The sequence below is a fragment of the Pseudomonas sp. PSPC2-3 genome, from assembly GCF_049898265.1.
Classification (GTDB): Bacteria; Pseudomonadota; Gammaproteobacteria; order Pseudomonadales; family Pseudomonadaceae; genus Aquipseudomonas; species Aquipseudomonas veronii.
On the sequence record NZ_JAFCXJ010000002.1, the window covers coordinates 569,732 to 627,402 of the forward strand.

Sequence of the window (57,671 nt, forward strand, 5' to 3'; positions counted from 1 at the left end):
GGCAAGACTGCCGGGGTTTGCAATCCTGCTCCCTCGGAGGTTCACGCATGCTCGGGCTGGTAAAGACCGCACTGCAAAAGCCGTACACGTTTATCGTGTTGGCCATATTCATCTGCATCATCGGGCCGATGGCGGCCCTGCGAACCCCCACTGATGTATTCCCCGATATCGGCATCCCCGTCGTTGCAGTGGTCTGGCAGTACAACGGCCTGTCGCCGGACGCCATGGCCGGGCGGGTGATCTACACCTACGAACGCTCCCTGAGTACCACCGTCAACGACATCGAACACATCGAATCGCAATCCCTGCCGGGCATGGGCATCGTCAAGATCTTCTTCCAGCCCGGCGTCGACATCCGCACCGCCAACGCCCAGGTGACAGCGGTGTCACAAACCGTGCTCAAGCAAATGCCCCCCGGCATCACGCCGCCGCTGATCCTCAATTACAGCGCATCGACGGTGCCGATCCTGCAAATGGCGTTCTCCAGCCCGACACTGTCGGAAGCCAAGATCCGCGACCTGGTGCAGAACAATATCCGCCTGCCCCTCAGCGCCCTGCCCGGCCTGGCCATGCCCACGCCCATGGGTGGCAAGCAGCGGCAGATCACCCTCGACCTCGACCCGCAGGCGCTGGCCGCCAAAGGCTTGTCGGCGCAGGACGTGGGCAATGCCCTGGCGTTGCAAAACCAGATCATCCCGGTGGGCACCGCCAAGCTCGGCCCCAACGAATACACGATCCTGCTCAACAACAGCCCCAAGGCCATCGATGAACTCAACGACCTGCCGATCAAGACCGTCGACGGTGCGCTGATCACCATCGGCCAGGTGGCCCACGTGCGTGACGGTTCGCCACCGCAGACCAACATCGTGCGCGTCGACGGCCATCGCGCGGTGCTGATGCCAGCGTTGAAAAACGGCAGCATCTCCACCCTGTCGATCATCGACGGCATCCGCCAGATGCTGCCGCGCATCAACGAAACCCTGCCGCCGTCGCTGAAGACCTCATTGCTCGGCGATGCGTCGGTGTTCGTCAAACAATCGGTGGGCAGCGTGGCCCAGGAAGGCATCATCGCCGCGCTGCTGACCAGCGCGATGATCCTGCTGTTCCTCGGCAGCTGGCGCTCGACGCTGATCATCGCCGCTTCGATCCCCCTGGCGGTGCTGTCGGCCATCGCGCTGCTGGCGGTCAGCGGGCAAACCCTCAACGTGATGACCCTCGGCGGGCTGGCGTTGGCGGTGGGGATTCTGGTGGACGACGCCACGGTGACCATCGAAAACATCAACTGGCACCTGGAACAGGGCAAGACGGTGAAGGCTGCGATCCTCGACGGCGCCGCGCAGATCGTCGGCCCGGCGTTCGTCTCGCTGCTGTGCATCTGCATCGTGTTCGTGCCGATGTTCTTGCTGCAAGGCATCGCCGGGTACCTGTTCCGGCCGATGGCCCTGGCGGTGATCTTCGCCATGGCCAGCTCGTTCATCCTCTCGCGCACCCTGGTGCCGACATTGGCGATGTACCTGCTCAAGCCGCACACGCCGGAACCCGGCACCGGCCACCACCCGGAAGATGCGTTCATCAACCACCACGAAGGCGAGCAGCACACCAAACCACGCAATGCCGTGCTGCAGTCGGTGCTGAATTTCCAGCAGGGTTTCGAGCGGCACTTCTCGAACATCCGCGACACCTACCATGGCCTGCTGACGTTGGCCCTGGGCAATCGCAAGCGCTTCATCGTCGGCTTTTTAGCCTGTGTGCTCGCCTCGTTTTTGCTGCTGCCCAGCCTGGGCCAGGATTTCTTCCCGGCCACCGACGCCGGGGCGCTGGCGCTGCATGTGCGTTTGCCGCTGGGTACGCGGATCGAGGAAAGCGCTGCGGCGTTCGACCGGATCGAGGCGCGGATACGCGAAGTGATCCCGGCCGACGAACTCGACACCATCGTCGACAATATCGGCATTCCGCTGAGCGGCATCGACATGGCCTACAGCAGCAGCGGCACCATCGGCCCGCAGGACGGCGATATCCAGGTCAGCCTGAAACAACACCACGCGCCCACCGCCGACTACGTGAAAAAACTGCGTGAGGCGCTGCCGCAAAGTTTCCCTGGCAGCCACTTTGCGTTCCTGCCAGCGGACATCAGCAGCCAGATCCTCAACTTCGGCGCGCCGGCGCCACTGGACGTGAAAATCTCCGGGCGCAGCGATGCCGAAAACCGCGCCTACGCCGTGGAACTGGAACGCCGTCTGCAACACGTACCGGGCATCGCCGACCTGCGCATCCAGCAGTCCACCGGCTACCCGTCGCTGCAAGTGAATGTCGACCGCCTGCGCGCCAACGGCCTGGGCATCACCGAGCGCGATGTGACCAACAGCATGGTCGCGTCGCTGGCCGGCAGCTCGCAAACCGCACCGACCTTCTGGCTCAACCCGGCCAACGGCGTGTCCTATTCCATCGTCGCCGCCACCCCGCAATACCGCCTCGACAGCCTGCCGGCGCTGGAAGCGCTGCCGGTGACCGGTGCCGATGGTCAATCGCAAATCCTCGGCGGTGTGGCCAGCATCTCCCGCGTGCAAAGCCCGGCGGTGGTGACCCACTACAACATCGAACCGACCCTGGACCTCTACGCCAACGTGCAAGGCCGCGACCTCGGTGGCGTGGCCCGCGACGTGCAAAAAGTGCTGGACGACACCGCGTCCATGCGCCCCAAAGGCGCGACGATCAGCCTGCACGGGCAGATCGATGCGCTGCATGAAGCCTTCAGCGGTTTGAGCGTCGGCCTGCTCGGCGCGGTGGTGCTGATCTACCTGCTGATCGTGGTCAACTTCCAGTCATGGGTCGACCCGTTCGTGATCATCACCGCGCTGCCGGCGGCATTGGCGGGGATCGTGTGGATGCTGTTCCTCAGCGGCACGTCGTTGTCGGTGCCGGCGTTGACCGGGGCCATCCTGTGCATGGGCGTGGCCACCGCCAACTCGATCCTGGTGGTGAGCTTCTGCCGGGAACGCCTGGCCGAACATGGCGATGCGCTCAAGGCCGCACTGGAAGCCGGCTACACGCGCTTTCGTCCGGTGTGCATGACCGCCCTCGCGATGATCATCGGCATGCTGCCGCTGGCCTTGTCCGAGGAGCAGAACGCGCCGCTCGGCCGCGCCGTGATCGGTGGCCTGATCCTCGCCACCACCGCCACCCTGTTATTTGTTCCCGTGGTCTTCAGCCTGGTCCACGGTCGTCAGCCTACTCGCGCAACTGTTGGAGAAACGCCCCATGTCGTCTGATCACAAACCCTCGCGCAAGCGTCTGATGCTCATGGGTGTCGGCGGCCTGACCCTGGCCGCCCTGCTGGTCGCCAACGGCCTGTACGCCCGCACAATGCACGAGCGCTCCGTCACCGCCTGGACCGAAACCGCCGCCGTGCCGCAGGTGATGGTGTTCCAGCCGCAGCAGAACGTAGCCGGTGACACCCTGCGCCTGCCCGCTCACCTTGAAGCCTGGAGCAAGGCGCCGATCCATGCGCGGGTCAGCGGCTACTTGAAGGACTGGAAAGTCGACATCGGCAGCCAGGTCAAAGCCGGGCAAATCCTCGCCGAAATCGACAGCCCCGATCTCGATCAACAACTGGCGCAGACCCATGCGCGCCTGGTGCAGCAACAGGCCAATGCGCGGCTGGCCGCCACCACCGCGACGCGTTGGCAGAACCTGCTGGCCAGCCATTCGGTGTCGCGCCAGGAGGCCGATGAAAAAACCTCCAACGCCGCAGCGGCCAAAGCCAACGCCGAAGCCGCCGCTGCCGATTACGCACGCTTGTCGGCGCTGGAAAGCTACAAGACTATCCGCGCGCCGTTCGCTGGCACCATCACTGCGCGCAACACCGACATCGGCCAGTTGATCAAGGCCGATACCGACAGCGACCCGGAGCTGTTCAACATCGCCGACACCCACCAGTTGCGCCTCTACGTACCGGTGCCGCAGAACTACGCGGCCGTCATCCACCCCGGGCTTGAAGCCGAGCTGAGTGTTCCCGAGCACCCCGGCGAACACTTCAAGGCGCACCTGATCGGCGACTCCACCGCCATCGACCGCCGCTCCGGCACCCTGCTCGCGCAGTTTGTCGCCGACAACCCCAACGGCGAGTTGCTGCCAGGCGATTACGCCGAAGCGACCCTGCCGATTCCGGCAGACACCCATGGCGTGAGCATCCCGGCCAGCGCGCTGATCTTCCGTGCCCAAGGCACCCAGGTCGCGGTGCTGGATGCGCAAAACCACATACACCTGCAGGCCATCCATATCGGCCTGGACCTGGGTGAACGCCTGGTGATCGACCAGGGCCTGAAACCCGCCGACCGCGTGGTCGACAACCCGCCCGACGCCCTGCGCGAAGGCGACCCCGTGCAACTGGCCGACGCCTCCGGAGGTGCCCATGCGCCCAAGGCTTAAACCGCTTGCCGCGGTGATGCTGCTGGCGTTGCAAGGTTGCTCGCTGGCACCGACCTACAACGTGCCGGCGATCGACCTGCCGGCCAACTATCGCGAACAGACCAGCGATGGCCCCTGGCACAGCGCGCAGCCGTCCGACCAACTGGCGCCGCAGTGGTGGACGCTCTACCGCGAACCGCGCCTGGATCAGTTGCAACAGCAATTGCTCAAAGCCAACCCGGACCTGGCGGCAGCGCTGGCGCACTTCGATGCATCCCAGGCGTATGCCAGCCAATTGCATGCCGGGCTGTTCCCGCAGATCACCGCCAGCGCACAACCGCTGCGTCAGCGCCAATCCGACTCGCGTCCGCTGCGCGGCACCACGCAGCCGTCGGTTTACAACAGCAACACGGCGGGGTTTTCGTTGAGCTACGACTTGGACCTGTGGGGCAAAATCCGCAACCAGGTGGCGGCGGGTGATGCGCAGGCGCAAGCGTCGGGCGACGATCTGGCGGTGGCGCGTTTGAGCTTGCAGCATCAGTTGGCGACCTTGTACGTGCAGCTCAATGGGCTGGATGCGCAAAGTCGGATTCTCAACAGCTCGCTGGAGGATTTCAGCCAGGCCCTGCAACTGACCCGCAGCCGCTACGAGGGCCAGATTGCTTCGGAACTGGACCTGACCCGCGCGCAAAACCAGCTCGCCCAAGCCAAGGCGCAACTGGATGAAGTGCGCGGGCAACGCAACCTCACCGAGCATGCCATCGGTGAACTGGTCGGCGTGGCGGCCAGCGACTTCACACTGCCGGCGAGCCAACAACTGATCGCCCTGCCGGGGATTCCGTCGCAACTGCCGAGCCACCTGCTGCAACGTCGCCCGGACATTGCGGCGGCCGAGCGCCGAGTGTTTGCGGCCAACGCAAATATCGGCGTGGCCAAGGCCGCGTGGTACCCGGATTTCAGTCTGACCGGGCTGATTGGCGGGCAGACCCAAGGCGTGGGGAATTTACTGTCGGCGGGCAATCGGTATTGGGCGCTGGGGCCGCTGATGAACTTGCCGATCTTCGATGGCGGTCGCTTGAGCGCCAACGAACGCCAGGCCAAGGCCGAGTTCGAACAAGCCTCGGCACAGTACCGCAGCCAGGTACTGAAAGCCGTGCGCGAGGTCGAAGACAACCTGGCACAGCTAAGGGATTTGCAGCAGGAGGCACAGGATGAACAAGCCGCGGCAGATGCGGCGCAGCATACGCAAGCGTTGGCGATGAACAGCTACCAGGCCGGCGCGGTGAGCTATCTGGATGTAGTGACCGCGCAGACAGCGGCGTTACAGGCACAGCGGACCTTGCAGGCGGTGCAGACACGGCAGTTGCAGGCGAGTGTGGGGCTGGTCACCGCGCTGGGCGGCGGCTGGCAACCTGGCGCCTGACGCTTTTTTTGTGCAAACCAGCTCAAAGGTGGGAGCTGGTTTGCCTTTGATGAGGCTGGATCAGCCAAACATCACCGACTGATCCAGCACACATTCAGTCTTCCGGCCGACTGTTGAGAAACACGGTCACTGCTGTGTAATCACTGTCATTGGCGTGTCGGTACGCGGTATTGCTGTGATAGCGGCGGCGTCAGTTCCGGCCTCATCGGGGGCAAGCCCCCTCCCACATTGGTCCGGCGCCAGACACACAATGTATGAACACCGCAGAGCCCATGTGGGAGGATTCAAGCCCATCCCACACTGGTCCGGCGCCAGACACACAATGCATGAACACCGCAGAGCCCATGTGGGAGGGGGCTTGCCCCCGATAGCGTGCGTACAGACACATCCTGCCAAAAGCCTGCCCTTCAACCTGCAGTTCACCCATCTAGCCTCTCAAAACACACCCAGAGAGAGGCCAGGGAATGCCCGACTTACCCGCTTCACACCGCCTGCGTATCGGTCGATTCAGCGAACCCAACCGTATCTACCTCATCACCACCAACACCCACGAACGCATCCCGATATTCAAGAATTTCCATCTCGGTCGCTTGGTGGTCTGGCAGTTTCGATTAGCTCAGTACCAAGGGCTGGCGAACTCCCTGGCATGGGTGATCATGCCGGACCATTTCCATTGGCTGCTCGAACTGAAAAAAGGCTCGCTGGCTGACCTGATGCGCCAGGTGAAGTCCAAAAGCACACGGAGCGTCAACGGTGCGAGCGAACGCAAGGGGCGGCTTTGGCAGGAAAGTTTCCATGACCGGGCGCTGCGCAAGGAAGACGACCTGGTGAAAATGGCCAGGTATGTGGTGGCCAATCCATTGCGGGCGGGATTGGTTAGCCGGATTGGCGACTACCCGTTGTGGGATGCCATTTGGGTATAGACACAGTTCAACTGTGGGAGGGGGGGCTTGCTCGCGATGGCGGTGGGTCAATCACATGTGTATCGGCTGAACCACTGCTATCGGGAGCAAGCTCCCTCCCACACTGATCCTGCGCCAGACACACAATGTATGAACACCGCAAAACCCATGTGGGAGGGAGCTTGCTCCCGATGGCGGTGGGTCAATCACATGGGCATCGGCTGAAAGACCGCTATCGGGAGCAAGCTCCCTCCCACACTGATCCTGCGCCAGACACACAATGTATGAACACCGCAAAACCCATGTGGGAGGGAGCTTGCTCCCGATAGCAGTGGTTCAGCCAGCTTATCTGTAACTGACCCACCGCCATCGCGAGCAAGCCCCCTCCCACAGGTTTTACCGCGTTTCAGGCCGCGCGTTTGCCGCTGGCAATGGCGGCCGAGGCGGCCACCATCGCCCGCAACAACACCGCACACCCCGCCGCCAGGTCATCCGGCGCGGCGTTTTCGATTTCGTTGTGGCTGATGCCGCCTTCGCATGGCACGAAGATCATCCCCGCCGGGCCGAGTTCGGCGACGAAGATCGCGTCGTGCCCTGCCCCGCTGACGATGTCCATGTTCGACAACCCCAACCCATTCGCCGCATCGCGCACTGCGTCGACGCAACCCTTGTCGAAATACAGCGGCGGGAAGTCGGCGGTGGGTGTCATTTCAAAACTCAACCCATGCTTGGCGCAGGTCTCGTCGATCACCTGGCGTACCTGGGCGATCATCGAATCCAAGCGCGCCGGTTCCAGGTGGCGGAAGTCCAGGGTCATACGCACCTCACCCGGGATGACGTTGCGTGAGCCCGGATAAGCCTGCAAGCAACCGACAGTGCCACACGCATGCGGCTGATGCCCCAATGCCGCCGCATTCACCGCCGCGACCACGGCGGCTGCGCCGACCAGGGCATCCTTGCGCAGGTGCATCGGCGTCGGCCCCGCGTGGGCTTCAACGCCGCGCAGGGTCAAGTCGAACCACTTTTGCCCGAGGGCACCGAGCACCACGCCGATGGTTTTCTTTTCATCCTCAAGAATCGGCCCCTGTTCGATATGTGCCTCGAAATAGGCGCCGACTTTGTGCCCACTCTCCGGCCGCGTCCCCGCATAGCCGATCGCATTCAGTGCCGCGCCGACGCTGATACCCTGCGCATCGACCTTGGCGAGGGTGTCGGCCAGGCTGAATTTCTCGGCAAACACCCCCGATCCCATCATGCACGGCGGGAAGCGCGAGCCCTCTTCGTTGGTCCACACCACCACTTCCAGCGGCGCCTCGGTTTGCACCTTGAGGTCGTTGAGGGTGCGCAACACTTCCACACCGGCCAGCACGCCGAAGCAGCCATCGAACTTGCCACCGGTGGGCTGGGTGTCGATATGGCTGCCCGTCATCACTGGCGGCAGGTCGGGGTTACGCCCGGGGCGACGGGCGAAGATGTTGCCGATACCGTCGACGGTCACGCTGCACCCGGCCTCTTCGCACCATTGCACGAACAGGTCGCGGGCCTGGCGGTCGAGATCGGTGAGGGCCAGGCGGCACACGCCGCCCTTGGCGGTGGCGCCGAGCTTGGCCAGCTCCATCAACGACTGCCACAAACGGTCGCGGTTGATGTGCTGATGGGTCGATTGCAGAACGTCCAGGGCAGCGTTCATGGGGATCTCCTCAGGCTACATGTTATGAATGGAATGCAGTTCAAATGTGGGAGGGGGCTTGCTCCCGATTGCAGTGGGTCAGTCACCCATGCAGTGGTGGAATGACCACCTGTTTGACTGCATGCCATCGCGTTACAGCAGGGATTTGGCCGGCATCGGCGTCAGGCCACGCCTGGCATTCAGCCCGTAATACAACACGCCGCCCAACGCCGAACCGGTAAACCAGCCATAGCTGTAGAACCAGCTGAACACGTCGCTGCCCAATGACAGCAAGGTCAGCACCACCGGCACGCCAAACGCGACAAACCCGCTCCAGTTCCACGCCGGGTACACGTCGTCACGGTACAAACCGGCGAGGTCCAGGCGCTGTTTGCGCGTGATGAAGTAGTCCACCACCATGATCCCGGCGATCGGCCCCAGCAGGCTGGAATAGCCGAGCAACCAGTTGGAATACACCGTCTCCAGGCTCACATCGGAAACGATCAGCCCGAGCTTCTTCAGCAGCTCGTGGCCCATCAACACCAACCCCACCAGGCCGGTGAGAATCACTGCCGAAGTGCGGTTGATCAGCTTGGGCGCGATGTTCTGGAAGTCGTTGGTGGGCGACACGATGTTCGCCGCCGTGTTGGTGGACAAGGTGGCGACGATGATCAATGCCATGGCCACGGCGACCCACACCGGGCTCTGGATATGCCCGATCAGCGTCACCGGGTCGGACACGCTGACGCCCACCAGTTTCACCGACGCGGCGGTCATGATCACACCGAGGGCGGCGAACAGGAACATGGTCAGCGGCAGGCCGAAAATCTGCCCGAGGATCTGGTCCTTCTGGCTCTTGGCGTAGCGGCTGAAGTCGGGAATATTCAGCGACAAGGTGGCCCAGAACCCCACCATCGCGGTCAGGCCGGCCATGAAGTAACCGGTCAGGCTTGCACCTTCGGGGCGTTTGGGTGGGATCGCCATCAACTCGCTGAGGGATACGTTCGGCATCGCCCACACCAGCAGGCCAATGCCCACCGCCACCAGCAGCGGTGCCGACAGGGTTTCCAGGCGCTTGATCGACTCGGCGCCGCGCAGCACCACCCACAGGTTGAGGGTCCAGAAGATCATGAAGCCGATCACCTCACCGGTGCCGCCCAAGGCCTTCCACCCCTCGAAAATCGAGCCCAGGAACAGGTGAATCGCCAGCCCACCGAACATGGTCTGGATGCCGAACCAGCCGCACGCCACCAGCGCTCGGATCAGGCACGGCACGTTGGAACCGAGGATGCCGAACGACGAACGCAGCAACACCGGGAACGGAATGCCGTACTTGGTACCGGGGAAGGCGTTGAGGGTCAGCGGGATCAGCACCACGATATTGGCCAGGAGGATCGCCATCAGCGCCTCGCCCACCGACAAACCGAAGTACGCAGTGAGCACCCCGCCCAGCGTGTAGGTGGGCACGCAGATCGACATGCCGACCCACAGCGCGGTGATGTGCCACTTGTTCCACGTGCGTTCATGCACCTTGGTCGGTGCCATGTCGTGGTTGTAGCGAGGGCTGTCGAGGACGTCGGGGCCGGCGTCGAGTTCGTACAGGCCGTTGCGTTCAATAACTTGCGATCTGTTCTGTTGCATGGCCGCTCCACGGTTTTTTCGAATTATTGTTGCTCACCTGCAAGGTCGGTGCAGGTGGCCGGAGTACCTCGTAAACAACATGACATCAAGGGTCCGGCCAGCCGCCACTGCACTCAATAAACGTGCCGACAACCCGCCCTGACCCTGCACCGCATATATAACTCGCTGATGTTTATCAGCTTTATTTCAAACGCCGATGAGTCCTTCGGTACTTGCCGCGTGACGCAGGCTGGATAACGCGCAAGTTGTCCGAACGTTCAGGACTCAATCTGGTGCAACACAATTATTTTTATTTACCGCCGCCGTCAAGCGGCATGTCTCAAGCGCCTGATTTGCAATAAGAAATGTTGTTCATATTTGGAACCTGTCAAGTGCGTCAAAATGGTGATCAGTCGCCACATTTTGGTGATTTTTATTTTTTATCCTTATATTTCAACATGTTAAACAACAACTAAGTGTAGGAAAAATCTTCTTGCTCATTCTAAAAACACCGGCTAGTTTCTATTCCTGTCACCGATGACAGGTTTTTACCAAGCCTGTGCTGAAAACAACTACAACACTTAGAACTGGCACCAGCCGGTCAAGCCTGTGAGGAACTCGACATGTCGCTGTTGATCCGTGGCGCCACCATCATTACCCACGACGAAAGTTACCGCGCCGATGTTTTATGCGCAGACGGTCTGATTCGCGCAATTGGCACGGGCCTGGATATTCCCGCTGGCACCGAAGTACTCGATGGCAGCGGCCAATATTTGATGCCCGGCGGCATCGACCCGCACACCCATATGCAACTGCCCTTCATGGGCACCGTGGCCAGTGAGGATTTTTTCAGCGGCACGGCGGCGGGTCTGGCGGGGGGCACCACCTCGATCATCGACTTTGTGATTCCCAACCCGCAGCAATCCTTGCTCGAAGCCTTTCACCAATGGCGCGGCTGGGCGCAGAAGTCGGCGGCCGACTATGGCTTTCACGTGGCGATCACCTGGTGGAGCGAGCAAGTGCGCGAGGAAATGGCCGAGCTGGTCAGCCATCACGGCGTCAACAGCTTCAAGCATTTCATGGCCTACAAGAACGCGATCATGGCAGCCGACGATACCCTGGTGGCCAGCTTCGAACGCTGCCTGGAGCTGGGCGCGGTACCCACCGTGCATGCGGAAAACGGCGAGTTGGTGTATCACCTGCAACGCAAACTGATGGCCCAGGGCATCACCGGGCCGGAAGCGCACCCGCTGTCGCGTCCGTCCCAGGTCGAGGGCGAAGCGGCCAGCCGCGCGATCCGTATCGCCGAGACCATCGGCACGCCGTTGTACCTGGTACACGTCTCGACCAAAGAGGCGCTGGATGAAATCACCTATGCGCGCGGCAAAGGCCAGGCGGTGTACGGCGAGGTGCTCGCCGGGCACTTGCTGCTGGACGACAGCGTCTACCGCCACCCCGACTGGCAGACCGCCGCCGGCTACGTGATGAGCCCGCCGTTCCGCCCGCGCGGGCATCAAGAGGCGCTGTGGCATGGCCTGCAATCCGGCAACCTGCACACCACCGCCACCGACCACTGCTGCTTCTGCGCCGAGCAGAAAGCCGCCGGGCGTGACGATTTCAGCAAGATCCCCAACGGCACCGCCGGTATCGAAGACCGCATGGCGCTGTTGTGGGATGAAGGGGTCAACACCGGGCGCTTGTCGATGCAGGCGTTCGTCGCGCTGACCTCCACCAACACCGCGAAGATCTTCAACCTCTACCCGCGCAAAGGCGCAATCCGCGTCGGTGCCGATGCCGACCTGGTGCTGTGGGACCCCGAGGGCACGCGCACGATTTCCGCCAAGACCCACCACCAGAACGTCGACTTCAACATCTTCGAAGGCAAGACCGTGCGCGGCGTGCCGAGCCACACCATCAGCCAGGGCAAGCTGGTCTGGGCCGACGGCGACCTGCGCGCCGAACGCGGTGCCGGGCGGTATGTGGAACGGCCGGCGTATCCGTCGGTGTTCGAGCAGTTGAGCAAGCGGGCTGAGCGTTCCAAGCCGGTTGCGGTGAACCGCTGAGACCGCTATCGGGGGCAAGCCCCCTCCCACAATTGACCGCATGCTTTCAGACACAATGCGATCACTGTGGGAGGGGGCTTGCCCCCGATGAGGTCAGCCCAGGCAACAAAAATGCCCGCCAGAGGCAATCCGAAAAAAACCGTGAGGCCCACACCGTGATCCAGACCCTGACCCACCTCCCCCATCCCCATGAAGACGGGGCGACCCTCGCCAGCCATTTCACCGACCTGGCACCGCCCCTCAACGCTCGCCAGGCGCAACTGGAAGCCTCGCGCTGCCTGTATTGCTACGACGCGCCGTGCGTGAATGCGTGCCCCAGCGAAATCGACATCCCGTCGTTCATCCGCAATCTCCACACCGACAACGTGCAAGGCGCCGCGCAGAAGATTCTCTCGGCCAATATCCTCGGCGGCAGCTGCGCCCGGGTCTGCCCCACCGAGATCCTGTGCCAGCAAGCCTGCGTGCGTAACCACGGCGAAGAATGCGCGCCGGTGCTGATCGGCCTGTTGCAACGCTACGCCATCGACAACGCGCACTTCAGCGAACACCCGTTCCAGCGCGCCGTCACCACCGGCAAGCGCATCGCCGTGGTCGGCGCCGGACCGGCCGGCCTGGCCTGCGCCCATCGCGCCGCGTTGCACGGCCACGATGTGGTGATCTTCGAAGCCCGGGAAAAAGCCGGCGGCCTGAATGAATACGGGATCGCCAAGTACAAACTGGTGGATGACTTCGCGCAGAAGGAGCTGGAGTTCCTGCTGCAGATCGGCGGCATCGAGATCCGTCACGGCCAGCGCCTGGGCGACAACCTGTCGTTGAGCGAACTGCACCAGCACTTCGATGCGGTGTTCCTCGGCCTCGGCCTGGCCGCCAGCAAGCAACTCGGCCTGCCCCATGAGGACGCCCCCGGCCTGCTCGCCGCCACCGAATACATCCGCGAACTGCGCCAGGCCGACGACCTCACCCAATTGCCCCTGGCCGACCGCTGCATCGTGCTCGGTGCCGGCAACACCGCCATCGACATGGCCGTGCAAATGGCCCGCCTCGGCGCCCGCGACGTCAACCTGGTGTACCGCCGGGGCCTGGCGGACATGGGCGCCACCAGCCATGAGCAGGACATCGCCAAGGCCAATCAGGTTCGCCTGCTGACCTGGGCCCAGCCGGAGGAAGTGCTGCTGGACGAGCAAGGCCATGTGCGCGGCATGCGTTTCGCCCGCACGCACCTGGACAACGGGCGCCTGCAACCCACCGGCGAAACCTTCGAACTGGCCGCCGATGCGATCTTCAAGGCCATCGGCCAAGGTTTCGACAACGCCGCACTGCACGACCCGCTGGCCCAGCAACTGCAGCGGGTCGGCGAACGCATCTTCGTCGACGAACACCTGCGCACCAGCATCCCCGGCGTGTATGCCGGCGGCGACTGCGTCAGCCTCGGCCAGGACCTCACCGTACAGGCGGTGCAACACGGCAAGCTGGCGGCAGAAGCCATGCACGCCCAACTCATGCTCAACGTGGAGGCTGCGTAATGGCCGATCTCTCGATTGTCTTCGCCGGTATCAAAGCCCCCAACCCGTTCTGGCTGGCCTCCGCGCCACCCACCGACAAAGCCTACAACGTGGTCCGCGCCTTTGAAGCAGGCTGGGGCGGCGTGGTCTGGAAAACCCTCGGGGAAGACCCGGCGGCGGTCAACGTGTCGTCGCGTTACTCGGCGCATTACGGCGCCAACCGCGAAGTGCTGGGCATCAACAATATCGAGCTGATCACCGACCGCTCTTTGGAGATCAACCTGCGCGAAATCACCCAGGTCAAAAAGGACTGGCCGGACCGCGCGCTGATCGTGTCGCTGATGGTGCCGTGTGTCGAAGAGTCCTGGAAAAACATCCTGCCGCTGGTAGAAGCCACCGGCTGCGACGGCATCGAGCTGAACTTCGGCTGCCCCCATGGCATGCCCGAGCGCGGCATGGGCGCGGCGGTCGGCCAGGTACCGGAGTATGTGGAACAGGTGACGCGCTGGTGCAAGACGTACTGTTCGCTGCCGGTGATCGTCAAGCTCACGCCGAATATCACCGACATCCGGGTGGCGGCGCGTGCGGCGTATCGCGGCGGTGCGGACGCGGTGTCGCTGATCAACACCATCAACTCCATCACCAGCGTGGACCTGGAGCGCATGGTCGCCCTGCCGACGGTCGGCACCCAGAGCACCCACGGCGGTTACTGCGGTTCGGCGGTCAAGCCGATCGCGCTGAACATGGTCGCCGAAATCGCCCGCGACCCGCAGACCCACGGCCTGCCGATCTGCGGCATTGGCGGCATCGGCAACTGGCGCGATGCGGCGGAATTCGTCGCCCTCGGCTGCGGCGCCGTGCAGGTGTGTACGGCGGCGATGCTGCATGGCTTTCGCATCGTCGAAGAAATGAAGGACGGCCTGTCGCGCTGGATGGACAGTCAGGGCTACACCAGTCTGCAGGATTTTTCCGGGCACGCCGTGGGCAATACTACGGACTGGAAGTACCTGGATATCAACTACCAGGTGATCGCCAAGATCGATCAGGCCGCCTGCATCGGCTGCGGGCGTTGCCACATTGCCTGCGAAGATACGTCGCACCAGGCCATCGCCAGTTTGAAACAGGCGGACGGTACGCATAAGTACGAAGTGATCGATGACGAATGCGTGGGCTGCAACCTGTGCCAGATCACCTGCCCGGTGGCCGATTGCATCGAGATGGTGCCGGTGGACACCGGCAAGCCATTCTTGAACTGGACCCAGGATCCGCGTAATCCGTACCGGGAAGCGGTGTAGTCCTGTAGAGCGCTATCGGGGGCAAGCCCCCTCCCACAGTTGACCGCATTCTTTCAGACAAAATGCAGTTCATTGTGAGAGGGGGCTTGCCCCCGATGAGGCCCTCAGCCTCACCACAAAACTCAAGGCTCAAACAGTTGACCGCATTCTTTCAGACAAAATGCAGTTCATTGTGGGAGGGGGCTTGCCCCCGACGAGGCCCTAAGCCTCACCACAAAACTCAAGGCTCAAACAGTTGACCGCATTCTTTCAGACAAAATGCAGTCAATGTGGGAGGGGGCTTGCCCCCGATGAGGCCCTCAGCCTCACCACAAGCCTCAAGGCTCAAACAGTTGACCGCATTCTTTCAGACAAATGCAGTCAATGTGGGAGGGGGCTTGCCCCCGATGAGGCCCTCAGCCTCACCACAAGCCTCAAGCCTCAAGGCTCCAACCCAATCCCGCGCAAAATCACACTGGTCACCGTCTGAATCGCCCTCTCGAACTGCATATCCGACAACGGCTGGTGATCGTTCAGAATCTTCACCTGATGATCAAAGTCGGCGTAGTGCTGGGTCGAGGCCCAGATCATATACAGCAGGCTCGCCGGCTCGACCGGCAGGATGCGTTTGTCTTCCACCCATTGGCGAATCTTCGCTTCCTTCATCTTGGCCCAGTCGTACAGGCTTTCATCCAGCGCCTCACCGAGCGTCGGCGCGCCGTGGATGATTTCGTTGGCCCAGACTTTCGACCCATACGGCCGCGTGCGCGAGCGTTGCATCTTGGCGCGGATGTAGCTGCTGAGCACCACTCGCGGGTCATCGAAGGTTTCGAAGCTCAGGGCATCCTGCTTCCACACTTCCAACAGATCGAACAGCACCGCGCTGTACAGCTCGCTCTTGGTGGTGAAGTAGTAATGCAGGTTGGAACGCGGCAGTTGCACTTCGGCGGCAATATCGGCCATGGCGGTGCTGCCATAGCCCTTCTCGGCGAAGATTTTTTCCGCCGCCAGCAGGATTTTTTCGACGTTGACCCGACGAATTCCGATCTTGTGCTTGCCCATAAGGGCTCCCTGACAAAGACATAACGGAAAGACTACCACCCGCTCTAGATCGGGGCGACAGGAGGAGCCGAAACTTCGTACACTGCCCGTCCTATCCTTTGATTGGTATTGCTCAATGTTGATCAAGAAAACCCTGACCACCGTCGCTCTGCTGGCCTCGCTGCTGGGCGCCTCGGCGGCGTTTGCCCATGCTCACCTCAAGAGCGCGACGCCTGCGGCAGACAGCAGCGTCGCGGCACCGAACGATGTGCGCCTGACCTTCAGCGAAGGCGTGGAGGCGACCTTTTCCAAGGTTTCCCTGAGCAAGGACGGCACCGAAATCGCAATCAAGGGCCTGGCAACGCCGGATGCCGACAAGAAAACCCTGGTGGTGACGCCCGCCGCTCCTCTGGCAGCCGGCACCTACAAAGTGGTGTGGAACGCGGTCTCGGTCGACACCCACAAGAGCAACGGTGAATACAGCTTCAAGGTCGGCCAATAACCTATGGCGACGCTGCTGGTGCTGTGCCGTTTCCTGCATTTCATCGTCGTCTTGTTGATGTTCGGGGCCTGTGTATTCAGGCCCTGGCTGATGGGCAATGCACCGCAGCCGGCGCTGGACCGGCAAGTGCTGCGAATCAGCCGAGCACTGGCCTGGCTCGGGCTCGGCTCCGGCGTGGCCTGGTTGCTGCTGATCACGGTCAGCATGGCCGGCAGTTGGGACGCCGCACTGCAACCGGCCACTGTGCAATTGGTGCTGGGCAAGACCTTTTTCGGCCAAGTGTGGCTCTGGCATCTGCTGCTCAACGTGCTGCTGTTGATCGCCTTGATCAAACCCTGGTCGGCGTTGCGCCTGCCCTTGATCGGCCTGCTGCTGGCGACCCTGGCCCCGGTCGGTCACGGCGCCATGCTCAACGGGCTCAGCGGCCAGTTGCTGATCCTCAATCAGGTCGTCCACCTGGCGTGCGTGGGCGCCTGGCTTGGCGGTCTGCTGCTGTTGGTATTGATCCTGCGCCAACCGCAGCGCCATGGGCTGGAGCCGATTCTGCGGCGTTTCAGCGGCGCGGGTTATGGCCTGGTCGCCGGCTTACTGGTCACCGGCTTGATCAACGTGCGTGTATTGACCGGGCAACTGTGGCCCACCCCGCTGTTCAACGGTTTCGCCCTGATTCTGCTGATCAAGGCGATGCTGGTGCTGGGCATGTTGGCCCTGGCGCTGCTGAACCGCTTGCGTATCGAGCGCTGCGAACAACGACTGGAGACCTTGAAGGCCAGTGTGACGGCTGAATGGTTACTAGGTATTTCAGCGGTAGCCGCCGTCTCCCTCCTCGGCACGCTGCCCCCGATGGCGATGGCCGGCTGAATCCATAGTCAGCTTCCCCACTGGACCACGACCACTTCTGCTCAGTGAAGCGTAGTCATCGTATAACTTCTGATTGACAAGCCACAAAAACCCCGCAAATATCGCCCCAATGTTGTACGACGACGTATGACAAATAATAAAAACAACAAACCCAAGGGAGCGTCACTGTGCGTCCATCCGCCCGCAATTCCTCCTCGCGTCTCGGCCTTATCGGCCTCGGCAGCCTGGCTTTCACCCTGCCCCTCATCGCCCAGGCCGAAGGGTTTGTCGACGACGCCAAGGCTACGCTCAACTTACGCAACGCCTACTTCAACCGCAATTTCACCAACCCGTCCAACCCCCAGGCCAAGGCCCAAGAGTGGACGCAGAACTTCATCCTCGACGCCAAATCCGGCTACACCCAGGGCACCGTGGGCTTCGGGATTGATGTGCTGGGCCTGTACTCGCAAAAGCTCGACGGCGGCAAAGGTACCGCTGGCACCCAGTTGCTGCCGGTTCACGACGACGGTCGCCCCGCCGACAACTTCGGGCGCCTGGGCGTGGCGCTGAAAACCAAGCTGTCGAAGACCGAACTGAAAGTCGGCGAATGGATGCCCGTGCTGCCGATTTTGCGTTCCGACGATGGCCGCTCCCTGCCGCAAACCTTCCAGGGCGGCCAGGTCACCTCCAATGAAATCGCCGGCCTGACCCTCTACGGCGGGCAGTTTCGCGGCAACAGCCCGCGCAACGATGCGAGCATGGAAGACATGTTCATGAACGGCAAAGCCGCCTTCACCTCAGACCGCTTCAACTTCGGCGGCGCCGAATACACCTTCAACGACAAGCGCACCCAGGTCGGCCTGTGGTACGCCGAACTGACCGACATCTACCAACAGCAGTACCTCAACCTGACCCACAGCCAGCCGCTGGGCGACTGGACCCTGGGCGCCAACCTCGGCTTCTTCAACGGCAAGGAAGACGGCAGCGCCCTGGCCGGCGACCTCGACAACAAAACCGCGTTCGCCCTGCTCTCGGCCAAATACGGCGCTAACACCTTCTACGTCGGCCTGCAGAAACTCAGCGGCGACAGCGCATGGATGCGGGTCAACGGCACCAGCGGCGGCACCCTGGCCAACGACAGCTACAACGCCAGCTACGACAACGCCAAGGAGAAATCCTGGCAACTGCGCCACGACTTCAACTTCGCGGCGCTCGGCGTTCCGGGCCTGACCCTGATGAACCGCTACATCAGCGGCAGTAACGTCCACACCGGCACGATCACCGATGGCAAGGAATGGGGCCGCGAATCGGAACTGGCCTACACGGTGCAGAGCGGTGTCTTGAAGAACCTCAACGTGCGCTGGCGCAATTCGACCATGCGCCGGGACTTCAGCAATAACGAGTTCGATGAGAACCGGGTCTTCGTCAGCTACCCGATTTCGTTGCTTTAAAGATCTAAAACCCGGGCACATCCATTGTGGGAGGGGGCTTGCTCCCGATGACGGTGTATCAGGCAATGTCTCTGTGACTGACCCACAGCCATCGGGGGCAAGCCCCCTCCCACATTGACAAGCGGGGACTCTCTAACAATACTTCGGCATAGTCATACGACAACCTACAACAAAAACTGGAATCCAGATGACCACCACTACCCCAGCGCCCTTCAACCGCCTCCTCCTCACCGGTGCCGCCGGCGGCCTCGGCAAAGTGCTGCGCGAACGCCTGCGGCCGTATGCCCAGGTGCTGCGCCTGTCGGATATCGTCGACATGGCCCCCGCCGGCGCCAATGAAGAAGTGCAGCCCTGCGACCTGTCCGACAAACACGCGGTACACCATCTGGTCGAAGGCGTCGACGCCATCCTGCATTTCGGTGGCGTATCCGTGGAGCGCTCGTTCGAAGAAGTCCTCGGCGCCAATATCTGCGGGATTTTTCACATCTACGAAGCCGCCCGCCGCCATGGCGTCAAGCGCGTGATTTTCGCCAGCTCCAACCATGTGATCGGCTTCTATCAACAGGGCGAGCACCTCGACGCCCACTCGCCGCGTCGCCCGGACAGTTACTACGGGCTGTCCAAGTCCTACGGCGAAGACATGGCCAGCTTCTACTTCGACCGCTACGGCATCGAGACCGTGAGCATCCGCATCGGCTCGTCGTTCCCCGAACCGCAGAACCGCCGGATGATGCACACCTGGCTGAGCTTCGATGACCTGACCCAACTGCTCGAACGCGCGCTGTACACGCCGAACGTCGGCCACACCGTGGTCTACGGCATGTCGGCCAACCTCGACACCTGGTGGGACAACCGCTACGCCGCACACCTGGGCTTCACCCCCAAAGACAGCTCCGAAGTATTCCGCGCCCAGGTCGAGCGCCAGCCGCCGCTGGCCGCCGACGACCCGGCCAAGGTCTACCAGGGCGGTGCGTTCTGCGCCGCCGGGCCGTTCGGTGACTGACGTCACACTAACCCAAGGGAGTGAGTTGCCATGACCGCTGAATTGATTGTCGACGCCCGCAACGCCGTAGGCGAATGCCCGGTGTGGGTGCCCGAAGAAAACGCCCTGTACTGGGTGGATATTCCCAACGGCGGCCTGCAACGCTGGAGCGCCGCCACCGGCTATATCGACGTGTGGAAAGCCCCGCAGATGCTCGCCTGCATTGCCCGCACCGATGCGGGCAACTGGGTCGCCGGGATGGAAAGCGGCTTTTTCCAGCTCACCGCGCACAACGACGGCAGCCTCGACACCACGCCCCTGGCCGAGGTCGCGCACCCGCGCGCGGACATGCGCCTGAACGATGGGCGCTGCGATCGCCAGGGCCGGTTCTGGGCCGGCAGCATGGTGCGGGACATGAGCGCAAATGCGCCCGCAGGCATCCTCTACCGTTACGCGTCGGGCGCCGCGCCGCATGCGCAGTTGGACGGCTTTATCACCCTCAATGGCCTGGCCTTCAGCCCCGATGGCCGCACGATGTATGTCTCGGACTCGCACCCGCTGGTGCAACAGATCTGGGCTTTCGACTACGACACCGACACCGGCACACCGTCCAACCGCCGCGTGTTTGTCGACATGCAGCCACACCAAGGCCGCCCTGACGGCGCAGCCGTGGATGTCGACGGCGGCTACTGGATCTGCGCCAACGACGCCGGCCTGATCCACCGCTTCACCCCCGACGGTCGCCTGGACCGCTCCCTGCGCGTGCCGGTGAAAAAACCCAGCATGTGCGCCTTTGGCGGCAGTCGCCTGGACACCCTGTTCGTCACCTCGATCCGTGACGACCAGAGCGAACAGTCGCTGTCCGGCGGCGTATTCGCCCTCAACCCCGGCACAACAGGACTGCCCGAACCCCGCTTCGCCCTCTAGCTGCATCGCTGTGCCTTGAATACAACAATAACAAGACAGGAGTGACCGCTCATGGACTTCAAACGCACCTTGCTCGCCGCCGCAATCTTCACCCTCAGCAGCGCCGCCCACGCGCTGGAAATCAAATTCGCCGACATCCACCCCGCCGGCTACCCCACCGTCGTGGCCGAAGAGAACATGGGCAAGGCCCTCACCCAAGAAAGCAACGGCGAACTGACCTTCAAGTACTTCCCCGGGGGCGTCCTGGGTTCGGAAAAAGAAGTCGTCGAACAAGCCCAGGTCGGCGCGATCCAGATGACCCGGGTCAGCCTCGGCATCGTCGGCCCGGTGGTGCCGGACGTGAACGTGTTCAACCTGCCATTCGTGTTCCGCGACCAGGCGCATATGCGCAAAGTCATCGACGGCGAGATCGGCGATGAAATCCTCGCCAAGATCACCGACTCCGAATTCGGCCTGGTCGCCCTGGCCTGGATGGACGGCGGCACGCGCAACCTCTACAGCAAAAAACCGGTGCGCAAGATCGAAGACCTCAAGGGCATGAAGATTCGCGTGCAGGGTAACCCGCTGTTCATCGATGCCTTCAACGCGATGGGTGCCAACGGTATCGCCATGGACACCGGCGAGATCTTCAGTGCCTTGCAGACCGGGGTGATCGACGGTGCCGAGAACAACCCACCCACCCTGCTGGAACACAACCACTTTCAGAACGCCAAGTACTACACCCTCACCGAGCACCTGATCCTGCCCGAGCCGATCGTGATGTCGAAAATCACCTGGAACAAGCTCACCCCCGCGCAACAGCTCATGGTGAAGAACGCCGCCAAGGCCGCCCAGGCCGATGAGCGTGTGCTGTGGGATAAAAAATCCGCCAGCAGCGAGGAAAAACTCAAGGCGGCTGGCGTGGAGTTCATCCGCGTCGACAAACAGCCCTTCTACGACGCCACCGCCGCGGTTCGCGCCAAGTACGGCGCGCCTTACGCCGATATCATCGCGCGCATCGACGCCGTTCAATAACCCGCCCTGCCTCTCGCATAAGGCCCGGCGCGGTCGGCATCGACGCGCCCGGTCACGGTGAACGCCATGAAGAATCTAGTGCTGCGCATCAACGACCGCCTCTACATGACCTGCATCTGGGTCGCCGGCCTCTCGGTCCTCGGGGTCGCGCTGATCATCCCCTGGGGCATCTTCGCCCGCTACATCCTCGGCACCGGCTCCAGTTGGCCGGAGCCCACCGCCATCCTGCTGATGCTGGTGTTCACTTTTATCGGCGCCGCCGCCAGCTACCGCGCCGGGGCGCATATGTCGGTGGCGATGGTCACTGACCGCCTGCCTGCGCGCCAACGCCAGGTCGTCGGCATCCTCTCGCAACTGCTGATGGGCACCATCTGCCTGTTCATGACCATTTGGGGCAGCAAGCTGTGCCTGTCCACCTGGAACCAGTTCATGAGCGCCATCCCCACCCTGCGCGTGGGCATCACCTACATGCCGATCCCGATCGGCGGGTTGCTGACCCTGGTCTTCGTGGTGGAAAAACTCGTGCTCGGCGACCAGAGCAACCGACGGGTCGTGCGCTTCGATCTGGTTGAAGAAAGCGAAGGGGCTGCCTGATATGGACGCATTGATTCTGTTGGGCAGCTTTGTCGGCTTGATCCTGATCGGCATGCCAGTGGCCTATGCCCTGGGCCTGTCGGCGTTGATCGGCGCGTGGTGGATCGACATTCCGTACCAGGCCCTGATGATTCAGATCGCTGGCGGGGTGAACAAGTTTTCGCTGATGGCGATTCCGTTCTTCGTGCTGGCCGGCGCGATCATGGCCGAGGGCGGCATGTCGCGGCGACTGGTGGCGTTTGCCGGGGTGCTGGTGGGTTTTGTGCGCGGCGGCTTGTCCCTGGTGAACATCATGGCCTCGACGTTTTTCGGCGCGATCTCCGGCTCCTCGGTGGCCGACACCGCCTCGGTCGGCTCGGTGCTGATCCCGGAAATGGAGCGCCGTGGCTACCCCCGGGAGTTCGCCACGGCGGTGACCATCAGCGGTTCGGTGCAAGCACTGTTGACCCCGCCCAGCCACAACTCGGTGCTCTACTCCCTGGCGGCGGGCGGCACGGTGTCGATCGCCTCGCTGTTCATGGCCGGCGTGGTCCCGGGCCTGCTGATGAGCGCGTGCCTGATGGTGCTGTGCCTGATCTTCGCGAAGAAGCGCGACTACCCCAAGGGCGAAGTCATCCCGCTCAAGCAAGCGCTGAAAATCTGCGCCGACGCACTGTGGGGCCTGATGGCCATGGTGATCATCCTCGGCGGCATCCTGTCGGGCATCTTCACCGCCACCGAGTCCGCTGCGATCGCGGTGCTGTGGGCATTCTTCGTGACCATGTTCATCTACCGCGACTACAAATGGAACGAGCTGCCCAAGCTGATGCACCGCACGGTACGCACCATTTCCATCGTGATGATCCTGATCGCCTTCGCGGCCAGCTTCGGCTACATCATGACCCTGATGCAGATCCCGGCGAAGATCACCACGCTGTTCCTGACCCTGTCGGACAACCGCTACGTGATCCTGATGTGCATCAACGTCATGCTGCTGTTGCTCGGCACGGTGATGGACATGGCGCCGCTGATTTTGATCCTCACGCCGATCCTGCTGCCGGTGGTGCTCGGCATCGGCGTCGACCCGGTTCACTTCGGCATGATCATGCTGGTCAACCTCGGCATCGGCCTGATCACTCCACCGGTCGGCGCGGTGCTGTTCGTGGGGGCGGCGGTGGGCAAGGTGAGTATCGAGAACACCGTGAAGGCGCTGCTGCCGTTCTATGGCGTGCTGTTTTTGGTGCTGATCGCGGTGACTTACATTCCGGCGTTATCGCTGTGGCTGCCAGGGCTGGTGCTGTGATGCTGATTGAACTGGAAGATCACCTGACCCACCTCACCCTCGCCCCGGCCGTGGGCGGCAGCATCGTCAACTGGCGCGTGCGCGCCAGCGGCCAGCCCCTGCTGCGGCCTAGCGATCAAGCGGCGCTGGGCAGCGGCCTGCCCGGCAAACTGGGCTGCTATCCCCTCGCGCCGTGGTCCAATCGCATTGCCAACGGCGGTTTCGACACGCCCGCCGGCTGGCTGGCACTCACGCCCAACAGCGCGACCGATCCGCTGCCGATTCACGGTTCGGCCTGGCAACAGGCGTGGCGCGTGGTCAGCCAGTCGGCGGATGAAGTGCTGCTTGCGCTGGAATGCGCCACGCCGTTCGCCTATCGCGCCGAGCAGCGGTTTGGGTTGAGCAACGGCGTGTTGAGTATCGGGCTGAGCGTGACGCATCTGGCCGAAGCCGCCGCGTGGCACGGTTTGGGCTTGCATCCTTACTTCCCGCGCCGGGCGGGTACGCGGTTGCAGGCCAAGGCTGGGCAGGTATGGATGAGTGATGCGTCCAAGCTGCCGACGGCGCTGGCACCCGTACACGCCGATTGGGATTTCCAACAGCTCAAGGGATTGCCCCAAGCGTTGGTCGACAACGGGTTTTGCCAGTGGGACGGGCATTGCCGGATCGAACAGCCGGAGCTGGGTTATGCCCTGGAATGCCAGGCCACCGGCGCCGATTACTTTTTGCTGTACTGCCCGCCGGGGCTGGGGTTCTTCTGCATCGAGCCGGTGAGCCATCCGGTGAATGCCCATCACTTGCCGGGCAGGCCGGGCCTGAAACTGCTGGAGCAAAACCAGTCGACCCAACTCAATTTCACCCTGAAATACATTCCAACTGTGGGAGGGGGCTTGCCCCCGATGGCAGTGTGTCAGCCACTACATGCATGACTGACCCACCGCTATCGGGGGCAAGCCCCCTCCCACATTTTTGACCCGGTTCGGCTTCCAGGATCAGGTCGGCTATAAGGCAGCCTCGCTTTGGCTTTGGCTTTTGCTTTGGCTTTTGATCTTAGGCGCCCCGTAAAACCACGCTGGCCGAACGCAGGCTTGAATCCGTGGGCAACCCGGCAGGACGCCGGGTTAGCCGTCCTGGGCCAGGGATGGCCCATGACGGCGGCCCACGGATTCAAGCCGGAGTGAGGGCATGCCGAGCCTAGGCGAGGCACCGAGTGGTGGGGCAAGAGCCCTTTGGTTACTTTGGGGCTTTTCCAAAGTGACCCGCCGTAAGGGCGGAACCCATAGCAGCCGTGACCGCAACAATGGATATGTACTCAACCCAACCCAAAAAGCTGGTCAGCCCAGAGACCGCCATCGGGGGCAAGCCCCCTCCCACATTGGATCTCCTTTGCATTGGCGACCCCATGACACGCCCTATCAGATCCAGCCAAGCCAACTCCAATACGTCGCCGCAAACACCAACATCAACAAGTAACCCATCAGCGTCACCAACACCCCCACCTTGGCAAACTGCCGCGCCGTAAACGTCCCGGTCCCCAGGCACACCATGTTCTGCGGCGCATTGATCGGCAGGATAAACCCGTAGCTCACCACAAACCCCAACAGCATGGTCATCCCCAACCGGTTGAACTCCCCCGGCAAGGTCTGCAACACCGCAATCAGGATCGGCAACAACGCCGAGGTCAACGCGGTCGCACTGGCAAACCCCAAGTGGATCAAGATCAAAAACGCCCCGAGGATGGCAAACACACCCAACGGCCCGACCTGGTCCAGCCCGGTGTGCGCCACCACTTGCGAACCCAGCCACTGCCCGGCCTGGGTGGTCAGCAACGCCGTGCCGAGGCTGATGCCGACGCCGAACACAATCACCGTGCCCCACGGAATCCGCGACTGCACATCCTTCCAGGTCATCACGCCGATCCCCGGCAACAGCAGGAACACCAGCCCGGCGTAGGTGGTCGAGGTGGTGTCGAAATTGTGCAGGCGCCCTTCGGTAGCCCACGCCAACAGCAACAGCACCGACACGGCGAGCAGGCGTTTTTGCGGGCCGGTCATCGGGCCGATGTCCACCAGCGACTGGGCCACGGCTTCTTTGCCGCCGGGGATGCTGTCGCTTTCCGGCGGCAGCAGTTTGATCACCAGGAACAGCAACACCGCCGACATGATCAGCGCCCATGGTGCGCCGGCAATCAGCCAGTCGATCCACGACACGCGCTGGCCGAGCATCTTGTCCATGAACCCGACGGTCAGCAGGTTCTGCGCGGCGGCGGTCTGGATGCCGACGTTCCAGATGCTGGTGCCCTGGGCCACCACGATCATCAGGCCGGCGGCGATGTTGGAGCGTTTATCGACGCCAAACGCCGCCACCACGCCCATCATGATCGGCACCACGCAGGCACTGCGCGCGGTGGCGCTGGGTACGACGAGGCTCAGGAGAATAGTCACCGCGATCGCCCCCAGCAGAATGCCGCGGGTGCTGGTGCCGACCCGGGTCAGCGTGACCAGGGCAATGCGCCGGTCCAGGCCGGTGTGGGTCATGGCGGCGGCGATGAACAACGCACCCGCCACCAGGGCCAGCGCCGGGTTGGAGAAGCCGGTCAGCGCCATGCCGATGGCCGGGCTGGAGCCGATCAGGTGCGCGGGGTCTTGCAGCGACGGCGCGGTGCCGAGCAAGAACGCCATGAGCGAGGTGATCATGATCGCGCTGGCCTCATAGGACACCGCCTCGCTGATCCACACCACCACCGCAAACGCGAGGATCGCCAGCATGCGATGCCCGGCCACCGGCAAATCCGCGGGCAGCGGTAACAGCAGCACCCCGACCATCACCAGTACAGCGACGACCAGGCCCAAGGGCAACTTGAATGATGCAGCGGTTGTTGCGGGGGCGCTCATGGGGGAGTCTCCGTCGGCGTCAAATCAGGCTGGGAGCATGGCGCAAAATGCCGCACGCGGTGTTGACAGGTATCAAACCTCTAGGCCAATAACTGACTCAACACCGCCCGCAACTTCCCGGGCTTGACCGGTTTGTTCAACAACGGTGCGTCCAGCCGCCGCAGGATGCGCCGGCACTGGTCGGTGCGGTCGGCGCTGATGATCACGGCGGGAATCGTCTGGGCAAAATGCTCGCGCAGGTACTTGACCACCTCACAGCCCACCACGCCGTGGTCCAGGTGATAGTCCGCCAGGATCAGTTCCGGCGCCCTGCCCTGCAATGCCAGCAACGCGCCGGCCTGGTCGGTGGCCGTGACCACCTCGCAGCCCCACTGCCCGAGCAGCGCGCTCATGCTTTCGAGGATGCTGACTTCGTTGTCCAGCACCAGCAAACGCCGCCCCGGCAGCGGGTTGCCGGTGGTCGGTTGCGTGGGCAGTTGGCTGATGGCCAACGGCATTTCTTCGCTGATCGGCACTTCGAGGCTGAACATCGACCCGCGTCCCGGCCACGAGCGCACCGCCACCGGGTAACCGAGGATCTCGGCGATCCGCTCGACAATCGCCAGCCCCAGGCCCACGCCCTTGCGGTCCGAGGCGCGGCCGACGTCCAGTTGGTTGAATTCGAGGAAGATCGCGTCGAGCCGGTCGGCCGGGATGCCGCGCCCGGTGTCCCACACTTCCAGGCGCAGGTGATCGCCGCGGCGACGGGCGCCGAGCAGGATGCAGCCGTCGTCGGTGTAGCGGCAGGCGTTGCTGAGGAAATTACGCAAAATCCGCGTCACCAGGCGCAGGTCGGTCCGGATCGCGTAATGGCCGGTGTGTGCGCGCAGATTCAGTCCGGCGGCCAGGGCGACGGACTGGAATTCGGAGACCAGCGGCGCAAACAACTCATCCAGGCGATACAGCGCCACGTCCGGCTTGACCGCTGCCTGGTCGAGCCGCGAGATATCGAGCAAGTCGGTGAGCAAATCCTCGGCACCTTCCAGGGCCTGGTGCGTGCGCTCCACCAGCACCTGTTCGACGCTCGGCAACGACCGTTCGCGCAGGGTGGCGATCAGCAGCCGTGCGGCGTTGAGCGGCTGCAACAGGTCATGGCTGGCGGCGGCGAGGTACTTGTCCTTGCTGCGGTTGGCGGCCTCGGCGGCGTCGCGGGCGTCGCGCAGCTCCTGTTCGACCTGTTCGCGCTGGGCGACCTGCTGTTGCAGGTTGCGGTTGGCTTCGAGCAGTTCATCGGTGCGCGCCGCCACCCGCTGCTCCAGCTCATCGTTGAGGCGGATGTAGCGGTTGCGCTCGGCCTCCAGCTCATCGAGGCGGGCCGTGAGTTCCGGGTAGTGGCTCTTGCGCGCCGACTGGTCGCCCAGCCCCAGCAGCCCGGCCAGGGCGCGCTGCTGGTCGTCAGAGAGCTTCGCCATAGACGACCTCGACGTCACGCTGGCTCGATTCGCGGGGGTTGGTGAGGATGCACGGGTCGTGCATGGCATGCTGGGACAGAAACGGAATGTCCGCCACCCGCACGCCATGCAGGCCGAGGGTTTCGTGGAAGCCGATGGCACGCTTCAGCGCGATCAGATGCTCGACCAGCCGCCCGCGGATCTGCGGATGAGTCAGGCCGCGGCAGTCGATGCCGAACGTCTCGGCAATCACCTTGAAGCGCTCCGGTGCCGAGTTGTAGTTGAACGCCACCACATGCTCCACCAGCACCGCGTTGCACAGGCCGTGAGGCAGGTCGAGGAAGCCGCCGAGGCTGTGGGACATGGCATGCACCGCGCCGAGGATCGCATTGGAGAACGCCAGCCCCGCCTGCATGCTGCCGAGCATGATCTTCTCGCGCAGGGCGATGTCCGCCGGGTTGGCGATCATCTGCACCAGGTTGCCGTTGATCAGGCGCATGGCTTCCAGCGCGTGGGGGTCGGTCAGCGGGCCGTGGCCGGTGGAGACGAACGCCTCGATCGCATGCACCAGCGCATCGATGCCGGTGCAGGCGGACAGGAACGGGTCCATGCTCGCGGTGGTTTCCGGGTCGATCAGCGACACGTCCGGCACCACCGCCTTGCTGACGATGGAGAACTTCATGCGCTCCTGCTGGTTGGAAATGATCACGAACTGCGAGACATCCGCCGAAGTGCCGGCGGTGGTGGGGATCAGGATCAGCGGGGGGCTGGGCACGCGAATGGTGTCCACGCCTTCGAATTCGAGGATGTTGCGCCCATGGGCGACCACGATGCCGATGGCCTTGCCGCAGTCCATCGGGCTGCCGCCGCCGATGGCCACGATCACGTCGCAATGGTTGTCGCGGTACACCTCGGCACCGAGCATGACTTCTTCGACGCGGGGGTTGGGTGAGACGCCGCTGTACAGGCAGTAATCGATGCCGATGGCCTGCAGGCTGGCTTCCACGTCGGCGACCCAGCCGGCGGCGATCACACCGGGGTCGCTGACCACCAGCACTTTGCGCGCACCGAAGGTCTTGGCGTAATTACCGACGTTGTGCCGGCAGCCGGCACCAAAGATGATTTCAGGCGAAACGAACTTACGCAGAAGGCTGAGATTTGGGCTCATTGGAAAGCCTGTTTTTATTATTTTTGAGAGATGCGCTCCACACTAACCCATCCGCGCGCGAATGCAATCAGACCAAAGAGTCATTCCCCAAACGACCCCGGCCAGCGCGAGGCTGGCCGGGGGTGAATCAGCGGCTGGCGAAGTACATGGTCACTTCAAAGCCGATACGCAGGTCGGTAAACGCGGGTTTAGTCCACATGGGGCGATCCTCTTGTTGTGCCGGAAGATTCCGGTAATGGCATTAATGCATGGGGGGATGGGGGTGCGAATGCTACTTTCGAACGAGCCTGAAGCATGCCTTGGTAGCAGATGTACACCGATCAAAAATGTGGGAGGGGGATTGCTCCCGATGGCAGTGGGTCAGCCAATACATGCATAACTGAGCCACCGCTATCGGGGGCAAGCCCCCTCCCACAGTTGGTTGCATTTCAAGTCGGGGTTAGAAGAGGCCCAGGGGGTTGGTCTGCGGGTAGTGATCCAACAGGCAAAGCCCTCTTGTTGTGCCGAAACGGGTGTACGCCGATCAAAATGTGGGAGGGGGCTTGCCCCCTCCCACAGTTGATTGCATTTCAAGTCGGGGTTAGAAGAGGCCCAGGGGGTTGGTCTGCGGGTAGTGATCCAACAGGCAAAGCCCTCTTGCTGTGCCGAAACGGGTGTACGCCGATCAAAATGTGGGAGGGGGCTTGCCCCCTCCCACAGTTGATTGCATTTCAAGTCGGGGTTAGGAGAGGCCCAGGGGATTGGTCGGCAGGTAGTGATCCAACAGGCAAAGCCCTCTTGCTGTGCCGGAACGGGTGTACGCCGATCAAAATGTGGGAGGGGGCTTGCCCCCGATGGCAGTGTGTCAGCCAATACATGCCTGACTGATCCACCGCTATCGGGGGCAAGCCCCCTCCCACATTGGGTTGTATTTCAAGTCGGGGCTAGAAGAAGCCCAGTGGGTTGATGTCGTAGCTCACCAGCAGGTTCTTGGTCTGTTGGTAGTGATCGAGCATCATCTTGTGGTTCTCACGCCCCACGCCGGACTTTTTGTAGCCGCCAAACGCGGCGTGCGCCGGGTACAGGTGGTAGCAGTTGGTCCACACGCGGCCGGCCTTGATCGCCCGGCCCATGCGGTAGGCGCGGTTGATGTCGCGGGTCCACAGGCCGGCACCCAGGCCGAACTCGCTGTCGTTGGCAATGGCCAGGGCTTCGGCTTCGTCCTTGAACGTGGTAATACCCACCACCGGGCCGAAGATTTCCTCCTGGAACACGCGCATTTTGTTATGGCCCTTGAGCAGGGTCGGCTGGATGTAGTAACCGCTGGACAGGTCACCCTCCAAACGCTCGGCCGCGCCGCCGGTAAGCAGTTCGGCGCCCTCTTCCTGGGCGATTTTGAGGTAGGACAGGATCTTGTCGTATTGCTGCTCGGACGCCTGGGCGCCGACCATGGTTTCGGTGTCCAGCGGGTTGCCGCGCTTGATCTTGACGATCTTTTTCATCACCACTTTCATGAAGTCGTCGTAGATCGACTCCTGCACCAGCGCCCGCGACGGGCAGGTGCACACTTCGCCCTGGTTGAAGAACGCCAGCACCAGGCCTTCGGCGGCTTTCTCGATGAACTGCGGCTCTGCATTCATGATGTCTTCGAAGAAGATGTTCGGCGACTTGCCGCCCAGCTCCACGGTCGACGGAATGATGTTCTCGGCCGCGCAATGCATGATGTGCGCGCCGATTGGGGTAGAGCCGGTAAAGGCGATCTTGGCGATGCGCTTGCTGGTGGCCAGCGCTTCGCCGGCTTCACGGCCAAAGCCCTGGACGATGTTCAGCACGCCCGCGGGCAGCAGGTCGTTGATCAGCTCGGCAAACACCATGATCGACAGCGGCGTCTGCTCGGCAGGCTTGAGCACGATGCAGTTGCCGGCGGCCAGGGCCGGGGCGAGTTTCCAGGCGGCCATCAGCAGTGGGAAGTTCCACGGAATGATCTGCCCGACCACGCCCAGCGGCTCGTGGAAGTGGTAGGCGGCGGTGTGTTCGTTGATCTCGGCGGCGCCGCCTTCCTGGGCGCGGATGCAGCCGGCGAAGTAACGGAAGTGGTCGGCGGCCAGCGGCACGTCGGCGTTGAGGGTTTCACGCACGGCTTTGCCGTTGTCCCAGCTTTCGGTGACGGCCAGCACTTCGAGGTTCTGTTCGATGCGGTCGGCGATTTTCAGCAGCACCAGGGCGCGATCCTGGGCCGAGGTCTTGCCCCAGGCGTCGGCGGCGGCGTGGGCCGCGTCGAGGGCCTTGTCGATGTCGGCGGCGTTGGAACGCGGGAATTCGGCGATCACTTCACCGGTCACCGGCGAGGTGTTGGTGAAGTATTCACCGCTGATCGGCGCAACGAATTCGCCGCCGATGAAGTTGCCGTAGCGTGACTTGAAGCTGACGATGGCGCCAGGGGTGCCAGGTTGTGCGTAGATCATGTTAAAGCCTCTGTCTGGGTCCGGGCCTGTCGGTCAACAGGCGATGACCCGATAGTAAAGAGCCCCCGCTGCCGGGCGAATGCGCCGTTGGCAGGAGGGCTCTTGTCATTTGGTCGTAGATTCAGTGTTTGGCGACCAGTTCTTTAGGCAATTTGAAGGTCCAGAGCATGCCGCCCTGGTTGAAGTCCTTGATGCGTTTGGCCACTTCACCGCCCCACAACGGCACCGCGCCGCCCCAGCCGGAGAGCACCGAGACGTACTGTTCGCCGTCCATTTCCCAGGTCACAGGCGAGCCGAGCACGCCGGAGCCGGTCTGGAATTCCCAGACCTTCTCGCCGGTCTTGGCGTTGAACGCCTGCAGGAAGCCTTCCGGCGTACCGGTGAACACCAGGTTGCCCTTGGTGGTCAGGACCCCGCCCCACAGCGGCGCGAAGTTCTTGTGGCGCCAGACTTCCTTGCCGGTTTTCGGGTCGATGGCGCGCAGCACGCCGATGTAGTCTTCGTTCAACGGCTTGATGGTGAAGCCCGCACCGAGGAACGCCGCACCTTTTTTGTAGGTGATGCCTTCGTTCCACATGTCCATGCCCCATTCATTGGACGGCACGTAGAACAACCCGGTGTCGCGGTTATAGGCCATCGGCATCCAGTTCTTCGCGCCGAGGAACGCCGGGGCGACGAACACCGAGGTGCCCTTGGCTTCGCTGCCTGGCGCGCCTGGGCGGCTGGCTTCGTTGTAGATCGGCCGACCGTCTTTATCCAGGCCGGTGGCCCAGGTGATCTTGTCGACGAACGGGAAGCCGCGGATGAACTTGCCGTTGGTGCGGTCGAGCACGTAGAAGAAGCCGTTACGGTCGGCGGTGGCCGCCGCTTTGATCTCTTTGCCGCCTTCGGTGTAGTTGAAGGAGACCAGTTCGTTCACGCCGTCGTAGTCCCAGCCGTCATGGGGCGTGGTCTGGAAGTGCCACTTGATGGTGCCGTCATCCGGGTTCAGCGCCAGGCGCGAGGACGAGTAGAGGTTGTCGCCAGGGCGCAGGTGCGAGTTCCACGGCGCCGGGTTGCCGGTGCCGAACAGCAGCAGGTTGGTTTCCGGGTCGTAGTAGCCGCCCAGCCACGGTGCCGCGCCGCCGGTTTTCCACAAGTCGCCAGGCCAGGTCTTGCCCGCCTCGCCGCCGGAAATGCCGTTTTCCACGGCTTTACCGTCCTTGTAGACGTAGCCCATGTGACCTTCGACAGTCGGACGGGTCCACAGCAGGTCACCGTTTTTCGGGTCGTAGGCTTCGATCTTGCCCACCACGCCGAATTCGCCGCCGGCCACGCCGGTAATCAGCTTGCCGTTGATCACCAGGGGCGCGGCGCTGATCGAGTAGCCTTCCTTGTGGTCGGCGACTTTCTTGCTCCACACCACTTTGCCGGTGTCTTTGTTCAGGGCCACCAGCTTGGCGTCGAGGGTGCCGAAGAACACCAGGTCGCCGTACAGCGCCACGCCGCGGTTGATCACGTCACAGCACGGGCGGATGTCATCGGGCAGACGCGCATCGTACTGCCAGAGCTTCTTGCCGGTGCGTGCGTCCACCGCGAACACCCGCGAGTAGGACCCGGTGAGGTACATCACCCCGTCCTTGATCATCGGCTGCGCCTGCTGGCCGCGCTGTTTCTCGCCGCCAAAGGAGAACGCCCAGACCGGGCGCAGGTCCTTGACGTTGTCCACATTCAGGGTATCGAGCGGGCTATAGCGCTGGCCTTGGACGCCCAGACCGTTGGTGACGATCTGCCCGGGGTTTTTCGGGTCCTGGAGAATCTCCTGATCGGTCACGGCCGCCATGGCCTGGCCGGATAACAGAATGGCACCGAGCAACACACTCAAGGCGAAGGGTTGGCGGCGTGCGGGTTGGGTCATGACGGCTACCTCTGCGGTTTTTTGTTATACCCGGGAAATTTTCCCGGTCTGGTACAGATTCTTGGGCGCAGGGGCGGTTGTCACAATTGACCGCAGTATCGAGATTGCTAGTTCCTTAGTAGCGGGTCCGGTCCGTCAGCGCGCCGAATCCACGCGCTGCATCTGCTCGCGCTCGTAACGCGGGTACAGGTGGCTGACGCTACGGATCAGTTCATAGCGGCTCAGGTTGATCGCGGCGAAGCGCTCGGGGATGGGGCTGCGGATCATCTCGGCCATGTCGCTGCCGTGGGCGGCGCCGTCGCGCAGCAGTTGGTCGAGCCAGGTCAGGTAGTCGCGCATCTGCGCGAACGGCTGTGCATCGTTGGCCACCGGGCCATGGCCGGGCACGACCAGGGTCCAGGGCAAGGCCTGCAGGGTGTCGATGTCCGCCAGCCACGCCGCCAGCCCGGGGCTGTTGGGGGTGGTGAGGGCGCGTTGGTAGAACACCAGGTCGCCGGCAAACAGCACGCCGGTAGTCTGGTCGAGGATGGCCAGGTCGGCGTCGGTGTGGCCGGTCAGCGCAAGCAGGCGCAGGTCGTGGCGGCCAAAGCTGAGCACACCGGGTTCGAGCACTTGCGTGGGCAATTGCACTTCGGTGCCGCGCATCCAGTCGCCGACCATGCGGTAGAGGTTCTCCGCCATGCCGTCGCCCTGCTCATGCAGCAGGCGCGTGGTGCCGGCCAGGGCGCCGATGGGCACGTCCTTGAAGGCCTGGTTGCCCAGCGCATGGTCGGGGTGGTGGTGGGTCAGCAGCACCTGGATCACCGGTTTGTCGGTGACGCTGGCGATCGCCCGGCGCAGGGCTTCGCCGTAGCGCCGCGACGGCCCGGTGTCGATCACCACCACGCCGGCCTCGGTGACGATGAACGCGGTATTGACGATATTGCCGCCGTTGTCCTTGGCGAAATTGTCGGTGCTGCCTTCCAGCAGCCAGGTGTCGTCGGCGATCAGTCGTGGCTTGAGGGCGTAGTCGAGGTCGGCCACAGCGGGCAGGCTCAAGCTCAGGCACAACAATAGAATCCAGCGCATGCCGCGCTCCTTCTGGTCAGGGAATGGCTGCGTCGAATTCATTGCCGCTGTTGTCGCGCAGCACCAGGCGCGTCGGCCCGGGTGCGTCGATGTCAAAGGCCAGGTTGGGGTTTTCGCTGACCGCCGGGAACAGCACCAGCTCGGCCAGCACCTGGCCGTCCTGGCCACGCAGTTGCGCGTGGTTGAGATAGAACTCAGGGATGCCGCTGACCATGCCGTTATCCATCGGGTGCGCCACCTGCACGCGCACCCGGCTGAATTCGCCGCGTGGGTAACGCCCGCCGAGGACTTCGCCGATATGCTCTTCCCAACCCGGCTGGGTGCGGACCACGCTGGGCGCGGTGCAACCGCCGCCGGCCGCGTCGATCAGGGTCGAGCCGACGTGCCACAGCCCGTCATCGGTGAGCACCGCCGCACGCAGGGGCGTGGCCTGTTCGATGCGGATACGGATCGACAGCCAGGGCAGCACCCCGGCCTTGGGCTGAAAATCGACAATCCTGGGCAACGGGTTGAGTTCGGCCCAGGCGAGGATTTTCACCACGTGCCCCGTGAACGCCCGCGCGTCGATTTCCAGGGGCACCTGGCGCGCATCTTCGGCGAACGGCGGCGCCAGCAGCTTGACCCGCTCATCGAACACGAACGGCGCATCGGCCAGCAACTGCTTGTGGTAGAACGCCCACATCACCGACGGCACCGGGTCCGTGCCCGGTTCGACCGCCGCGGCGTGGGCCGCCAACGGTAACCAGCAGGCCAACATGCAGTTCAGTCGCCAGTTCATCGCCTGCTCCTATTGGTACATTTCGGGCACTTCGTACTGCAGGCCGTAATGGCTGTAGATGGTTTGCAGCGAACCGTCGCGGATCAGGCCTTCCAGCGCCTCTTCCACCGCATAGGCCAACTGACGATTGCTTTCGTGTACCGCCATGCCGATCTCCCAGCGCTGCCGGCCCATGCTCGGGTAAGCGTTTTGCGCCAGGGCCAGTTGCGGATCGCGTGCTTGATGCACTTGCCAGTCGATCTCGCCGCGCATCGCCATCACCGCGTCGACTTCACCGGCCTTCATCGCCGCGAACGCCTGGGGTACACCGGGGTAGTGATGGGTCTGGCGGGCGAGCATGCCGTTGAACACCGAGGTCAGGTAGAACGACGGCACGCTGTCGACTTCGACACCGATCGGGTGCTCCTCGAACACCGCCACGCTGGCGACCTTGTCCAGGCGGCGGCGGTCGTAGGCCACCTGCCATTGTTCGTTCTGGTACGGCCCGAACATCACCACATGGCCGTTTTCCAGTTCGCCCTGATCGTTACGCCTTTGCGCGTAGTCGTGGTCGTAGGGTGCGCGCATCATCAGGTCGGCCAGTTGCTGGTTATGCAACTGGCTGCCGCGCCAGATGTAGTCGCGCAGGTCGTCGTCGAGTTTTTCCCCGGCCGGCGCCCAGATCAATTTGAGCTGCACCCCCAGCGCCTTGGCCAGGGCCTCGGCCAGCTCCACGTCGACCCCGCGCGGGGTGGCACCGTCTTCGAAACTGTAGGGGGCAAAGTCCTTGTACACCGCCACTTTCAACTCACCGGCGGCGATCATCTGGTCATAGCTGCGCACCTGCGCCTGTGCCGTCTGGCAACACAGCAGGGCCAGGCCGAGCACATAAGCGAACAGGCGCATGGCTTACTCCTCGACGTGAACGCTGTCCAGGTAGGTGCGTACCGCCCACAAGGCTTCCTGGCTCAGGTAATCGGCCATTTTCGGCATATATACCCGGCCGTCGCGCACCGCGCCGTGACGCACGCGCTGCACAAACCACTCATCACCGGCCTCGCCCACATCCAGCATGCGCAAGTCGGGGGCGATGCCGCCGGACTTGGCTTCCAGGCCGTGGCAGGCGGCGCAGTTCTGATTGTAGGCGGACGAACCGATTTCCAGGGCCCGGTCGTGTTCAGGCGACGTGCGGTAAGGGTTCACTGCCGCCCAGCCGTCCTCGTCGACCGGCACGCCGGCGTCCTTGATCGAGGTCAGGCCCTTGGTTTCCACTGCTTGCGGGACCACGTTGCCGTGGGCCCAGGCCGAGCCTGCACCGATCACACCGGCCAACAGCCCGGCGACGAGCAAGGCATTGCGTTTTGTTGTCATTATTTTTGCCCTCAGGATTGCACGCAAAACCTCATTGCAGAGGTTATGGCAACCATCTTAGAAACCCTGGGGCATAGGCCGTATGCTGCTTTGGTGGCCGGCTTGTCCTCCCTTGGTAGTAGGGCTTGTGGGGCACGCCTAAAACAGCGGCGCTTCGGGAAGTCTTCCCGGCAACAGCGGGACTTTTTCCGTATCCGCGCAGCGCCCTGGCGCTCCACCCTGTGCAGGCCAAAACCTCCACTGGGAACTGCAACCATGATAATAAGATCGCTACCCGCCCGTTCGCCGCTGAGCCTTGCCGTGCAGGCTTTCCTGCTGGTCGGCAGCCTGTCCTTGAGTGCGGCCAGCTTCGCCGCCGCCGACCCTGCCGCGCCGTCCACCGCAAAGGCGACGCGCAACGTCACCTGGGAAGACATCGCCAACGACCACCTGAGCACCAAGGACGTGCTGCAATACGGCATGGGCACCAACGCCCAGCGCTGGAGCCCGCTGGCCCAGGTCAACGACAAGAACGTGTTCAAGCTCACCCCGGCCTGGTCGTACTCGTTCGGCGATGAGAAGCAGCGCGGCCAGGAATCCCAGGCCATCGTCAGCGACGGCGTGGTCTACGTCACCGGCTCCTACTCCCGCGTGTTCGCCCTCGACGCGAAGACCGGCAAACGCCTGTGGACCTACAACCACCGCCTGCCCGAAAACATCCGCCCGTGCTGTGACGTGGTCAACCGCGGCGCGGCGATCTTCGGCGACAAGATCTACTTCGGCACCCTCGACGCGCGCCTGATCGCCCTCGACAAGAACACCGGCAAAGTGGTGTGGAACAAGAAGTTCGGCGACCACGCCGCCGGTTACACCATGACCGGCGCCCCGGTGCTGATCAAAGACAAGGTCAGCGGCAAGGTGCTGCTGATCCATGGCAGCTCCGGCGATGAGTTCGGCGTGGTCGGCCAGCTGTATGCGCGCGACCCGGACACCGGCGAAGAAGTGTGGATGCGCCCGTTCGTCGAAGGCCACATGGGCCGCCTGAACGGCAAGGACAGCACCCCGACCGGCGACGTCAAAGCGCCGTCGTGGCCGGATGACCCGACCACCGAAACCGGCAAGGTCGAAGCCTGGAGCCACGGCGGCGGCGCACCTTGGCAGAGCGCGAGTTTCGATGCCGAGACCAACACCATCATCGTCGGCGCCGGCAACCCCGGCCCGTGGAACACCTGGGCGCGCACGTCCAAGGACGGCAACCCGCACGATTTCGACAGCCTCTACACCTCGGGCCAGGTCGGTGTCGACCCGAGCACCGGCGAAGTGAAATGGTTCTACCAGCACACCCCGAACGATGCCTGGGACTTCTCCGGCAACAACGAACTGGTGCTGTTCGACTACAAGGACAAGGACGGCAAAGTGGTCAAGGCCACCGGTCACGCCGACCGCAACGGGTTCTTCTACGTGGTCGACCGCAATAACGGCAAGCTGCAGAACGCCTTCCCGTTCGTCGACAACATCACCTGGGCCAGCCATATCGACCTGAAGACCGGTCGTCCGGTGGAAAACCCGGGCCAGCGTCCGGCCAAACCGCTGCCCGGTGAAACCAAGGGCAAGCCGGTGGAAGTCTCGCCACCGTTCCTCGGCGGCAAGAACTGGAACCCCATGGCCTACAGCCAGGACACCGGCCTGTTCTACATCCCGGGCAACCAATGGAAAGAGGAATACTGGACCGAAGAGGTCAACTACAAGAAGGGCTCGGCGTACCTGGGCATGGGTTTCCGTATCAAGCGCATGTATGACGACCACGTCGGCACACTGCGGGCGATGAACCCGACCACCGGCAAGGTGGTGTGGGAGCACAAGGAAGCCCTGCCACTGTGGGCCGGCGTACTGGCGACCAAGGGCAACCTGGTGTTCACCGGCACCGGCGACGGTTTCTTCAAGGCCTTCGACGCGAAAACCGGCAAGGAGCTGTGGAAGTTCCAGACCGGCAGCGGCATCGTCTCGCCGCCGATCACCTGGGAACAGGATGGCGAGCAGTACATCGGCGTCACCGTCGGCTATGGCGGCGCGGTGCCGTTGTGGGGCGGCGACATGGCCGAGCTGACCAAGCCGGTGGCACAGGGTGGGTCGTTCTGGGTGTTCAAGATCCCGAGCTGGGATAACAAGACCGCCCAAAAATAACCCGTCCCCAGCCCCGTCGTAGCAGCTGGCGCTCGACAGCTGCTACGTTACGGGGTTGCTTCGTCTGGAGGTTCCAAGATGAACTATCTGCCCTTGTTACTCCTGCTCGCCCTGCCCCTGGCCCACGCCGACGACGGCGACGACACCCCGCTGGTCATCAACGGCTGCACCCTCGCCGAACACAGCCAATGCCCCGGCGCCAACCTCAGGGGCGCCAACCTGAGCAACCAGGACCTCAGCAAAATGAACCTGGCCGGCGCCGACCTGCGCGATGCGGACTTGCGCCACGCCAACCTCGACCTGGCCAACCTGGAAAAAGCCCAGTTGCAGGGCGCCAACCTGACCCGCGCCAGCCTGCAACAAAGCAACCTGCGCCTGGCCGATTTCACCGGCGCCACGCTGATGGCGATCCAGGGTTGGGGCCTGTTCGCCCAGGGAGCGCAGTTTGAAAACGCCAACCTGAGCGCGGCCTACCTGCAATTCGCGCGGCTGTCCGGGGCAAAAATGCACAAGGCCAACCTGCGCGCCGCCGACCTGGAAATGACCTGGCTGAGCAAGGCCGACCTGCGAGGGGCGGATCTGAGCGATGCTAATTTGCAAGAGGCCAAGTTCGGTGAGAGCAACCTGGAAAGCGCGGTCCTCACGGGCGCGCGGCAGCATTATGCGAATTTCCAGGATGCGAACATGGAAGGCTGCAAGGACTGCCCCACCACCTGGAATCGTTAGCACACCGCCATTTGAATGTAGGAGCGAGCTTGCTCGCGAAAAAACCGAGACCGCCGCGGGGGGTCAGGTTTTTCGCGTTATCGTTGACGGTCTTCGCGAGCAAGCTCGCTCCTACAGTGGGGTCTAGGTGCCCGCGCTAGGCATGGGCACGGACCGGTAACTTTTGTAGGAGCGAGCTTGCTCGCGAAAAACCCGAGAGCGCTGCGGGGGGTCAGGTTTTTCGCGTTATCGTTGACGGTTTTCGCGAGCAAGCTCGCTCCTACAGTGGGGTCTAGGTGCCGCGCTAGGTATGGGCACTGACCGGTAACTTTTGTAGGAGCGAGCTTGCTCGCGAAAAACCCGGGACCGCCGCGGGGGGTCTGGTTTTTCGCGTTATCGTTGACGGTTTTCGCGAGCAAGCTCGCTCCTACAGTGGGGTCTAGGTGCCCGCGCTAGGCATGGGCACTGATCGGTAACTTTTGTAGGAGCGAGCTTGCTCGCGAAAAACCCGAGAGCGCCGCGGGGGGTCAGGTTTTCCGCGTTATTGTTGACGGTTTTCGCGAGCAAGCTCGCTCCTACAGTGGGGTCTAGGTGCCCGCGCTAGGCATGGGCAATGACCGGTAACTTTTGTAGGAGCGAGCTTGCTCGCGAAAAACCCGGGAGCGCCGCGGGGGGGCTGGTTTTTCGCGTTATCGTTGACGGTTTTCGCGAGCAAGCTCGCTCCTACAGTGGGGTCTAGGTGCCCGCGCTAGGCATGGGCACTGACCGGTAACTTTTGTAGGAGCGAGCTTGCTCGCGAAAAACCCGGGACCGCCGCGGGGGGTCAGGTTTTCCGCGTTATCGTTGACGGTCTTCGCGAGCAAGCTCGCTCCTACAGTGGGGTCTAGGTGCCCCGCTAGGCATGGGCACTGAGCGGTAACTTTTGTAGGAGCGAGCTTGCTCGCGAAAAACCCGGGACCGCTGCGGGGGGTCAGGTTTTTCGCGTTATCGTTGACGGTTTTCGCGAGCAAGCTCGCTCCTACAGTGGGGTCTAGGTGCCCCGCTAGGCATGGGCACGGACCGGTAACTTTTGTAGGAGCGAGCTTGCTCGCGAAAAACCCGGGACCGCTGCGGGGGGTCAGGTTTTTTGCGTTATCGTTGACGGTCTTCGCGAGCAAGCTCGCTCCTACAGTGGGGTCTAGGTGTCGCGCTAGGCATGGGCACTGACCGGTAACTTTTGTAGGAGCGAGCTTGCTCGCGAAAAACCCGGGACCGCTGCGGGGGGTCAGGTTTTTTGCGTTATCGTTGACGGTTTTCGCGAGCAAGCTCGCTCCTACAGTGGTAACAGGGGTACATGGGGGGATCAGCCCGCTACGCGCACCACGCCGAGGTCGATTCCCAGGTGGACCAGTTCGGCATGGGAACTGACCTGCAATTTGCTCTTGAGCAGGGTCAGGTGGTTGGACACGGTCTTGCTGCTGATATTCAACTGGTCGGCAATCACTCGGGTCGGCGTGCCTCTGGCCAGCATCAGGAAAATCTCCAGCTCACGCGGGGTCATGCCTTGCAAGCGTTGGTCGCTTGGCGTGTAGGCCAGTTGGGTGGCGAGGGACTGTTCGATATAGGCGTGGCCGTCGAGGACGCGCCGCACCGCTTCGATCAACACTTCGGGCGCCGAGCTTTTGGTCAGGTAGCCCGAGGCGCCGGCTTCCAGGGCCTGGCGCACCAGCGGCAGTTCGTCGTGCATGCTGAAGAACAGCACGCGCAGTTGCGGCAGGCGCTGGCGCAGGCGGCGCGTGGTTTCCAGGCCGCTGATGCCGGGCAGGCCGAAGTCCATGATCACCAAATGCGGCAGTGCTTCCTGGACCCGGCTCAAGGCCTCTTCGCCGCTGGCCGCTTCGCGCACTTCGATGGCCGGCAACAGTGCACGCAACAGGCTGGCATAGCCTTGGCGCACCACCGCATGGTCGTCCACCAACAGAATATTCATGAGGCCTCCAATGGCATGTTCAACGCCAGCGCCCAACCGGCGCCGGGGTGGCTGAGGATTGTCAGTTCGCCGCCCAGGCAGCGCGCGCGTTCGTACATCGAATACAGGCCGACGCCGGGACGCTGCGGCGTTTGCGCGCCGCAGCCGTTATCGCGCACCCACAGGCGCAGGCGCGAACCGTGACGATGCAGGCGCACGCGCACCTGGCTGGCATCGGCATGCCGCACGATATTGGTCAGGGCTTCCTGCAGCAGGCGATAGAGGTGCGTCTTGCTCGCCCCGGACAACGCCGGCAGGTCCGCGCTGACCCGCAGCCGGCAATCGATGCCATGGCTGGCCTGCCACTGCGTCACCAGCATCGCGAACGCCTCGGCCAGCGGCAGGTGCTGCAGGGCCACCGGGTACAGGTCGTGGACCAGTGCGCGAAAGCCTTGCTGCAAGTGATCGCAGTGATCTTCCAGTTGCGCCACCGTGCGCGCGAGCAATTGCGGTTGGTCGGTGACCAGACGCAACAGGCAGGCCTGGGCGCGAATACCGGCCAGGTATTGGCCGAGGTCATCGTGCAGGGTCTGGGCCAGGTGGTTGCGCTCCTGCTCTTGCACCGCCATCAGGGTTTGGGTCAGTTGGGTATTGTCGGTGCGCGCCTGCTCCAGGGCGGCGGTCATGCGGTTGAAATGCAGCGCCAGTTGCCGCGCTTCCGGCGAACCGGCGCTGCGCAGGCGCACATTGAGCTGGCCGGCGCACACCTGTTGCAAGGCGCGCAGCAGTTCGTCGAGTACGCCCATGCCACGGCGCACCGCCCAGCGGATGGTCAGCAGGCTCAGCGCCAGGGCCAGGGCGCACAGGCTCAACAGTTGTTGCAGGGAGTCCCAGACTTCATCGATCTCATCCCGCGGGTCGACGGCGATGGACACGCGGCGGCCGTCCGGCAGGTCCAGCACCTGGGCACTGCGCCGCGCCTCGGCAAACAGCAGGCGCCCGAGCCAGGCGTCCAGGCCGGACGGCAGCGGCGCCGGCAAGGTCTCGTCGGGGGCCAGCCAATGCACGCGCACATGGCGCAGGCTGGCGGTGAGATGCGGTTGCAGGCTGGCCGGGTCGCGCTCGGCGGTTGCGCTGAGGTAATGCACCACCGCTTCGGCCGATTGCAGCTCACGCTCCACATCGGTCAGGGCCTGATGCAGCAACAGCGCGGTGCAGGCGCAGGTGACCAAGGCGAAGAAACCGCACACCCACAGGTTGATGCGCCACAGTGCCGACATACCTAGTGCGCCACGCTGGCGGGCACGCTCAGCGCCGGGCGTGGTGCGTGCAGCTTGTCGACGCCGATCAGGCTCACGATCAGCAGGAACGGCAAAAGCAGCGCCTTGAGGATTTGCATGATCGTTCATCTCCCGGATGGACACGGTGGGGGTAACCCATGCTAAGACCGCGCCACCTGCGCGGGCTACTACCTTGGTACTGGCTCAGCGGTACTTTCTGCATATTTGCAGCAGACATAAGGCTTCCTATGCTGGCGCTACCTGACATGGAGTGCCTTATGCGCCAGCTCGCCCCCTACGCCGTGCTCTACCTGCTGGCGATTGCCTGCGCCGCCGGGGTGGCCACTGCCAGCCAGGCCGCCGAGGCGCCGTTGGCGGTGCAGATCGGCTACCTGGGCTATCGGCCCGACCCTGGGCCGCTGCTGTCGAATGTGATCCCCGAGCCCACCGACGCCGGGCAACGCGGTGCGGAACTGGCGATCATCGACAGCAACAGCACCGGCGCCTTTCTCAACCAACGCTACAGCCTGACCAGCGCCACGGTGGACAGCCCCGACGCCCTGCTCACCGCCGCCCAGGCCCAGCACGACCAGGGCCTGCGCCTGTTCGTGGTCAACGCCCCCGCCGCCAGCCTGCGCCAGCTCAGCGCGGCCCTGCCCGACAGCCTGCTGTTCAACGCCGGCAGCCCCGATGACAGCCTGCGCAGCACCGACTGCCTGGGCAACGTGCTGCACACGCTGCCCAGCCGCGCCATGCTCGCCGATGCCCTGGCGCAATTTCTGGTGGTGCGCAAATGGCAGAAGGCGCTGCTGATCGTCGGCCCCACCGAGGATGACCAGGCCTACGCCGCCGCCCTGCGCCGCGCCGCCAAGCGCTTCGGCGTGCATCTGGTGGCGGAGAAAGCCTGGCGCTTCGATAACGACCAACGCCGCAGCGCCCAGGCAGACATGCCGCTGTTCACCCAGACCGCCGAATACGACGTGGTGCTGGTGGCGGACGAGCGCGGCGACTTCGGCGAGTACGTGCCCTACCAGACCTGGTACCCGCGCCCCGTCGCCGGCACCCAGGGCCTGACGCCCACCGGCTGGCACAAGACCGTCGAAACCTACGGCGCCGCGCAATTGCAAAAACGCTTCGAGGCCCTGGCCGGGCGCTGGATGAACGACCGCGACTTCGCCGCCTGGATGGCCGTGCGCAGCGTTGCCAGTGCGGTGAACAAGCTGCGCCAGGTCGACCCCATGGCCATCCGCCAACTGGAGATCAGCGAGCAACTGCCGCTGGACGGCTTCAAGGGCCGCAAGCTCAGCTATCGCGCGTGGAACGGCGAGCTGCGCCAACCGATTCCGATCGTGCAGCCCCGCGCGCTGGTCAGCACCTCACCCCAGGACGGTTTCCTGCATCCTTTCAACGAAATGGACAGCCTGGGCTACGACAAACCCGAGGTGACCTGCCGCTTCCCTTGATCGCTCCCCTACTCACAATAATAAGGAATCCGCCATGCGCCGCACCCTGCTCTCATGCGCCCTGCTGCTTGCCGCCGGGCACGCCGTGGCCAGCACCGCCTGGGTCTCCAACGAGAAAGACAACACCCTCAGCCTGATCGACATGCAGACCCTGCAAGTCACCGACACGCTCAAGGTCGGCCAGCGCCCGCGGGGCCTGCTGCTGTCCCATGACAAAAAGCTGCTGTACATCTGCGCCAGCGACTCGGACCGCGTGCAGGTGATGGACGTGGCCACGCGCAAGATCATCAAGGAGCTGCCCTCCGGCAAAGACCCCGAGCAGTTCGCCCTGCACCCCAATGACCGCTGGCTGTATGTGTCCAACGAAGACGATGCACTGGTCACCGTGATCGACACCGAGACCTCCAAGGTGCTAGGCCAGATCAACGTCGGCGTAGAGCCCGAAGGCATGGCCGTGAGCCCGGACGGCAAGTGGGCGGTGAACACCAGCGAAACCACGAACATGCTGCACTGGATCGACACCAGCACCCAGACCCTGGTCGACAGCACCCTGGTGGACCAGCGCCCGCGCTTCGTCGAGTTCAACCACGATGGCTCGCAGCTGTGGGCCTCGGCGGAGATCGGCGGCACCGTGACCATTCTCGATGTGGCCAGCCGCGCGATCCTCAAAACCCTGACGTTCAAGATCAAGGGCGTCCACCCGGACAAGGTGCAGCCGGTGGGGATCAAGCTCAGTTCCGACGGCAAGTACGCCTTTGTCGCCCTGGGCCCGGCCAACCATGTGGCAGTGATCGACGCCAAGACCTTCGAGATCCTCGACTACCTGCTGGTGGGCCGCCGCGTGTGGCAGATGGCATTTACCCCGGACGAAAAACAGTTGCTGGCCACCAATGGCGTCAGCGGCGATGTGTCGGTGATCGATGTGGACAGCCTCAAGGTGCTCAAGTCGGTGAAGGTCGGGCGTTATCCATGGGGCGTGGTGGTCACGCCATGAACGCCCTGGAGGTGCGCGACCTGAGCTTCGCCTATGGCGCGCGCCAGGCTTTGCACGAGGTGAGTTTCAGCCTGGCACCGGGGCGCTTTGCCGCGTTGCTGGGGCCCAACGGCGCCGGCAAGTCGACCTTGATCGCCCTGCTCACGCGCTTGTACGACCTGCAAAGCGGCGACATCCGCGTCGGCGGCCACTCCCTGCGCGATGCACCGCGCGCAGCCCTCACGCAACTGGGGGTGGTGTTCCAGCAAAGCACCCTGGACCTGGACTTGAGCGTCGAACAGAACCTGCGTTATCACGCCGCGCTGCACGGTTTGTCGCGGCGCCAGACCGACGTGCGCGTCGCCGCCGAGCTGGCGCGCCAGGCCCTCACCGAGCGGCGCCGCGAAAAAGTCCGCGAGCTCAACGGCGGGCACCGGCGCCGCGTGGAAATCGCCCGGGCGTTGTTGCATGAACCGCGCTTGCTGCTGCTGGATGAAGCCAGCGTCGGCCTCGACCCCGCCAGCCGCCTGGCGCTGAACCAGCACGTGCGCAACCTGTGCCTTGAGCAAGGCATCAGCGTGCTGTGGACCACGCACCTGCTCGATGAAGTGCAACCCGACGATGCGTTGATGATCCTGCACCAGGGCCGCTTGGTGGCCAGCGGGCAGGTCGATGCGCTGATCCTCGAACAGGGTGGCGACCTCGGCAGCGTCTTTGCGCGCCTGACCCGCCCCACGACGACGGGAGCCCCGGCATGAACGCTTACTGGCAATGCTTGCGCGGCATCGTGCTGCGCGAGTGGCTGCGCTTTGTATTGCAGCGCACGCGGTTTCTCAGCGCCCTGGTGCGCCCGCTGTTGTGGCTGCTGGTGTTCGCCGCCGGGTTCCGCGCCGCGCTGGGTATCTCGGTGATCGAACCCTACGACACCTACATTCCCTATGAGGTCTACATCATCCCGGGGCTGGCTTGCATGATCCTGCTGTTCAACGGCATGCAGGGTTCGCTGTCGATGGTCTACGACCGCGAGATGGGCAGCATGCGCGTGCTGCTGACCAGCCCGCTGCCGCGCACGTTTTTGCTGTGCAGCAAGTTGCTCGCCACCGCGCTGATTTCACTGTTGCAGGTATACGGGTTCCTGGCGATCGCCTGGGTCTACGGCGTGCAACCGCCTGTCATGGGGCTGTTGATCGCCCTGCCGGCCTTGCTGCTGGTGGCCTTGATGCTGAGCGCGCTGGGTTTGCTGTTGTCAAACGCGATCCGCCAACTGGAGAACTTTGCCGGGGTGATGAATTTCGTGATCTTCCCGCTGTTTTTCATGTCGTCGGCGCTGTACCCGTTGTGGAAGATGCGCGACTCCAGCGAGTGGTTGTATTGGCTGTGCGCAATCAACCCCTTCACCCACGCCGTCGAGCTGGTGCGCTTTGCCCTGTATGAACGCTTCGCCGGCCTGGCCCTCGCGGTGTGCCTGGGCTTGACCGTACTGTTCGCGGTGTTGGCGGTGCTGACCTTCAACCCCCAGCATGCGGCGTTGCGCAAAAAAGGCTGAGGGCGGCAAAAACTACTACTTTAGTACTGGTTTTCCTGTCTATCGTCGCATTCCCAAGGGCTCGGGACTCACGTGTAATGGGCGCATAACGATAAGGATCGCCCTGCCATGCTGCCTGCCCGACTGCCCTTGTTGGCGCTGCTGTGCCTGTTTGCCGCCAACGTACAGGCCGATACCGCATTATTTTCCGCCGACGGCTATCGCATCAGCCTGTATCGCAGCCCCACGCCCGATCATGTGCAGGGCGCGACGATCATCGACACCCCTGCCCTGCAAGCCCTGCTGACCCAAACCCCAGCCCCGGTGCTGATCGATACGTATCGCCGCCAGTGGCTGCAAGGCCGCTTCATCGAAGACCAGCCCCACGCCAACCTGCCCGGCAGCCGTTGGCTGGCCAACACCGGCGACGGCGACCTCACGCCGGAGTGGCAAAGCTATTTCGTGCGCCACCTGTACACCTACAGCGGCGGCAACCTGGCACGACCATTGGTCTTCTATTGCCGCTCCGATTGCTGGCTGAGTTGGAACGCGGTAAAACGTGCGGCCAACCTGGGCTATACCTCTGTGTATTGGTATCGCGATGGCCTGGATGCCTGGGAAGCGGCGAAGCTGCCGGTGTCGGTGGCGCAACCCGAGCCATTTGAATAACCACAATAAGAAAGGTGAACGGCCATGTACAAAATCCTGATTGCCGATGATCACCCACTGTTTCGCGAAGCGATTCATAACGTCATCAGCGATGGTTTCCCCGGCAGCGAAGTGATGGAGACCGCCGACCTGGACAGCGCCCTGGCGCTGACCCAGGAACACGACGACCTCGATCTGATCCTGCTCGACCTGAACATGCCCGGCATGCACGGTCTCAATGGCCTGATCAACCTGCGCAACGAATCGCCGACCATCCCGGTGGTGATCGTGTCCGCCGAGCAAGACAAGCAAATCGTGCTGCAGGCCATCACCTATGGCGCCGTCGGTTTTATCACCAAGTCGTCGCCGCGCCAGCAAATGACCGAGGCGATCCAGCAGATTCTCAACGGCAATGTGTACCTGCCGCCGGACATCATCCGCACCCAGAAACCCGGCACCCACCGGCGCCTGAACGAAAACCCGGGCTTCGCTCCGGAATTGCTGCAGGCGTTGACCCGCAAGCAGTTGCTGGTGCTGGAGCGGATGACCAAGGGCGAGTCGAACAAGCAGATTGCCTACACTCTGGAGATCGCTGAAACCACGGTGAAGGCCCATGTGTCGGCGATTTTGCGTAAGTTGAATGTGCATAATCGGGTGCAGGCGATCTTGAGCGCGGGGGATATTGATTTTGGTTCTTATCTGCGTCGCTGATCTTTCGGAAAGCGCATAGAACCCTTGTGGGAAGGGGCTTGTGTGGGGCTTGTGTGGGAGGGGGCTTGCCCCCGATAGCGGTGGATCAGTTATAGGTGCAGTGACTGACAGTCAGCTATCGGGGGCAAGCCCCCTCCCACATTGGATCTCCATTTGATCTCTGGTTCTCCATTTGTTCTCTGGATCTCTGGATCGCTGTTTGATCGCTGTTTGAGGAGCGTTCGGTGGTCATTTGCCTAAGAGGTGGCTCATCGCGGTCTTGAGCTTCATCGGCCGCACCGGCTTGTGCATTAAGGTGTGTCCCAGTTCGCGGATCTGCAGCTTCAGTTCGTTGCTGTAATTGGCGGTGATCATCATGGCCGGGATCGGGCTGGCGCGCCGGGCGTTGATGCGTGCCACGGCGTCGACGCCGTTCTGCTCATCGTCCAGGTGGTAATCGGCGATCAGCAGGTCGGCCTCGGCGTGATAGTTGTCCACCTGCCGCGCCAGGTCTTGTTCCGATAACGCGGTGACCACCCGGCAGCCCCACCCCTCCAGCAAGGTCCGCATTCCGGCGCAGATCGCTGCGTCGTTATCCAGCACCCACACCCGCGCGCCTTGCAGGCGCTCCAGCATCGGTTCGCTCATGGACGGCTGCGGCAGCGATTTGGGCGCGGTGGCGCTCAAGGGCACGTCCACCGCGAACATCGAGCCCTTGCCCGGCCACGACTTGACGGTGATGCGATGGCCGAGGATGCCGGCGATTTTTTCCACGATGGCCAGGCCCAGGCCCAACCCGCGATCCTGGTCGCGCCGCTGCACATCGCCGCGTTTGAACTCCTGGAAAATTTCCTCCAGGCGATCTTCGGCAATGCCCATGCCGCTGTCCCAGACCTGGATCGACAAGCGCTGGTGCTGGCGGCGGCAGCCCAGCACCACGCGCCCCGAGTAGGTGTAGCGAATCGCATTGCTCAGCAGGTTGCGCAGAATCCGCGCCAGCAGCTGGATATCGCTGCGCACCAGCGCCGAGCAGCCGACGAAGTGCAACTCCAGGCCTTCGCTGCGCGCCAGTTGGGTGAATTCGACGGCGAGGTTGTCGAGCAGCTCGCTGAGGGCGAACGGGGCGATATCGGCTTTGATCACCCCGGCATCCAGCTTGGAAATATCGACCAGGGTGCCCAACAGGTTTTCCACGTCTTCCAGCGAGTTGCTCACGTTGCGCACCAGGGTTTCATTGGCCTGGGGTTCGCGGCGTTCAAGCAAGGCGCCGGTGAACAGGCGCGCGGCGTTCAGCGGTTGCAACAGGTCGTGGCTGACGGCGGCGAGGAATTTGGTTTTCGACAGGTTGGCCTGCTCGGCTTCGAGCTTGGCTTCGCGCAGGCGCGATTCCACGCGGCGGCGTTCGTCGATTTCGCGCAGCAACTGGTCGTTCAGCGAGGTCAGTTCCGAGGTGCGCTGGGCGACGCGCAGCTCCAGGTTCTGATAGGCCTGGTGCAAGGCTTCGGCGGTGCGCCGGCGCTCGGTGATGTCGCGGATCAGCACAAAGATCCCCACCACTTCGCCACTGGCCAGGCGGTTGGGCACGTAGGAGCGCAGCATGTAGCGCTCCTGGTTGTTGATGTTGGTTTCGGCGAATTCGAAGGTCACGCTCTCCCCCGCCAGCGCCCGCGAGACGTAGGCATCCAGGCGCTGACAGTGTTGTTCGCTGTGGACTTCGCGCAGGCTCTGGCCGAGCATCATGCCCCGCGGCCAGCAGTACCATTCTTCATAGACCTTGTTGGTGAACTCATACACCAGGTCGGCATTCAGGTAGCCGATCAGCGCCGGCACATGGTCGGTGATCAGGCGAATCCAGCGCTCGCTCTCCTGCGCCTTTTGCGCCGCGGCCTGCTCGCGGCGCAGGGTTTCGGCGCGCAGGCGGGCGTTGATCAGCAAGTGGTTGCTGGCGCGCAGTTCGGCCATCGCCTGGTTCAGCGCGTCGGTGCGCTCGCGCACTTGTTCGGCGAGCACCACCGAGTGCTGGAACGTGGTGTAGGGGTCGTTGCCCTGGGTCACCCCGGACTCGATGCGCTCGATCAGCGCCGCGTTGATCCGCGTCAGCTTGTAGTTGTCCAGGCGTAGCCGCGCCAACTCGGCCAACAGTTCATTGCGATCCTGGGGCTCGCCCTCGGGCAATGGCGACGCCGGTGAAGGTCTGGTTGATATGCATGCCATTGAACTGTTCTCCGTAGGTGTTGAACCCCATCACCCGCTGGTCGCGCAGGAAGCCGCCGATCTGCTCCAGGGTGCCGCTGTCTTCCAGCTCCAGGCGGCGCAGGAAGCAGTCGCAGCCAATGGTCAGCAGCAGCTCGCCGAGGCGCGATTGCAGGCCGTCGAACAGGGTTACCAGGTTCGGCAGGATCGGCCCGGGTGTCATCACCGTGAGGACGATGCCGTTTTCCACGGCGCAGTAGAAACTCAGGCTCAGGTCGTCATGCACCTGCTGGATCGCCCTGACGTAGTACTGGTCGTGGATACGTACCGCCAGCGGGTGCGCGGCGAAGACACGGTGGTCGAGGTCGGCCACGGCCACGCCGATGTGCCGCGCGTACTCCTCCGCGGCGGGCTCGGCGTTGAGCTCGAATACCCGCCGCGACGGGCTGTCGGCGCCGGTCACCACGAGTTTTTCCGCACGCGGCAGAATGTGGTGGGTGGTGAACACCTCGAAGTCCAGCCAGGTATTGACCAGCACCACCACGGCCGCGCCGCTGTGGAACGCGCCGTTGAAATACACGTGGGTGTGCGTGAGGTAATTGTCGTCGCCGGCCGAGCCGCCGAAATGCGGGATATCGCCGAGCGCCGCGCTGAGGGCCGCGAGCACCATTTCTTCACGGCTGGACAGCCCGTCGAGCAAGGTCAGGGCGAAAGTGTTGCCCTTGATCGGCGCCAGGGTGTTGCTGCGACAGCCGCCCACCAGACGTTCAACCATGTGCTGGGCGTCGATCAGGCTGAAGTGTTCCACCTGGTCGATCAGTTCGGTGGCAATCGAAAAATGCGCGTGGTTAAAGCCCATCGCCGTCACGCAATTGCGCCCGTAGCCTTGGGGTGTGATCTCGCCGGCGCTGGTGCAACCGACGAGGCGCACATTGCCGAAACAACGTTGCAGGGCTTGGCCGAGCGCCTGCAGGTCGTAGGAAGCCGAGCAGAAAAACAGCACGAAGCCCAGGTACGGATGCAGCAGTTGCTCGGCCAATTCTTCGGCGGCCTGCCCGGCATCGGTGGCCAGAGACATGGCACTGACTACGCCTTCATGGTTGTGCATCGTCGACTCTCCGCTCTGAGGCATGAGTGTACGAAGGCTGGGGGGGCGGAACCTATGCTACTTGGGTACTGGGTGGGGGATGCGATGGGATGAGACGCCCAGGATGCAGGTAATCAAATGTGGGAGGGAGCTTGCTCCCGATGGTGGTGGATCAGCTACAAATGAGCCAACTGAACCACCGCTATCGGGGGCAAGCCCCCTCCCACATTTTGACCGCGTACCACTTAAAGACCAGGGCAGTCAGGTCTTACCAGGTGAGCACGGCACCGACGGCGAAGGTGTCGGTGTCTTCATTTTGTGCGCTGGTGTCATGCCCCTTGATCTGGAACTGGTTGTATTCAGCGACCAGCTTCAGGTTGTCGTTCACGTCGTGAAACAGCGCAATGCCACGGGTGTCATAGTCGGCGCCGCTGCCCACCACGCCGTTGCCGTCGTCCTTGGTCTTGCCATACGACAGCGCCAGGCGGTTCTTGCCCAGCTTGTAGGAGCCTTGCAGCAGGTAGCCGTTGCTGTCGACATTGCGCAGGGTCGCTTCGCCGGCATTGTTGGTGAAGAACGGGTTGATGCCCTTGGCCTGGAAGCCCGAGCCGGTCAGGGACAGGCCGCCCATTTTCGCCTGTACGCCGTAGCCCACGCCTTTGGAGGTGACGCTGTCGACATTGGAATCGGTGTTGTCCGAGGTCTGGTAGCTGCCGTTGAGCCAGCTGTAGATCTTCGCCCCGCCCAGGTCGAACTGGTAGGTGATCTCGCTCTCGGTACGCGGGTTTTTCTGGTAGGCCTTGCCTTGGGGGCTGCTGTCGTTGGTATCGACCGGGTCGAGGATGCCGACGGCAACACGCAGGCCGTCCATCACCGGGGTGCGGTAGGTGATCTGCGAGGTCGGGAACGGGTATGGATAGCCGCTGCCGATATTGCCGAACGAAACCCCGCCGCCGTCGACCAGGCCGAGGCTGTCGCTGACCTGGCCGTAGCCCGCGAGCAATTCGTCGAGCAGGATGTTGGAGCGGGCGAACAGGCCGAAGTCCTTGCCGATCAGCACTTCGCCCCACTCCGGATTGGCTACGGTGCCGTAGAACTGGCGCACATCGATGGCAGTGTCGGTGCCGTTGGTCTGGCTGTCGTTGATGGTCACCCAGAACGAGGCACGGGCGCCGAGCTTGAGGTCGTCGGCCTGCTTGGTCATGTTGAAGCCCAGGTAGTTGGGCAAAAAGCCCATCTTCACCCGGGCCTGGCGGCGGTCGTATTGGTCACCGGCGCGGTCTACGTTGCTGTTGACGTAGAAGGCGTTGATGTAGCCATCGGTGGAGAAGGTGGTTTCGTCTTTGTCGTACAGCATGATTTCAGCGCTGGCGAACGGGCTCAGGCCCAGGCCGACGAGAAACACAGGCAACAGACGCAGGGGGAGTTTCTTATTGTTATGCATGGTGCGCTCCGCAACGGGGACATGATGTCGGAGGCGATTATCGAAAGCTGCCAGGCCACGGCCTACGCTGCCTTGGCGCCAATTTCAGGGTGCTTTGGACGGGCAGCGGGGGCTCGGCAAATTCGGTGTAAGACCGGCCCGTTCACAGACGCGGCACTTAGGGTGTAAGACCGACCCTGAACAACATGCCGAAAGACCGCGTCATGTCCTGTTACAGGTCGACACTTTGCCTCGCAGCGTTTTTTTCCCTTAATCTGCCAAGTCCATGTGGGACACATCGCGAATGTAACCCGCAGCCCGCCACCAAGGACCGCCGCCCATGCCCGCGTTGATTCAGGCTTTTCTGGACGAGGCATCGTCGACCTACACCTATGTGGTGCATGAGGCCGACGATGGCCCCTGCGCCATCGTCGACTCGGTGCTCAATTACGACCCGGCCTCCGGGCGCACCGACACACGCCAGGCCGACAAGGTGATCGCCTACGTGCGCGAACATCGCTTGCAGGTGCAATGGCTGCTGGAAACCCACGCCCATGCCGACCATCTGTCCGCCGCGCCTTACCTGCGCCGGACGTTGGGCGGCAAGATCGCCATTGGCCAGGCCATCAGCAAGGTGCAGCACGTGTTCAAGCACCTGTTCAACCTGGAGCCGGAATTTCGCGTCGACGGTTCGCAGTTCGACCACCTGTTCGCCCCGGATGAAATCTTCCCTATCGGCAACTTGAAGGCCCAGGCCTTGCACGTGCCCGGCCACACCCCGGCGGACATGGCCTACCTGATCGACGATCAACTGATCCTGGTCGGCGACACCCTGTTCATGCCCGACGTCGGCACCGCCCGCTGCGACTTCCCCGGTGGCGATGCACACCAGCTGTATGCGTCGATGCGCAAGCTCCTGGCCTTCCCGCCGCAGACGCGACTGTACGTATGCCACGACTACCCGCCACAAGGCCGTGAGGCCCGGTGCCAGACCACCGTGGCCGAGCAGCGCGCGGGCAATATCCATGTGCATGACGGGGTGGATGAAGCGGCGTTTGTGCAGATGCGGACCCAGCGCGATGCCGGGCTGGGGATGCCGACACTGCTGCTGCCGGCGATCCAGGTGAATGTGCGGGCGGGGAATCTGCCGCCGCCCGAAGAGAATGGGGTGGTGTACCTGAAGATCCCGCTCAATCAGCTCTGAACGCGCTCAACCGGCCACCTGCGTCGCGGGTTCACGCGATGGAGAACTGAGCCACAATCTGCTTGAGATCCATCGCCAGCTTCGACAGTTCGTGGCTGGCAATCGACGTTTGCCCGGCGGCCGACGAACTCTGGATCGACAGGTCGCGAATGCTGATCAGGTTCTGGTCGACGGAGCGCGCCACATGCGCCTGTTCTTCGGAGGCCGTCGCGATCAACTGGTTCCGGTCGTTGATGTCGGCAATCGCTTCGGTGATCTGGGTGATGGCCTGGCCTGCTTCGTGGGCGATTTTCAGGGAGTCCACCGCTTCGCTGCGGTTCATGGTCATCGACGACACCGCCTCGTTGGAACAGACCTGGATCTTCGCGATCATCTGCTCGATTTCCTGGGTCGAGGTCTGGGTCCGGTGAGCCAGCGCCCGCACTTCATCGGCCACCACCGCAAACCCTCGGCCTTGCTCGCCAGCCCGCGCCGCTTCGATGGCGGCGTTCAGCGCCAGCAGGTTGGTCTGTTCGGCAATCGAGCGGATCACTTCCACCACCCGTGCGATGTCCTGGGCCTGCTTGGCCAGGCCTTCGACTTCCATACCGGTCTGCTGCACGGTGGCGCTGAGTTTTTCAATCGACGCGATGGTCTGGGTCACACGCTCCTGGCCGATTTGGGCCGAGCGTTGGGAGTCCTGGGTCGACTGGGAGGCCGAGACGGCATTGCGCGCGACTTCTTCCACCGCCGCGGTCATCTCATTGACCGCCGTGGCGGCCTGGTCGGTTTCCATGCTCTGGCGCTCGATACCGGCGCTGGACTCACGGGTAATCGAACTCATCTCTTCGGCAGCCGAGGCCAACTGCCCGGAGGCTTCGGAGATATGCTGCAAAGTGGTTTTGAGGTTCATCTGCATCGCGGCAGTCGATTGTTGCAGCTCCGTCAGCTCATCCTTGCCGTTGACGGCGATGGCCACGCGCAGATCACCGTCGGCGATCTTGGAGGTCGACACCAGCAACTCACGCACTGGCGTAATGATACTGCGGGTAAACAGACTCGCGACGACCACGGTCAACAGCACTGAAGCGCCCATCAGCACCCAGGTAAACAGACGAGTCGCGTTGTATTCGCTGGAGGCGATCCGCACCGCCTCATTGGAGCCGCGCCCGTTCAGGGTGATCAGGTCGTTGATCGAGTCCTGCGCCTTGAGGGCGACGGGGGCTTGCACGTCGCTCAGATAAGCGGCGATCTGCGCGGAGGAGCCTGTGGTAGAGAGTGTCAGAAACTCGTCGATCTTCTGGTTGTAAGTGCCAATACTGCTCATGACTTCGTCATATTTGGCCTGTTCCTCGGGACTCGACACCATGGAAGCGTAGCTCTGGGCGATCTTCATCAACTCCGATCGGACACTTTGAAGGCTATCCCGTGAACTTTGATCCTGCCGGGCACTGTCCATGGCAAAACGGCGCAACTCCAGACGCAACTTAAACAGGGCTGAATCGATTCTTCCGGCCAGGCGAATACTGGGCAGCCAGTTGTTTTCAATCTCAACGGTTGAAGAATAGACGGAATCGACTTTTACCAGCGTCATGCCCCCTTGTATTAACAGCAGAATGCAAACCACTCCGAAACAAAGGGTGGTACGTAGATTCAATTTCAGGGATCTCATAGACATCTCGATTCACCTTTTACGTGGACTTGTTAGTTAGGTGGCTTATAGCAACTAATTTGTTTAATAACGCGTGAAAAATTCGTGAGCGATCAAGGAAATTTTTATGATGCAAGAAAAAAACCCCGTTCTTTTTAATTACTTAGCTAAACAACAAAACTCATCCAGCCTGAAGCCCAAAGCGCGTTGGAAGTCAATCGGGCCAGGCGGCAATATTTAGAATACGAAGTTAGATTAAAGTCGTAGGGTACACGGCACCTTGGCGGCTGATTCTCCATGACTTGTCCGGCCACTTGAATGGGGAACGTAGCCGATACAATAGAGCGCTCAGGTAAAACATACATTGACAGGTGTCAATACTAAAAAGCGCGCGCCAATAAAGAGCAATGCATGAGTTGCGTTGCGTTGCGCCGCGAACCTTGTCTCAGACCATCAATCCATCCGGCGGCAGTGGCAACGCGGTCTTATAGCGCACTTGTTTAAGAGCGAAGCTGGAGCGGATATTGGCAACACCTGGCACTTTGGTCAGAAAGTCCATCATGAAACGCTCCAGCGACTGGATCGTCGGCACCAACACACGGATCAAATAGTCCGGGTCGCCGGCCATCAAGTAGCACTCCATCACCTCGGGCCGGTCGGAAATCGCCCCTTCGAATTGCTGCAAGGCCAGTTCGTTCTGCTTTTCCAGGCTGACATGGATAAACACGTTGACGTGCAGCCCCAGCAGGTCGGCATCGAGCAAGGTTACCTGGTCGCGAATCAGGCCCAGTTCCTCCATCGCCTTGACCCGATTGAAACACGGCGTGGGCGACAGGTTGACCGAGCGGGCGAGGTCGGCGTTGGTGATGCGCGCATTCTCCTGCAGGGCGTTGAGAATGCCGATATCGGTACGGTCCAGTTTGCGCATGAGACAAAATCACCTGTTTATTATGTTTATGCAGTTTTTTTATCCGCAAATGAGCCCGAGCGCAACGAAACACAGATAAATATTCTTCTACGCCCCGCCTATGATTGTTGTAGGACAAGATTTCTCCTACCCGGAGGATGACGGTCAGCTAGCGCGCCCACTACAAGAAATTCACAAGATCGAGCGTAGAAAGCCATGAACCAGCCGTATGCACCGCTGCGCCTGCACGTTCCCGAACCCTCGGGCCGCCCAGGCTGCAAGACTGACTTTACCTACCTGCGTCTGACCGACGCCGGCCTGGTGCGCAAACCCAGCATCGACGTAGAACCCGCCGACACCGCCGATTTGGCCAAGGGCCTGATCCGCGTGCTCGACGACCAGGGCCAGGCCCTCGGTCCGTGGGCTGAAGACGTGCCTGTCGAGATCCTGCGCCGGGGCATGCGCGCCATGCTCAAGACGCGCATCTTCGACAACCGCATGGTGGTCGCCCAGCGTCAGAAGAAAATGTCGTTCTACATGCAGAGCCTCGGCGAAGAAGCCATCGGCAGCGCCCAGGCCCTGGCCTTGAACATCGACGACATGTGCTTCCCCACCTATCGCCAGCAAAGCATCCTGATGGCCCGCGACGTGCCGCTGGTGGACCTGATCTGCCAACTGCTGTCGAACGAGCACGACCCGCTCAAGGGCCGGCAGTTGCCGATCATGTATTCGGTGAAAGACGCCGGTTTCTTCACCATTTCCGGCAACCTTGCTACCCAATTCGTACAAGGTGTGGGCTGGGGCATGGCTTCGGCGATCAAGGGCGATACCAAGATCGCCTCGGCCTGGATCGGCGACGGCGCCACTGCCGAATCGGACTTCCACACCGCCCTCACCTTCGCCCACGTCTACCGCGCGCCGGTGATTCTCAACGTGGTCAACAACCAGTGGGCCATCTCCACCTTCCAGGCCATCGCCGGCGGTGAAGCCACCACCTTCGCCGGACGCGGCGTCGGGTGCGGCATCGCCTCCCTGCGCGTGGACGGCAACGACTTCATCGCGGTGTACGCCGCTTCCGCCTGGGCCGCCGAACGCGCGCGCCGCAACCTCGGCCCGACCCTGATCGAATGGGTCACCTACCGCGCCGGCCCGCACTCCACTTCGGATGATCCCTCCAAATACCGCCCCGCCGATGACTGGAGCCACTTCCCGTTGGGCGACCCGATTGCGCGCCTCAAACAGCACCTGATCAAGACTGGCCAGTGGTCCGAAGAGGAACACACGACGGTCAGTGCCGAACTGGAGGCCGAAGTGGTCAAGGCGCAGAAAGC

Annotated in this window: 46 protein-coding genes (1 of these 46 cut by a window edge); 26 read left to right on the forward strand and 20 right to left on the reverse strand. The window is 62.8% G+C overall.

Annotated features, from left to right (window positions below; translation table 11 throughout):
• Window positions 1–47: 47 nt before the first annotated feature.
• From ACP7E3_RS06525 to ACP7E3_RS06540, 4 genes are all read left to right on the forward strand, one after another.
• Window positions 48–3,269, forward strand: coding sequence for an efflux RND transporter permease subunit (locus ACP7E3_RS06525; RefSeq protein ID WP_046382835.1), 3,222 nt, complete (start codon window positions 48–50; stop codon window positions 3,267–3,269).
• Entirely contained in the window at window positions 3,259–4,428 is a 1,170-nt protein-coding gene (locus ACP7E3_RS06530) for an efflux RND transporter periplasmic adaptor subunit (RefSeq protein ID WP_046382834.1), read from the forward strand. The genes ACP7E3_RS06525 and ACP7E3_RS06530 overlap by 11 nt, the downstream gene beginning before the upstream one ends.
• Entirely contained in the window at window positions 4,412–5,830 is a 1,419-nt protein-coding gene (locus ACP7E3_RS06535; RefSeq protein WP_046382833.1) for an efflux transporter outer membrane subunit, read from the forward strand. The genes ACP7E3_RS06530 and ACP7E3_RS06535 overlap by 17 nt, the downstream gene beginning before the upstream one ends.
• A gap of 464 nt (window positions 5,831–6,294) precedes the next feature.
• On the forward strand, window positions 6,295–6,753 hold the full coding sequence (locus tag ACP7E3_RS06540; RefSeq protein ID WP_057004476.1) for an REP-associated tyrosine transposase: 459 nt from the start codon (window positions 6,295–6,297) through the stop codon (window positions 6,751–6,753).
• A gap of 385 nt (window positions 6,754–7,138) precedes the next feature.
• Here ACP7E3_RS06540 and ACP7E3_RS06545 read toward each other — a convergent pair whose 3' ends face one another.
• Together ACP7E3_RS06545 and ACP7E3_RS06550 are read right to left on the reverse strand one after the other, a co-directional pair.
• Complete coding sequence (locus tag ACP7E3_RS06545; protein ID WP_046382831.1) at window positions 7,139–8,422, reverse strand: Zn-dependent hydrolase; 1,284 nt, start codon at window positions 8,420–8,422, stop codon at window positions 7,139–7,141.
• A 132-nt stretch (window positions 8,423–8,554) separates the two neighbouring features.
• Window positions 8,555–10,042 (reverse strand): NCS1 family nucleobase:cation symporter-1, encoded by a 1,488-nt coding sequence (locus ACP7E3_RS06550; RefSeq protein WP_046485631.1) that lies wholly within the window; start codon window positions 10,040–10,042, stop codon window positions 8,555–8,557.
• Window positions 10,043–10,644: 602 nt separating this feature from the next.
• Here ACP7E3_RS06550 and hydA point away from each other — a divergent pair.
• The 3 genes from hydA to preA all read left to right on the forward strand — a co-directional run bounded on the left by hydA (window position 10,645) and on the right by preA (window position 14,881).
• Entirely contained in the window at window positions 10,645–12,084 is a 1,440-nt protein-coding gene (gene hydA, locus ACP7E3_RS06555; RefSeq protein ID WP_046382829.1) for a dihydropyrimidinase, read from the forward strand.
• A 155-nt stretch (window positions 12,085–12,239) separates the two neighbouring features.
• Window positions 12,240–13,607 (forward strand): NAD(P)-dependent oxidoreductase, encoded by a 1,368-nt coding sequence (locus tag ACP7E3_RS06560; RefSeq protein ID WP_426122617.1) that lies wholly within the window; start codon window positions 12,240–12,242, stop codon window positions 13,605–13,607.
• On the forward strand, window positions 13,607–14,881 hold the full coding sequence (preA, locus tag ACP7E3_RS06565) for an NAD-dependent dihydropyrimidine dehydrogenase subunit PreA (protein WP_046382827.1): 1,275 nt from the start codon (window positions 13,607–13,609) through the stop codon (window positions 14,879–14,881). Before ACP7E3_RS06560 ends, preA begins: the two co-directional genes overlap by 1 nt.
• A 420-nt stretch (window positions 14,882–15,301) precedes the next feature.
• Here the strand turns inward: preA and ACP7E3_RS06570 are convergent, their stop codons facing one another.
• Entirely contained in the window at window positions 15,302–15,922 is a 621-nt protein-coding gene (locus tag ACP7E3_RS06570) for a TetR/AcrR family transcriptional regulator (protein WP_017847463.1), read from the reverse strand.
• A 115-nt stretch (window positions 15,923–16,037) separates the two neighbouring features.
• Between ACP7E3_RS06570 and copC the strand changes: the two genes are divergently transcribed.
• The 9 genes from copC to ACP7E3_RS06615 all read left to right on the forward strand — a co-directional run bounded on the left by copC (window position 16,038) and on the right by ACP7E3_RS06615 (window position 24,401).
• Window positions 16,038–16,403, forward strand: coding sequence for a copper homeostasis periplasmic binding protein CopC (copC, locus tag ACP7E3_RS06575; RefSeq protein WP_017847464.1), 366 nt, complete (start codon window positions 16,038–16,040; stop codon window positions 16,401–16,403).
• Between the two features lie 3 nt (window positions 16,404–16,406).
• Complete coding sequence (gene copD, locus ACP7E3_RS06580) at window positions 16,407–17,264, forward strand: copper homeostasis membrane protein CopD (protein ID WP_046382826.1); 858 nt, start codon at window positions 16,407–16,409, stop codon at window positions 17,262–17,264.
• Window positions 17,265–17,431: 167 nt separating this feature from the next.
• Window positions 17,432–18,694 carry an OprD family porin gene (locus ACP7E3_RS06585; RefSeq protein ID WP_046382825.1) on the forward strand — a complete coding sequence of 421 codons (1,263 nt, stop codon included), beginning with the start codon at window positions 17,432–17,434 and terminating at the stop codon, window positions 18,692–18,694.
• Window positions 18,695–18,881: 187 nt separating this feature from the next.
• The gene (locus ACP7E3_RS06590) at window positions 18,882–19,697 is read left to right on the forward strand and encodes an NAD-dependent epimerase/dehydratase family protein (protein WP_046382824.1); all 816 of its coding nucleotides are present in this window, start codon (window positions 18,882–18,884) and stop codon (window positions 19,695–19,697) included.
• A 30-nt stretch (window positions 19,698–19,727) separates the two neighbouring features.
• Entirely contained in the window at window positions 19,728–20,603 is an 876-nt protein-coding gene (locus tag ACP7E3_RS06595; RefSeq protein ID WP_426122621.1) for an SMP-30/gluconolactonase/LRE family protein, read from the forward strand.
• A 51-nt stretch (window positions 20,604–20,654) separates the two neighbouring features.
• Entirely contained in the window at window positions 20,655–21,617 is a 963-nt protein-coding gene (locus ACP7E3_RS06600; RefSeq protein ID WP_193039815.1) for a TRAP transporter substrate-binding protein, read from the forward strand.
• Window positions 21,618–21,683: 66 nt separating this feature from the next.
• Window positions 21,684–22,211, forward strand: coding sequence for a TRAP transporter small permease (locus ACP7E3_RS06605; protein WP_046382821.1), 528 nt, complete (start codon window positions 21,684–21,686; stop codon window positions 22,209–22,211).
• Between the two features lies 1 nt (window position 22,212).
• Window positions 22,213–23,493, forward strand: coding sequence for a TRAP transporter large permease (locus tag ACP7E3_RS06610; protein ID WP_046382820.1), 1,281 nt, complete (start codon window positions 22,213–22,215; stop codon window positions 23,491–23,493).
• Window positions 23,493–24,401 carry an aldose 1-epimerase gene (locus ACP7E3_RS06615; protein ID WP_426122625.1) on the forward strand — a complete coding sequence of 303 codons (909 nt, stop codon included), beginning with the start codon at window positions 23,493–23,495 and terminating at the stop codon, window positions 24,399–24,401. The genes ACP7E3_RS06610 and ACP7E3_RS06615 overlap by 1 nt, the downstream gene beginning before the upstream one ends.
• Before the next feature lie 486 nt (window positions 24,402–24,887).
• Here ACP7E3_RS06615 and ACP7E3_RS06620 read toward each other — a convergent pair whose 3' ends face one another.
• From ACP7E3_RS06620 to pedF, 10 genes are all read right to left on the reverse strand, one after another.
• On the reverse strand, window positions 24,888–26,366 hold the full coding sequence (locus tag ACP7E3_RS06620) for a DASS family sodium-coupled anion symporter (RefSeq protein WP_079444249.1): 1,479 nt from the start codon (window positions 26,364–26,366) through the stop codon (window positions 24,888–24,890).
• An 80-nt stretch (window positions 26,367–26,446) separates the two neighbouring features.
• On the reverse strand, window positions 26,447–27,817 hold the full coding sequence (locus ACP7E3_RS06625; RefSeq protein WP_017847474.1) for an ATP-binding response regulator: 1,371 nt from the start codon (window positions 27,815–27,817) through the stop codon (window positions 26,447–26,449).
• Complete coding sequence (gene ercA, locus ACP7E3_RS06630; protein ID WP_017847475.1) at window positions 27,801–28,964, reverse strand: alcohol dehydrogenase-like regulatory protein ErcA; 1,164 nt, start codon at window positions 28,962–28,964, stop codon at window positions 27,801–27,803. Before ercA ends, ACP7E3_RS06625 begins: the two co-directional genes overlap by 17 nt.
• 127 nt (window positions 28,965–29,091) lie before the next feature.
• Entirely contained in the window at window positions 29,092–29,163 is a 72-nt protein-coding gene (pqqA, locus tag ACP7E3_RS06635) for a pyrroloquinoline quinone precursor peptide PqqA (RefSeq protein WP_010209364.1), read from the reverse strand.
• A 724-nt stretch (window positions 29,164–29,887) separates the two neighbouring features.
• Window positions 29,888–31,408 (reverse strand): acetaldehyde dehydrogenase ExaC, encoded by a 1,521-nt coding sequence (exaC, locus tag ACP7E3_RS06640; protein WP_017847476.1) that lies wholly within the window; start codon window positions 31,406–31,408, stop codon window positions 29,888–29,890.
• Between the two features lie 121 nt (window positions 31,409–31,529).
• Complete coding sequence (locus tag ACP7E3_RS06645; protein WP_046382819.1) at window positions 31,530–33,305, reverse strand: PQQ-dependent methanol/ethanol family dehydrogenase; 1,776 nt, start codon at window positions 33,303–33,305, stop codon at window positions 31,530–31,532.
• A gap of 135 nt (window positions 33,306–33,440) precedes the next feature.
• The gene (locus ACP7E3_RS06650; protein ID WP_017847478.1) at window positions 33,441–34,373 is read right to left on the reverse strand and encodes a quinoprotein relay system zinc metallohydrolase 1; all 933 of its coding nucleotides are present in this window, start codon (window positions 34,371–34,373) and stop codon (window positions 33,441–33,443) included.
• A gap of 16 nt (window positions 34,374–34,389) precedes the next feature.
• Entirely contained in the window at window positions 34,390–35,151 is a 762-nt protein-coding gene (locus ACP7E3_RS06655; RefSeq protein ID WP_141123353.1) for a quinoprotein dehydrogenase-associated SoxYZ-like carrier, read from the reverse strand.
• Between the two features lie 9 nt (window positions 35,152–35,160).
• A complete protein-coding gene (locus ACP7E3_RS06660) occupies window positions 35,161–36,036 on the reverse strand; it encodes a substrate-binding periplasmic protein (protein ID WP_046382816.1) in 876 nt (291 codons plus the stop codon).
• 3 nt (window positions 36,037–36,039) lie between these two features.
• Entirely contained in the window at window positions 36,040–36,501 is a 462-nt protein-coding gene (gene pedF, locus ACP7E3_RS06665) for a cytochrome c-550 PedF (RefSeq protein WP_017847481.1), read from the reverse strand.
• Between the two features lie 255 nt (window positions 36,502–36,756).
• Between pedF and exaA the strand changes: the two genes are divergently transcribed.
• Together exaA and ACP7E3_RS06675 are read left to right on the forward strand one after the other, a co-directional pair.
• Window positions 36,757–38,664: a quinoprotein ethanol dehydrogenase gene (exaA, locus tag ACP7E3_RS06670; RefSeq protein WP_079444253.1), complete on the forward strand. Its 1,908-nt coding sequence runs from the start codon at window positions 36,757–36,759 to the stop codon at window positions 38,662–38,664.
• A 78-nt stretch (window positions 38,665–38,742) separates the two neighbouring features.
• On the forward strand, window positions 38,743–39,390 hold the full coding sequence (locus tag ACP7E3_RS06675; RefSeq protein ID WP_057004486.1) for a pentapeptide repeat-containing protein: 648 nt from the start codon (window positions 38,743–38,745) through the stop codon (window positions 39,388–39,390).
• A gap of 1,321 nt (window positions 39,391–40,711) precedes the next feature.
• On the opposite strand, the gene ACP7E3_RS06680 is transcribed toward ACP7E3_RS06675, so the two are convergent.
• Together ACP7E3_RS06680 and ACP7E3_RS06685 are read right to left on the reverse strand one after the other, a co-directional pair.
• Entirely contained in the window at window positions 40,712–41,338 is a 627-nt protein-coding gene (locus tag ACP7E3_RS06680) for a response regulator transcription factor (RefSeq protein WP_017847484.1), read from the reverse strand.
• The gene (locus tag ACP7E3_RS06685) at window positions 41,335–42,597 is read right to left on the reverse strand and encodes a HAMP domain-containing sensor histidine kinase (RefSeq protein WP_177033265.1); all 1,263 of its coding nucleotides are present in this window, start codon (window positions 42,595–42,597) and stop codon (window positions 41,335–41,337) included. The genes ACP7E3_RS06680 and ACP7E3_RS06685 overlap by 4 nt, the downstream gene beginning before the upstream one ends.
• 278 nt (window positions 42,598–42,875) lie before the next feature.
• Between ACP7E3_RS06685 and ACP7E3_RS06690 the strand changes: the two genes are divergently transcribed.
• The 6 genes from ACP7E3_RS06690 to ACP7E3_RS06715 all read left to right on the forward strand — a co-directional run bounded on the left by ACP7E3_RS06690 (window position 42,876) and on the right by ACP7E3_RS06715 (window position 47,917).
• Window positions 42,876–44,060: an ABC transporter substrate-binding protein gene (locus ACP7E3_RS06690; RefSeq protein WP_426122632.1), complete on the forward strand. Its 1,185-nt coding sequence runs from the start codon at window positions 42,876–42,878 to the stop codon at window positions 44,058–44,060.
• Window positions 44,061–44,094: 34 nt separating this feature from the next.
• Complete coding sequence (locus tag ACP7E3_RS06695) at window positions 44,095–45,054, forward strand: YVTN family beta-propeller repeat protein (RefSeq protein WP_017847488.1); 960 nt, start codon at window positions 44,095–44,097, stop codon at window positions 45,052–45,054.
• Window positions 45,051–45,791 carry an ABC transporter ATP-binding protein gene (locus ACP7E3_RS06700; protein WP_017847489.1) on the forward strand — a complete coding sequence of 247 codons (741 nt, stop codon included), beginning with the start codon at window positions 45,051–45,053 and terminating at the stop codon, window positions 45,789–45,791. Before ACP7E3_RS06695 ends, ACP7E3_RS06700 begins: the two co-directional genes overlap by 4 nt.
• A complete protein-coding gene (locus ACP7E3_RS06705; RefSeq protein ID WP_046382810.1) occupies window positions 45,788–46,579 on the forward strand; it encodes an ABC transporter permease in 792 nt (263 codons plus the stop codon). Before ACP7E3_RS06700 ends, ACP7E3_RS06705 begins: the two co-directional genes overlap by 4 nt.
• Window positions 46,580–46,687: 108 nt before the next feature.
• On the forward strand, window positions 46,688–47,227 hold the full coding sequence (locus ACP7E3_RS06710) for a PQQ-dependent catabolism-associated CXXCW motif protein (RefSeq protein WP_046382809.1): 540 nt from the start codon (window positions 46,688–46,690) through the stop codon (window positions 47,225–47,227).
• 24 nt (window positions 47,228–47,251) lie between these two features.
• Window positions 47,252–47,917, forward strand: a complete 666-nt coding sequence (locus ACP7E3_RS06715; RefSeq protein WP_017847492.1) for a response regulator transcription factor — start codon at window positions 47,252–47,254, stop codon at window positions 47,915–47,917.
• Between the two features lie 228 nt (window positions 47,918–48,145).
• Here the strand turns inward: ACP7E3_RS06715 and ACP7E3_RS06720 are convergent, their stop codons facing one another.
• From ACP7E3_RS06720 to ACP7E3_RS06730, 3 genes are all read right to left on the reverse strand, one after another.
• A complete protein-coding gene (locus ACP7E3_RS06720) occupies window positions 48,146–50,110 on the reverse strand; it encodes a PAS domain-containing hybrid sensor histidine kinase/response regulator (protein ID WP_079444258.1) in 1,965 nt (654 codons plus the stop codon).
• Entirely contained in the window at window positions 50,040–51,197 is a 1,158-nt protein-coding gene (nosP, locus tag ACP7E3_RS06725) for a nitric oxide-sensing protein NosP (protein WP_046382808.1), read from the reverse strand. Before nosP ends, ACP7E3_RS06720 begins: the two co-directional genes overlap by 71 nt.
• Window positions 51,198–51,444: 247 nt before the next feature.
• On the reverse strand, window positions 51,445–52,620 hold the full coding sequence (locus tag ACP7E3_RS06730; protein ID WP_017847495.1) for a porin: 1,176 nt from the start codon (window positions 52,618–52,620) through the stop codon (window positions 51,445–51,447).
• Window positions 52,621–52,939: 319 nt separating this feature from the next.
• On the opposite strand from ACP7E3_RS06730, the gene ACP7E3_RS06735 reads away from it, so the two are divergent.
• Window positions 52,940–53,803, forward strand: coding sequence for an MBL fold metallo-hydrolase (locus ACP7E3_RS06735; RefSeq protein WP_046382806.1), 864 nt, complete (start codon window positions 52,940–52,942; stop codon window positions 53,801–53,803).
• 31 nt (window positions 53,804–53,834) lie between these two features.
• Here the strand turns inward: ACP7E3_RS06735 and ACP7E3_RS06740 are convergent, their stop codons facing one another.
• Window positions 53,835–55,460: a methyl-accepting chemotaxis protein gene (locus tag ACP7E3_RS06740; RefSeq protein ID WP_108525027.1), complete on the reverse strand. Its 1,626-nt coding sequence runs from the start codon at window positions 55,458–55,460 to the stop codon at window positions 53,835–53,837.
• Window positions 55,461–55,878: 418 nt separating this feature from the next.
• Window positions 55,879–56,361, reverse strand: a complete 483-nt coding sequence (locus ACP7E3_RS06745) for an Lrp/AsnC family transcriptional regulator (RefSeq protein WP_017847498.1) — start codon at window positions 56,359–56,361, stop codon at window positions 55,879–55,881.
• 195 nt (window positions 56,362–56,556) lie between these two features.
• Between ACP7E3_RS06745 and ACP7E3_RS06750 the strand changes: the two genes are divergently transcribed.
• Window positions 56,557–57,671, forward strand: the 5' portion of a protein-coding gene (locus tag ACP7E3_RS06750; protein ID WP_169866024.1) for a 3-methyl-2-oxobutanoate dehydrogenase (2-methylpropanoyl-transferring) subunit alpha. The gene runs 121 nt beyond the window's last position; the window shows 1,115 of its 1,236 coding nt (coding positions 1–1,115); its start codon is at window positions 56,557–56,559; the stop codon falls past the right edge of the window.

Bases quoted from the DNA above. Each gene is read 5' to 3' on its own strand.
- ACP7E3_RS06525 (WP_046382835.1), top strand. From the start codon at position 48: ATGCTCGGGCTGGTAAAGACCGCACTGCAAAAGCCGTACACGTTTATC.
- ACP7E3_RS06530 (WP_046382834.1), top strand. From the start codon at position 3,259: ATGTCGTCTGATCACAAACCCTCGCGCAAGCGTCTGATGCTCATGGGT.
- ACP7E3_RS06535 (WP_046382833.1), top strand. From the start codon at position 4,412: ATGCGCCCAAGGCTTAAACCGCTTGCCGCGGTGATGCTGCTGGCGTTG.
- ACP7E3_RS06540 (WP_057004476.1), top strand. From the start codon at position 6,295: ATGCCCGACTTACCCGCTTCACACCGCCTGCGTATCGGTCGATTCAGC.
- ACP7E3_RS06545 (WP_046382831.1), bottom strand. From the start codon at position 8,422: ATGAACGCTGCCCTGGACGTTCTGCAATCGACCCATCAGCACATCAAC.
- ACP7E3_RS06550 (WP_046485631.1), bottom strand. From the start codon at position 10,042: ATGCAACAGAACAGATCGCAAGTTATTGAACGCAACGGCCTGTACGAA.
- hydA (WP_046382829.1), top strand. From the start codon at position 10,645: ATGTCGCTGTTGATCCGTGGCGCCACCATCATTACCCACGACGAAAGT.
- preA (WP_046382827.1), top strand. From the start codon at position 13,607: ATGGCCGATCTCTCGATTGTCTTCGCCGGTATCAAAGCCCCCAACCCG.
- ACP7E3_RS06570 (WP_017847463.1), bottom strand. From the start codon at position 15,922: ATGGGCAAGCACAAGATCGGAATTCGTCGGGTCAACGTCGAAAAAATC.
- copC (WP_017847464.1), top strand. From the start codon at position 16,038: ATGTTGATCAAGAAAACCCTGACCACCGTCGCTCTGCTGGCCTCGCTG.
- copD (WP_046382826.1), top strand. From the start codon at position 16,407: ATGGCGACGCTGCTGGTGCTGTGCCGTTTCCTGCATTTCATCGTCGTC.
- ACP7E3_RS06590 (WP_046382824.1), top strand. From the start codon at position 18,882: ATGACCACCACTACCCCAGCGCCCTTCAACCGCCTCCTCCTCACCGGT.
- ACP7E3_RS06595 (WP_426122621.1), top strand. From the start codon at position 19,728: ATGACCGCTGAATTGATTGTCGACGCCCGCAACGCCGTAGGCGAATGC.
- ACP7E3_RS06600 (WP_193039815.1), top strand. From the start codon at position 20,655: ATGGACTTCAAACGCACCTTGCTCGCCGCCGCAATCTTCACCCTCAGC.
- ACP7E3_RS06605 (WP_046382821.1), top strand. From the start codon at position 21,684: ATGAAGAATCTAGTGCTGCGCATCAACGACCGCCTCTACATGACCTGC.
- ACP7E3_RS06610 (WP_046382820.1), top strand. From the start codon at position 22,213: ATGGACGCATTGATTCTGTTGGGCAGCTTTGTCGGCTTGATCCTGATC.
- ACP7E3_RS06615 (WP_426122625.1), top strand. From the start codon at position 23,493: ATGCTGATTGAACTGGAAGATCACCTGACCCACCTCACCCTCGCCCCG.
- ACP7E3_RS06620 (WP_079444249.1), bottom strand. From the start codon at position 26,366: ATGAGCGCCCCCGCAACAACCGCTGCATCATTCAAGTTGCCCTTGGGC.
- ACP7E3_RS06625 (WP_017847474.1), bottom strand. From the start codon at position 27,817: ATGGCGAAGCTCTCTGACGACCAGCAGCGCGCCCTGGCCGGGCTGCTG.
- ercA (WP_017847475.1), bottom strand. From the start codon at position 28,964: ATGAGCCCAAATCTCAGCCTTCTGCGTAAGTTCGTTTCGCCTGAAATC.
- exaC (WP_017847476.1), bottom strand. From the start codon at position 31,408: ATGATCTACGCACAACCTGGCACCCCTGGCGCCATCGTCAGCTTCAAG.
- ACP7E3_RS06645 (WP_046382819.1), bottom strand. From the start codon at position 33,305: ATGACCCAACCCGCACGCCGCCAACCCTTCGCCTTGAGTGTGTTGCTC.
- ACP7E3_RS06650 (WP_017847478.1), bottom strand. From the start codon at position 34,373: ATGCGCTGGATTCTATTGTTGTGCCTGAGCTTGAGCCTGCCCGCTGTG.
- ACP7E3_RS06655 (WP_141123353.1), bottom strand. From the start codon at position 35,151: ATGAACTGGCGACTGAACTGCATGTTGGCCTGCTGGTTACCGTTGGCG.
- ACP7E3_RS06660 (WP_046382816.1), bottom strand. From the start codon at position 36,036: ATGCGCCTGTTCGCTTATGTGCTCGGCCTGGCCCTGCTGTGTTGCCAG.
- pedF (WP_017847481.1), bottom strand. From the start codon at position 36,501: ATGACAACAAAACGCAATGCCTTGCTCGTCGCCGGGCTGTTGGCCGGT.
- exaA (WP_079444253.1), top strand. From the start codon at position 36,757: ATGATAATAAGATCGCTACCCGCCCGTTCGCCGCTGAGCCTTGCCGTG.
- ACP7E3_RS06675 (WP_057004486.1), top strand. From the start codon at position 38,743: ATGAACTATCTGCCCTTGTTACTCCTGCTCGCCCTGCCCCTGGCCCAC.
- ACP7E3_RS06680 (WP_017847484.1), bottom strand. From the start codon at position 41,338: ATGAATATTCTGTTGGTGGACGACCATGCGGTGGTGCGCCAAGGCTAT.
- ACP7E3_RS06685 (WP_177033265.1), bottom strand. From the start codon at position 42,597: ATGTCGGCACTGTGGCGCATCAACCTGTGGGTGTGCGGTTTCTTCGCC.
- ACP7E3_RS06690 (WP_426122632.1), top strand. From the start codon at position 42,876: ATGCGCCAGCTCGCCCCCTACGCCGTGCTCTACCTGCTGGCGATTGCC.
- ACP7E3_RS06695 (WP_017847488.1), top strand. From the start codon at position 44,095: ATGCGCCGCACCCTGCTCTCATGCGCCCTGCTGCTTGCCGCCGGGCAC.
- ACP7E3_RS06700 (WP_017847489.1), top strand. From the start codon at position 45,051: ATGAACGCCCTGGAGGTGCGCGACCTGAGCTTCGCCTATGGCGCGCGC.
- ACP7E3_RS06705 (WP_046382810.1), top strand. From the start codon at position 45,788: ATGAACGCTTACTGGCAATGCTTGCGCGGCATCGTGCTGCGCGAGTGG.
- ACP7E3_RS06710 (WP_046382809.1), top strand. From the start codon at position 46,688: ATGCTGCCTGCCCGACTGCCCTTGTTGGCGCTGCTGTGCCTGTTTGCC.
- ACP7E3_RS06715 (WP_017847492.1), top strand. From the start codon at position 47,252: ATGTACAAAATCCTGATTGCCGATGATCACCCACTGTTTCGCGAAGCG.
- ACP7E3_RS06720 (WP_079444258.1), bottom strand. From the start codon at position 50,110: ATGGCATGCATATCAACCAGACCTTCACCGGCGTCGCCATTGCCCGAG.
- nosP (WP_046382808.1), bottom strand. From the start codon at position 51,197: ATGCACAACCATGAAGGCGTAGTCAGTGCCATGTCTCTGGCCACCGAT.
- ACP7E3_RS06730 (WP_017847495.1), bottom strand. From the start codon at position 52,620: ATGCATAACAATAAGAAACTCCCCCTGCGTCTGTTGCCTGTGTTTCTC.
- ACP7E3_RS06735 (WP_046382806.1), top strand. From the start codon at position 52,940: ATGCCCGCGTTGATTCAGGCTTTTCTGGACGAGGCATCGTCGACCTAC.
- ACP7E3_RS06740 (WP_108525027.1), bottom strand. From the start codon at position 55,460: ATGTCTATGAGATCCCTGAAATTGAATCTACGTACCACCCTTTGTTTC.
- ACP7E3_RS06745 (WP_017847498.1), bottom strand. From the start codon at position 56,361: ATGCGCAAACTGGACCGTACCGATATCGGCATTCTCAACGCCCTGCAG.